At 41.7% G+C, this 57,671-nt stretch carries 38 protein-coding genes and 1 pseudogene (1 of these 39 running past the window's edge); 18 read left to right on the forward strand and 21 right to left on the reverse strand.

Features of this window, described 5'->3' with window-relative positions; genetic code table 11:
* Positions 1-96: 96 nt before the first annotated feature.
* The gene (locus WA1_RS36840; protein ID WP_017746761.1) at positions 97-1,527 is read right to left on the reverse strand and encodes an MFS transporter; all 1,431 of its coding nucleotides are present in this window, start codon (positions 1,525-1,527) and stop codon (positions 97-99) included.
* Between the two features lie 848 nt (positions 1,528-2,375).
* Between WA1_RS36840 and WA1_RS36845 the strand changes: the two genes are divergently transcribed.
* From WA1_RS36845 to WA1_RS36870, 5 genes and pseudogenes are all read left to right on the forward strand, one after another.
* Positions 2,376-4,853 (forward strand): adenylate/guanylate cyclase domain-containing protein, encoded by a 2,478-nt coding sequence (locus WA1_RS36845; protein WP_017746762.1) that lies wholly within the window; start codon positions 2,376-2,378, stop codon positions 4,851-4,853.
* 7 nt (positions 4,854-4,860) lie between these two features.
* Positions 4,861-6,306 carry a mechanosensitive ion channel family protein gene (locus tag WA1_RS36850; RefSeq protein WP_017746763.1) on the forward strand — a complete coding sequence of 482 codons (1,446 nt, stop codon included), beginning with the start codon at positions 4,861-4,863 and terminating at the stop codon, positions 6,304-6,306.
* 130 nt (positions 6,307-6,436) lie between these two features.
* Positions 6,437-7,524 (forward strand): annotated as a pseudogene (locus WA1_RS61955) (fatty acid desaturase).
* 15 nt (positions 7,525-7,539) lie between these two features.
* Positions 7,540-8,037 carry a hypothetical protein gene (locus WA1_RS36865; protein ID WP_017746765.1) on the forward strand — a complete coding sequence of 166 codons (498 nt, stop codon included), beginning with the start codon at positions 7,540-7,542 and terminating at the stop codon, positions 8,035-8,037.
* A 442-nt stretch (positions 8,038-8,479) separates the two neighbouring features.
* Entirely contained in the window at positions 8,480-13,072 is a 4,593-nt protein-coding gene (locus WA1_RS36870; protein WP_017746766.1) for an nSTAND1 domain-containing NTPase, read from the forward strand.
* A gap of 14 nt (positions 13,073-13,086) precedes the next feature.
* Here the strand turns inward: WA1_RS36870 and WA1_RS36875 are convergent, their stop codons facing one another.
* The 4 genes from WA1_RS36875 to WA1_RS36890 all read right to left on the reverse strand — a co-directional run bounded on the left by WA1_RS36875 (position 13,087) and on the right by WA1_RS36890 (position 17,318).
* A complete protein-coding gene (locus tag WA1_RS36875; RefSeq protein WP_017746767.1) occupies positions 13,087-13,515 on the reverse strand; it encodes a universal stress protein in 429 nt (142 codons plus the stop codon).
* A gap of 89 nt (positions 13,516-13,604) precedes the next feature.
* Positions 13,605-14,120: a hypothetical protein gene (locus tag WA1_RS36880; protein WP_017746768.1), complete on the reverse strand. Its 516-nt coding sequence runs from the start codon at positions 14,118-14,120 to the stop codon at positions 13,605-13,607.
* A gap of 164 nt (positions 14,121-14,284) precedes the next feature.
* On the reverse strand, positions 14,285-15,088 hold the full coding sequence (locus WA1_RS36885; RefSeq protein ID WP_017746769.1) for an SDR family NAD(P)-dependent oxidoreductase: 804 nt from the start codon (positions 15,086-15,088) through the stop codon (positions 14,285-14,287).
* A 232-nt stretch (positions 15,089-15,320) separates the two neighbouring features.
* Positions 15,321-17,318, reverse strand: coding sequence for a hypothetical protein (locus WA1_RS36890; protein ID WP_026135035.1), 1,998 nt, complete (start codon positions 17,316-17,318; stop codon positions 15,321-15,323).
* 496 nt (positions 17,319-17,814) lie between these two features.
* Between WA1_RS36890 and WA1_RS36895 the strand changes: the two genes are divergently transcribed.
* On the forward strand, positions 17,815-18,246 hold the full coding sequence (locus WA1_RS36895) for a hypothetical protein (protein ID WP_017746771.1): 432 nt from the start codon (positions 17,815-17,817) through the stop codon (positions 18,244-18,246).
* A gap of 223 nt (positions 18,247-18,469) precedes the next feature.
* Here the strand turns inward: WA1_RS36895 and sbcD are convergent, their stop codons facing one another.
* Positions 18,470-19,720, reverse strand: coding sequence for an exonuclease subunit SbcD (sbcD, locus tag WA1_RS36900; protein WP_033336165.1), 1,251 nt, complete (start codon positions 19,718-19,720; stop codon positions 18,470-18,472).
* A gap of 828 nt (positions 19,721-20,548) precedes the next feature.
* Between sbcD and WA1_RS36905 the strand changes: the two genes are divergently transcribed.
* Entirely contained in the window at positions 20,549-20,800 is a 252-nt protein-coding gene (locus WA1_RS36905) for a hypothetical protein (protein WP_017746774.1), read from the forward strand.
* A 26-nt stretch (positions 20,801-20,826) separates the two neighbouring features.
* Here the strand turns inward: WA1_RS36905 and ggt are convergent, their stop codons facing one another.
* Positions 20,827-22,674: a gamma-glutamyltransferase gene (gene ggt, locus WA1_RS36910; RefSeq protein ID WP_026135036.1), complete on the reverse strand. Its 1,848-nt coding sequence runs from the start codon at positions 22,672-22,674 to the stop codon at positions 20,827-20,829.
* A 111-nt stretch (positions 22,675-22,785) separates the two neighbouring features.
* Between ggt and WA1_RS36915 the strand changes: the two genes are divergently transcribed.
* Positions 22,786-23,007 carry a ribbon-helix-helix domain-containing protein gene (locus WA1_RS36915; RefSeq protein ID WP_017746776.1) on the forward strand — a complete coding sequence of 74 codons (222 nt, stop codon included), beginning with the start codon at positions 22,786-22,788 and terminating at the stop codon, positions 23,005-23,007.
* Positions 23,008-23,044: 37 nt separating this feature from the next.
* Here WA1_RS36915 and WA1_RS36920 read toward each other — a convergent pair whose 3' ends face one another.
* On the reverse strand, positions 23,045-23,326 hold the full coding sequence (locus tag WA1_RS36920) for a hypothetical protein (protein WP_017746777.1): 282 nt from the start codon (positions 23,324-23,326) through the stop codon (positions 23,045-23,047).
* A gap of 218 nt (positions 23,327-23,544) precedes the next feature.
* Complete coding sequence (locus WA1_RS36925) at positions 23,545-24,732, reverse strand: AAA family ATPase (RefSeq protein WP_419183629.1); 1,188 nt, start codon at positions 24,730-24,732, stop codon at positions 23,545-23,547.
* Between the two features lie 464 nt (positions 24,733-25,196).
* Here WA1_RS36925 and WA1_RS36930 point away from each other — a divergent pair, with 464 nt between their 5' ends.
* The 4 genes from WA1_RS36930 to WA1_RS61960 all read left to right on the forward strand — a co-directional run bounded on the left by WA1_RS36930 (position 25,197) and on the right by WA1_RS61960 (position 36,596).
* Complete coding sequence (locus tag WA1_RS36930; protein WP_017746780.1) at positions 25,197-25,589, forward strand: type II toxin-antitoxin system Phd/YefM family antitoxin; 393 nt, start codon at positions 25,197-25,199, stop codon at positions 25,587-25,589.
* 443 nt (positions 25,590-26,032) lie between these two features.
* Positions 26,033-32,797 carry a HAMP domain-containing protein gene (locus tag WA1_RS36935; RefSeq protein ID WP_066613142.1) on the forward strand — a complete coding sequence of 2,255 codons (6,765 nt, stop codon included), beginning with the start codon at positions 26,033-26,035 and terminating at the stop codon, positions 32,795-32,797.
* Positions 32,798-32,946: 149 nt separating this feature from the next.
* Positions 32,947-36,195 carry a CHASE3 domain-containing protein gene (locus WA1_RS36940; RefSeq protein WP_017746784.1) on the forward strand — a complete coding sequence of 1,083 codons (3,249 nt, stop codon included), beginning with the start codon at positions 32,947-32,949 and terminating at the stop codon, positions 36,193-36,195.
* Positions 36,189-36,596, forward strand: coding sequence for a response regulator (locus WA1_RS61960; protein ID WP_017746785.1), 408 nt, complete (start codon positions 36,189-36,191; stop codon positions 36,594-36,596). Before WA1_RS36940 ends, WA1_RS61960 begins: the two co-directional genes overlap by 7 nt.
* 175 nt (positions 36,597-36,771) lie before the next feature.
* Here the strand turns inward: WA1_RS61960 and WA1_RS36945 are convergent, their stop codons facing one another.
* From WA1_RS36945 to WA1_RS36955, 3 genes are all read right to left on the reverse strand, one after another.
* The gene (locus WA1_RS36945) at positions 36,772-37,008 is read right to left on the reverse strand and encodes a hypothetical protein (protein WP_017746786.1); all 237 of its coding nucleotides are present in this window, start codon (positions 37,006-37,008) and stop codon (positions 36,772-36,774) included.
* Positions 37,005-37,436: a putative toxin-antitoxin system toxin component, PIN family gene (locus WA1_RS36950; RefSeq protein WP_017746787.1), complete on the reverse strand. Its 432-nt coding sequence runs from the start codon at positions 37,434-37,436 to the stop codon at positions 37,005-37,007. Before WA1_RS36950 ends, WA1_RS36945 begins: the two co-directional genes overlap by 4 nt.
* Before the next feature lie 283 nt (positions 37,437-37,719).
* Positions 37,720-38,352 carry a type I restriction endonuclease gene (locus tag WA1_RS36955; protein ID WP_017746788.1) on the reverse strand — a complete coding sequence of 211 codons (633 nt, stop codon included), beginning with the start codon at positions 38,350-38,352 and terminating at the stop codon, positions 37,720-37,722.
* A gap of 222 nt (positions 38,353-38,574) precedes the next feature.
* On the opposite strand from WA1_RS36955, the gene WA1_RS36960 reads away from it, so the two are divergent.
* Positions 38,575-39,825 (forward strand): NAD(P)/FAD-dependent oxidoreductase, encoded by a 1,251-nt coding sequence (locus WA1_RS36960; RefSeq protein WP_017746789.1) that lies wholly within the window; start codon positions 38,575-38,577, stop codon positions 39,823-39,825.
* 79 nt (positions 39,826-39,904) lie between these two features.
* Here WA1_RS36960 and WA1_RS36965 read toward each other — a convergent pair whose 3' ends face one another.
* The 4 genes from WA1_RS36965 to WA1_RS36980 form a co-directional block, all read right to left on the reverse strand.
* Positions 39,905-40,228 (reverse strand): hypothetical protein, encoded by a 324-nt coding sequence (locus WA1_RS36965; RefSeq protein WP_272819312.1) that lies wholly within the window; start codon positions 40,226-40,228, stop codon positions 39,905-39,907.
* 114 nt (positions 40,229-40,342) lie between these two features.
* Entirely contained in the window at positions 40,343-41,695 is a 1,353-nt protein-coding gene (locus WA1_RS36970; RefSeq protein WP_017746791.1) for a S8 family serine peptidase, read from the reverse strand.
* A 561-nt stretch (positions 41,696-42,256) separates the two neighbouring features.
* Entirely contained in the window at positions 42,257-42,820 is a 564-nt protein-coding gene (locus tag WA1_RS36975; protein WP_017746792.1) for a hypothetical protein, read from the reverse strand.
* 1,304 nt (positions 42,821-44,124) lie between these two features.
* Positions 44,125-44,508 (reverse strand): hypothetical protein, encoded by a 384-nt coding sequence (locus WA1_RS36980; protein ID WP_158516740.1) that lies wholly within the window; start codon positions 44,506-44,508, stop codon positions 44,125-44,127.
* A gap of 121 nt (positions 44,509-44,629) precedes the next feature.
* Here WA1_RS36980 and WA1_RS57560 point away from each other — a divergent pair, with 121 nt between their 5' ends.
* The 3 genes from WA1_RS57560 (at position 44,630) to WA1_RS36990 (ending at position 48,034) form a co-directional block, all read left to right on the forward strand.
* Positions 44,630-44,797 (forward strand): hypothetical protein, encoded by a 168-nt coding sequence (locus tag WA1_RS57560; RefSeq protein WP_017746794.1) that lies wholly within the window; start codon positions 44,630-44,632, stop codon positions 44,795-44,797.
* Positions 44,798-45,753: 956 nt separating this feature from the next.
* Complete coding sequence (locus WA1_RS36985; protein WP_017746795.1) at positions 45,754-46,527, forward strand: hypothetical protein; 774 nt, start codon at positions 45,754-45,756, stop codon at positions 46,525-46,527.
* Positions 46,528-46,603: 76 nt separating this feature from the next.
* A complete protein-coding gene (locus tag WA1_RS36990) occupies positions 46,604-48,034 on the forward strand; it encodes a hypothetical protein (protein WP_066613143.1) in 1,431 nt (476 codons plus the stop codon).
* A 504-nt stretch (positions 48,035-48,538) separates the two neighbouring features.
* Here WA1_RS36990 and WA1_RS36995 read toward each other — a convergent pair.
* The 4 genes from WA1_RS36995 to rimO all read right to left on the reverse strand — a co-directional run bounded on the left by WA1_RS36995 (position 48,539) and on the right by rimO (position 54,230).
* Entirely contained in the window at positions 48,539-49,417 is an 879-nt protein-coding gene (locus tag WA1_RS36995; protein WP_017746797.1) for a hypothetical protein, read from the reverse strand.
* A 374-nt stretch (positions 49,418-49,791) separates the two neighbouring features.
* Complete coding sequence (locus WA1_RS37000; RefSeq protein WP_017746798.1) at positions 49,792-50,520, reverse strand: hypothetical protein; 729 nt, start codon at positions 50,518-50,520, stop codon at positions 49,792-49,794.
* Between the two features lie 723 nt (positions 50,521-51,243).
* On the reverse strand, positions 51,244-52,812 hold the full coding sequence (locus tag WA1_RS37005) for a DEAD/DEAH box helicase (RefSeq protein WP_017746800.1): 1,569 nt from the start codon (positions 52,810-52,812) through the stop codon (positions 51,244-51,246).
* 98 nt (positions 52,813-52,910) lie between these two features.
* Positions 52,911-54,230, reverse strand: coding sequence for a 30S ribosomal protein S12 methylthiotransferase RimO (gene rimO, locus WA1_RS37010; protein ID WP_017746801.1), 1,320 nt, complete (start codon positions 54,228-54,230; stop codon positions 52,911-52,913).
* An 828-nt stretch (positions 54,231-55,058) separates the two neighbouring features.
* On the opposite strand from rimO, the gene btpA reads away from it, so the two are divergent.
* Both btpA and WA1_RS37020 read left to right on the forward strand, forming a co-directional pair.
* Complete coding sequence (btpA, locus tag WA1_RS37015) at positions 55,059-55,901, forward strand: photosystem I biogenesis protein BtpA (protein ID WP_026135040.1); 843 nt, start codon at positions 55,059-55,061, stop codon at positions 55,899-55,901.
* Between the two features lie 75 nt (positions 55,902-55,976).
* Positions 55,977-56,948, forward strand: coding sequence for a vitamin K epoxide reductase family protein (locus WA1_RS37020; RefSeq protein WP_017746803.1), 972 nt, complete (start codon positions 55,977-55,979; stop codon positions 56,946-56,948).
* A gap of 186 nt (positions 56,949-57,134) precedes the next feature.
* Here WA1_RS37020 and WA1_RS37025 read toward each other — a convergent pair whose 3' ends face one another.
* Positions 57,135-57,671 carry the 3' portion of an RNA-guided endonuclease InsQ/TnpB family protein gene (locus WA1_RS37025; protein ID WP_272819313.1) on the reverse strand. The gene runs 306 nt beyond the window's last position, so only the last 537 of its 843 coding nucleotides appear in the window; the start codon falls outside the window, past its right edge; its stop codon occupies positions 57,135-57,137.

Genomic DNA, 57,671 nt, shown 5'->3' on the forward strand with positions numbered 1-57,671 from the left:
CCCGCCATTAATACAGGACGGGCGGGGACGCCCGTCCCACAATATGGGATGGGACGCCCGTCCCACAATATGGGATAATCTATTTTCTAGAAATCCCTAAATTTCGACTTCTGAAACTAATGTAGGCTGAGATTTAGCAGGTAAAATATTTCGTACAATGTCAACAAGTGACTGGCTGCGTGGTTCTTGAACAAAGAGCAAAGGTAGCAGAGCAATTAATCGCAAAACAGCTGAAAGAGCAAACAGTCCAGGTAAACCTCCAATCATATTTAGCCCAGCTATAAAGCCACCAACAGTTGACCCTAGACCTCCACAGACTCCAGCAACAGCTGCGGCAATAGCAAAATACTGTGAAGGACGATCTAGTGGTGCTACTGACATTTGAATGTTGCTGCTGCACAACTCAATTGCTGCCATAGAACCACCAGTCACTATATGGATTGTTGGTAACAATATCCATAGAGAAACTGAATCAGCACCAGCAAACAGCCAAAATATTGGTGTAACTGCTATCAAAATACCAACTAACAATAGAAGTGGACGATTTCCCATCCTGTCAGCCAACTTACCCCACAGCACTAGCAGGACTAAGTTTGCTCCAGCCGCTAAGCTGGTGTAAAGCGTGACTGTACTTAGATCCAAAGCTAAATCTCTCATCATATAAAGATTAAAGAACGGAGCGCTAAGGTTAACGGCAAACGTCCAGAGTCCTAAATACAGTAGTAATTTGAGATAGTTGATGTCTTTAAAGATACTAGTCTTTTGAGGCTGACTGTATTTGTTTTCCTGTTGATTGGGTGAAGTGTCAACATGAGTCACTTGCGGATTGATATCTTGCATCCAAAACTGACATATCAAACTTGCGATCCCAACCACAACTCCACCCAGCAACATCACACCAAAACCTTGAATTGTGCCACCTGGCCAAACGGATATGCCAAAGCCAAGCAGTGGTACACACAAGAGGTTTGTTAGGCTTGCAGTACTATTGCGAAAACCAAAATATCTGCCCCGTAACTGTTTGGGAACTAAAGCAGCCATCCAGCTAAACCAGGCTGACGAACCTAAAGCTCCTAACACGTTAGCGATAAAAATGATACTTAATGTCCAAGTAACTAGTTGATGGTGATGGTGATTGGACGAACCCATCCACGCAATACCTAACAATAAAGTCAGCCATAACAGCCTGGATGGACCATAAATGCTTAACACATACCAATGACGGCTGTTAGTACGATCTGCAATCAATGCTCCTAGTGGTTGTAAAAAGTTGACTAGCATGGGAATTGATGACAGCAAACCAATTTCTACCGGTGTTGCACCTAGTTCGAGTAGAAAGTTCACCAGCAAGACGCCACTAGTAATGTTGGAAAAGATAGTGGCTAAGATACCATCCATCGTGGATGCCTTCAGGCTAGTCCTTATGGTTTGTTTAGGAATTTTTGCGATCGCATCGGTTTTTTGTGTAAATGCCGATCTAGGAAGAGGTTCCAGTGCTTCTAAAGTAGGAGAAGATAAATTGTTCACTATAATTGGTTATTAGCTACAAAATTAGACGAGCAAAGACTGACCATACCAGTGCTAGAATTTCTAAATTGAACGCTAGCGCGACCATTACGAACTGAGTAACACTCAGCAGTATGATACATTTCTCAATCTACCGAAACATAAATAAAAAGTAAAATGCTACTTAAGTATGAAATGCAGTTTCTAATTGTTTATTTTTATTAAGCTTTTTGAAGAATGCAGATGGGATGGTTTGGTTAACAATATTTGAGGTATCAGAACCCCGGTTTCTTAAAGAAACCGGGGTTCTAATTTCCTTCATCAAATTTCTTACCCTTGCTCCCTATTTTGGTCATCTATAATATAAGAACCCAACGCTAGCGAGACAACGGTTATGCTCTCACCCAATCTCAAAACTGCGTTACCAACAACAGATGAACTAGCCAGTTCAGACGATTCACCTGTGGATAATGAAGACCTTTAGTCAAGCTTTGAACACGATTGCACGATCCAAATGAGGGCAATATTTGGGTGGATAGGGATATAATGCTGTGAAACGCTTTTTTGCGCGTGGTTTCAACCTGACTTTTCACGGGAAGTTATCAAACCACGAAACAGCGGTTGCTTGGGAGCATCCAAATGCCGCGAACAGTCAGGTTTTCAATAGGTTTTACAACGTACACGAGTTACAAAATGAGAGGGGTAGAGCCACATTTCCTGGTTGCACTACTAAAAATCTTATGGATTTCTAGAAAACTTCTTGTAGACTAGGTAAAGCCAGTAATTTCTCTTATTTCAACCTTTTAAAGGAATGAATAACTATCAGCCTGTACTATGCTCTTTAGGGTCAGCCAAAAATCATAACGAATATGCAGCTAGTCATCTTTAATCGGTTGACCATCAAATCTAAACTTATTATCGTAGTCTTGTTTGCCAGTATTAGCTCGATTTTGATAATTGCCTATCTAGGGTGGCAGATGGGTAAACGATCGCTAACTGAGTCTGTTTCTAACCAACTTATCACTGTTCGCGCTGCTAAATCCGCCGAAATCAAAACTTACTTTCAAACTCTACGAAACCATATTAAAACCTTGTGTGAAGACCGGACGATTGTTGCGGCTATGGTGGATTTTCATCAAGGATTTCGGGAACTGAATGAGAAATCAATTCCGCCAGAGTGGGAGCGGTCTTTGCAAAATTATTATGAAAATAAATTTTTTCCTAATATTTCTGACAAAGTTTCTGGAGAACTCCGTTTTAACAGTTATCGTCCTGTAAGCCAAGCTGCTAAATATCTCCAGCATTACTACATTGATGCTAATTCCTATGCTTCGGAACAAAAAGCTCAACTTTTAGATGCTCGTGATGGGAGTGTATACAGCCGCTTTCATGCTCAATATCAACCGTTATTTCAAAATCTAGTTCAGAGTATGGGCTATGGCAATTTATTACTAATCGACCATAATACAGGAGATATCATTTACTCAGTCCGCAAAGAACTAGACTACGGCACTAATCTCAACACTGGTCCCTACCGCACCAGTCACCTAGCTAAGTTGGTAGCAACTGTGCGTCAAACCTTCGATCCTGGGACAATTCAAATCACTGATTTTGAGCCTTATCGACCAGTCTATGATTCCCAAACGGCGTTTATCGCTGGTCCCATTTATGACGGTTCCAAGATGGTGGGAATTTTAGTAGTGCAATTATCCGTTGCTGAAATTAACCGCATCATGACCAGTAACCAAAACTGGATGAGTGAGGGTTTGGGAAAGTCAGGGGAAGCTTATTTGATCGGCTCAGATTATCGGATGCGATCGCCCTCGCGATTTGCACTCCAAGATCAACTAAACAACATCCAAACTCTAGAAACAGAAGCCGTGCGAAAAGCCCTGGCAGGTGAAACTGGTACAGGCAACCTCAAAGATTATCGTGGGATCTCGGTACTCACTGCCTATGCTCCTTTAAAGATTGGCAATCTGAAGTGGGCAATCTTGGCACAGATGGACATGGCTGAGGTCTTAGCCCCCGTGAACAATCTACAGTTGTGGCTGTTGAGCGCCAGCACAATTTTAATTGTTCTGTTTACATTTTTGAGCATCATTGTTTCTTATTTTGTGAATCGCCCCATCGCCGCCATTAAAGAGGGAATTCAACAACTGCAAGCTGGAAACTATAACACCACAGTTAATATTAATGCTGACGATGAATTTGGAGAATTAGGGCGGGCATTTAATGCAATGGTCATTAGTTTAGGTAAAAAACTAGCAGAAATCGACCAAAAAAATCAGGAAAACGAAGCTTTGCTGTTGAATATTGTGCCGTTGACCATTGCCCGACGCCTCAAACAGGGTGAGTTGCTAATTGCTGACCATGTGAAACACGTCACTATTTTGTATGCACGTGTGGTTGGTATTGCCGAACTTAGTCAACGACTCCCACCAGCAGAAGTAGCCCAACTGCTGACTCGCTTATTCCATGAATTTAATGAGGCGGCGGAACGCTTTGGGCTGGAGCGTAAAAGTACAATTGATACGGACTACATGGCCGTCTGCGGACTGACAATTCCCCGACTGGATCACGTCAAACGCACCGTTGATTTTGGAGTAGAAATGTTGAATATTCTGCATCAGATGGAGTTGGGACAAGATTTAGCTTTGGGGTTGAGAATTGGTATTCATACTGGTTCGGTAACGGCTGGAGTAATAGGTACTAAGAAATTTGGTTACAACGTTTGGGGCGAATCGGTTTATTTAGTCATGCGCTTGTATACTCAAGCAGAACTCAATAGCATTGTGATGACTCGTGCTGCCTATGAGTGGGTGGCAGACTCTTACACTTTGATACAATACCGCTCGATGCACATTGATAACATTGGCGAGGTAGACACATGGATTTTGGTGACTGCTGCTAAGATGTCAATGAGCAAAGTTGACTTGGTGCAATCAACCTTTGCAAAAGTTCAGCCGATCGCTGATACCGTCGCCGAACTATTTTATCAACGACTATTTGAATTAAGCCCCTCTTTGCGACCTCTGTTCAAAGGGAGCATGGAAGATCAACAACGCAAGCTGATGAGTACACTAGCGATCGCAGTTGAAGGATTACGCCAACCGCAAGCAATTATCAAGGCTGTGCAACAACTGGGTAAGCGACACGCCGATTACGGAGTGATGGCACAGTATTACGACGTGGTGGGGGAGGCTTTACTCTGGACACTAGAGCAAGGGTTAGGGGAAGCATTTACCCCCCAAGTTAGGCGAGCTTGGGAAGAAGCCTATAAATTTTTGAGTGAAATTATGAAAGATGCTGCCGCTCAAGTAGAGCATCAAAATATTGGGGTTTAAAATAATCATGCACCAAGATATTTTAACTTGGGCAATTGCCTTGATGTTGGGGGTTCCTGCGGTGGCGATCGCTCTCAACGAAGTCATTGAGCGATTACAACGGCAGAATATACTGTTAGTAGAAACACTGCAACATCTGCGGAATCTAGTGTTGCCCTTTCTGACTGCATGGCTGGTGCTGCGTCAGATTCTCACTCTCGAACCTTCAGGAAACTTGGTACGTGCAAGCGAAACTCTATTTTGGATTGCAATTATCTACACCGGATTATCTTTTATAAACACAACCCTGACAACCCGCAAAAAACCCAAAGTTTGGCAAATTCGTGTACCAAATCTCTATCTGTTGCTAGCAAGGGCATCAGTTGTATTGCTCATTGGGGTACATATCCTTTCTAATATCTGGAAAATTAACTTAGCACAAATTACGGCAGCTCTTGGGGTTGGTTCCCTAGTGGTGGCGTTAGCTCTAAAAGATACCTTAGGTAATCTAGTTTCAGGTTTCCTGCTACTCTTGGAGAGACCTTTTGAAGAAGGAGATTGGATAAAATTTTCGCATCGAACAGGCACAAGTTTTGACGGAGAAGTCATTGAGATGAATTGGCGATCTGTTCGCCTGAGAAACCGAAATAGAGACATCATCGTCATCCCAAATGCAGAACTTGGACAAACAACTTTTGAAAACTATACTTTACTGAATTCCATCCATGCAGAAAGGGTTTTTGTCAAGTTTTCTCATAATGATTTGCCCAATCAAGTTATCGATATTTTGCAAAAAGCTGCATTAGAAACTCCAGGAATTGTTGCCGATCCAGAACCTAAGATACGTATCAAGGAATATGGGGATTTTTTCATTAATTATGAGATGAAAGTATACATCAATGATTATCCCAAGAAAGATGATATAAGAGGCGATTTATTAAAACGAATTTACTACGCTATCAAGCGTCACAAATTAACAATTCCCTTGCCGACCCAAATGGAATATTCTCTTGATGAAGCTTTGTTAAAAAGCGAAGTTCCACAAGAAAGAGTATTGGAATACTTGGAAGCGCTGCCTTATCTTGCCTTTCTCGACCCTAGTACTATCAATAAACTTGCTCGTAGCGCCATTGTTGAAGAATACGGCGTAGGTGAATGTATTATCAAAGCAGGAAATCTCGACAAAGGCTTTTTTATTCTTTGGGACGGATGCGTTTGTCTCTCGATAAAAAACTCTCAAGGTAAAGAGCAAGAAGTATTTCGTTTGGAAAGTGGGGATTGTTTCGGTGAAATGTCACTCTTAGCAGGACAACCCAGTTTAGTGAGTGTCACAGTGGTTCAAGATTTACAGGCGATCGTGATTTCAACAGAGGTAATTATTGACCTGGCAGAACATAGTGCTAAATTTGCCTTAGAAATCAACCGCTTAATTGAGGAGCGAAATAAGGCAATTAAGTTAATTCAAGGTGGATAATATCAATTACTCATGATTTAAACCTGACGGGGCGACAAAGTAGCTTGAAAAGCTTATGAGGTAAAGTGTGTAGCAATTCGTGGTAAAAAAAGATAGGTCTACTTTTGTCAACAAGACCTATCTAATGACAATGTTACCTCCATTCTATCAAACACATTTAAAAAGTCAATTTAGCCCAACGGAATACTTGTTGTTCACTATTTTAATTAATGTTTTACAGTCAATTAAAAAAGTGAGTTTAGAAGCTATAGCAACGGCTCTACCAATTCCCATTCTATTTGAAAGCAGAAGAAAGAAATTACAAAGATTTTTGTCATTACCCAACAAACGATTGAAAAGATTTGGTTTCCAATTGTGACTACATGGTTGTCAACATATTTTCAACCGGACGAAATAATTTATGTAGTCATCGATCGCACTGCATGGGGTCGCATTAATTTATTTGTAATTAGCATCGTTTGGGATAAAAGAGCCTTTCCTATATACTTTGAGATCTTATCCAAGTTAGGAAGTAGCAACATTGATGAACAAAAAACGTTGATATCTCAAGTCTTACCCTTGTTTAAAGGTTATAAAATTTGCGTATTAGGAGACCGAGAATTTTGTTCAATCAAACTAGCAACTTGGCTCAGAGAGCAAGGTCTATCTTTTTGTCTTCGTTTGCAAAAGAATGAATTTATTGAAGTTCAACATAATATTTGGAAAGAATTAAATGATTTAGGCTTATGTCCAGGAATTTCTTTGTTTTTACAAGGAGTTAGGGTGACTAAACAAAAAGGATTTAGCCATTTCAATATTTTTATACCAGTTGCTGAGAGAGCCGAAGTCATTAGCTCCACCCGTTGGCAATTAGCTGTTTATGTAGTAGCGATCGCTCTGTCAATTGCATTCAAGCAGCCTTGGTTTGTGCTTTATTGGCTACTGCCGCTAATTGTCGGTCAACCTATTCTGCGTTTTATTTTACTGGGGGAACATACAGGTTGCTCTCTAGACGCTAATCCCCTGACAAATACGCGGGTAACACTGACCCTATGGCCTGTGCGATTTTTGATGCGGAATATGCCATTTCACGCAGAGCACCATTTGTATCCATCAATTCCTTTCCACGCACTGCCTAAAGCCCATCAGCAGTTGAATTCATACTTTACCCACGTCGATCAAGGTTACATCAAAGTCAACCAAGATATTATAGCTAAATTGGGACAGTTAGAGGCATGACGAAACCTCTTGAGCTTGTTGCATTCTGCCGAGGCGCTGTGTGCTTTTTCAAATCCCACTGTCAATTCCTACAAACGAATCAACGCCAAGGTTACTACTTCAGGGGCAACTTGGGCACCCAGTACCATTACCTATAGTGGTAATAACCGCACTCATGCAATCCGCATTCCTGATGTTGACCGCTTCGAGTTTCGTCTCGCTGATGGTGCGGCTAATCCCTATCTACTAAGTGCTGCACTCATCGCTGCGGGACTTGATGGAATTGCCAACAAGCGCGATCCTGGATCGCGTTATGACAACAACAGCTATACAGATCCACAAACAAGCTATCAAGTAAAACAGTTGCCGTCAAACCTATTGGATGCTTTACGCAGCCTAAAAGCAAACACAGTTCTACCCCAAGCTCTGGGAGAGCGGTTCACGGCAGCTTATTTAAAATTGAAACATCAGGAGTGGAATAACTACAATAGTTGCATCACCCCTTGGGAACTGGAAAATACTTTAGATTGCTAAGCTAAAACACATTTAACTTGCATATTTTGAAGGTTTGATAAAAAGCACCAAACTCTTCTCTCTCTTACTCTGCGCCCTCTGCGCCTCTGCGGTTTAATATGCAAATTAGATATGGAACAGCTTAGCAACTAACGGGTAAACTAAATCTCTGCAAATCTATACAAAGTGCAAGAGAAGTGTCTTTAGAGCAATTTTCGCTCTTATTAGATTACATGGAGTGGGGTGGGCGTCCTCGCCCGCCCTCTATGATGTACGGGCGGGGACGCCCGTACCACAAGAGCAAAGTATGGTTCATTTAAATAGGTCATCTTCGGGCGGGAAAGGAGTAATTGCGTAATTTTTATGTTATCTAATGATATTTATGCATAAGTTGATTTTGCCTAACACTATTTAAATATACAGGGAAATAAATATATTAAGCAGTTCTTAATAACTTCTAATTATGTCCAAGCACGAGTTTCAGCGTAATTTTGCCGTCATTATCGGGATTAATGATTATTCAAATGGCGTACCACCGTTAGAAACGGCTGTCCCTGACGCTCGCGAACTTGCTCGGATTCTAGAAGATTACAAATACACTGTGCGGCGGCTTTTAAACCAAGATGCTTCTCTGGAAGGACTGAACCAACTACTTGCTGCTTTTCACGCACAGAAACTACCTCTTGCTCAAGAAGTAGATCTCAATGAAAATGACAGGATCGTATTTTACTTTGCCGGACACGGTCTTGCTCTGGATGCATTGGAAAATGAAGAAGGTCCTGCGGGTTATCTTGTACCTGCTGATGCTGAGTCAGGTCATATTAGTACTTACCTACAAATGCAGAAGTTACATAATGCTCTGCTGGCTCTACCTTGCAGGCATTTATTAGTTATTCTTGATTGTTGCTTTGCAGGTGCATTCCGTTGGTCAAGTCACAGAAATGCCATGCGTTTGCCAGTTGTCTACCAAGAACGTTACGATCGCTTCATCCGAGACAGAGCTTGGCAAGTCATCGCATCTGCAGCTCACGACCAAAAGGCTTTAGATTTTGTAACATCTCGTGGAACGGTAGAACATCACTCTCCTTTTGCTGCAACACTGTTTCAAGCGTTACGGGGTGATGCTGATTTTTCTTTACCAGTTCAAGATGGCAGAGCAACTGGGGATGGAGTTATTACAGCAACAGAACTCTACTTTTATTTGCGGGAGAAATTGGAAACAACGACTGAAAAACTCCACAGCCGTCAAACTCCTGGTTTATATCACTTAGCAAAACATGACAAAGGAGAATACATTTTTCTAGTTCCCGGTCACAAATTGAACTTACCATCTGCTCCTAAATTAGATCCCAAGAATAACCCTTACCGAGGTCTAGAATCTTTTGATGAAGCTCACAGCGATCTGTTTTTTGGCAGAAAGCAATTGACAAAAGAATTGAGCTTCGTTGTGTGCGATCGCCAATTGACAGTAGTACTGGGAGCTTCAGGAACAGGTAAATCCAGCCTTGTGAAAGCCGGATTATTACCTCGCTTACGTAAATCTACTACCCATCAGTGGCATATTCTCAACCCCATTCGTCCCAGCGCTTTCCCCATAACTGCGCTTTTTCAAGTTCAAAAACAACTCTCAACCGAGAAAGAGAAAAAATTGTCACTGCTTGATGCTGTCACTGCTTGGTGCAATGCCAATCCTCAAAAGAAACTACTGCTTGCGATCGACCAATTTGAAGAATTGGTTACCATGTGTCAAAACGATAAGGCGCGATCGCAGTTTTTACAAGAACTGGAACAAGCACTTACCCAACCGCAGTTTCATATTGTTATAACGTTGCGCTTGGACTTTGAACCACAGTTTTTAACATCTGCTTTTCCCGGTCGTTGGATGAACGCTCGATTTATGATACCGCCAATGACTCAAAACGAACTTCGAGAAACGATCGAAAAACCAGCAGCAGAACAAGTGCTTTATTTTGAACCTCCACAATTAGTAGAACAATTAATTAATGAAGTTGTACAAATGCCAGGAGCACTTCCGCTACTTTCTTTTACTCTCAGCGAACTTTATTTAAAATATCTGAACCGAAAAGGTGACAACCGCGCTTTAACAGAAGAAGATTATAACGAACTCGGAGGAGTTGCAGGCTCACTGACCCGTAGAGCAACCCAAGAGTATGAAAATTTAATACAAATGGACTCAATGTATGACTACACCATTCGTAAAGTTATGTTGCGAATGGTCACTGTCGATGGCGGTGCAATGGCTCGCAGACGCGTACCGTTAGGTGAACTTGAGTATCCCAATGCTGAAGACAACGAGCGAGTTAAGAAAATTATTCAACGTTTTACGGATGTTCGATTGATTGTGAGCGGAAAAGAACCCAATGGGGATGCTTATGTAGAACCAGCTCACGATGCTTTAGTGTTGGGATGGAATCTCCTGCAGAAATGGAAGGACGATAAGCGTCAAAATGAGAGTTTAGTGCTACGTCAACGTCTGACACTTGCAGCTAATGATTGGGACGATCGCGATCGCAAATCGGATTATCTATGGAGTCGTGACCCCCGCATTGCCGTATTGGAAAAAGTTCTAGAATATCCTCCCCAGAAGAACTGGCTAAATCAGCTAGAAACAGAATATGTCAAAAGTAGCATTCAAAAAAGACAAGATGAACTTGAAGAAGCTAAAGAGCGTTTGCGAATTTCACAAGAACAACAGCAAATTTCTCAAGCTCGCCTATTAGCAACTCAAGCACAATTGATACAAAGAGAGGATATTAGTTTACTGCATTTGAGTACTTTGCTAGCTGTTGAATCTATGAAACGTTTCAACAAGCTGGAAATGAGATATCTTTTAGCGGATCAAACTCTACGTCAAGGGCTGGTTTTGCTCCCACGCTCCATCGCTCGGATAAGTAAACAGAGCAAGCAGAACTATAATTGTTCAAATTCATTAGCCTTTTGTTCTGACGGCAAATATATGGCGATCGCGAATGATGCCATACGAATATTAGAAGTAAAAAGCGGTCGAGAAGTAGCAAGTATAGAATACGAAAAAGATTTAACAGTTGCCACTTTAAGCCCAGATGGTAAATATGCTGCTACTTGTTGTCAAGATGGAGTTGTCAAGATTTGGAAGTTAAAAAATCAACAATTAATTGCACAAATAGTCCGTGCTGAAACTGTTCAGAATATTATTTTTAGCCCAAAGAGCCAATATATAGTTATCGTAAGTGGTGGTTTTAGAGGTGTATGGCAATTGACGGATTCGCCCGAAGTCATACCTGTAGGATTGCCATTGCTAAAATTGCCGGATTTTTGTAGCGGTCAAGATCCGATTTCTTTCAGTCCAGATGGCAATTATTTAGCGGAATTTGTTGAAGATAGCCCTGGTTCTGGAGAAGGGAGAAGACAAGTTTGGCAACTTTCTCGTAGGCGGCGAATCATCAACGAAACAGTCAATTTATCTTCACCAACTAGCTCTGAACTCAATATGGCGGTTCGTGAAAATATCGATGACATGACATTTAGTTTAGATAGTAAATTTTTTGCTGCAACAGTCACTCTTACGACTATTAAAGTATGGAAAATACCTAGTGGCAGAGAAGTGATGACTGTGGAGCATAATGCATGGATTAATACGATTGGAATGAACTTCAACGGTCAGTACGTAGCGGCTGGAGATAGAAAAGGAGAAGCAGTTGTTTGGGAAGTCCCTCGCGGTTATCAAGTGACACACATAAAAGATAACCCTACGACTTGGTTGGGTCGTGTTGTTTTTAGTCCTGACGGAAATTATTTGGCTACTGTAGGTAAGGGATTTAACAAAATTGCTAGAGTGTATCACATCTTTCGCGGTCATGAAGTTACACGCCTGCTCCACGAGAATTATGTTGTCAATATCGCCTTTAGTCGAGATGGTAAATATATAGCAACTCAGGAAGATAGCAATCCAGAAAAAGGACATACTGATACTATAAATCTATGGCAGATTGTTGATGACTTTGATGGCAAAACTGCGATCGAGCTTGATATGGAGAACTTCGTCAATAGCATTACTATAAGTTCTCGCGGTAAGTACTTGGGTATGACTTGCAGTCAGGCTCATGGTTTACAAGTTTATGACATGAATCCTTATCAGGAGGTAAGATTTATCAATCATGAAGGAGCGCATTATGCTGTCTTCAGTACAGATGAAGAATTGGTAGCGACAGTTGGTGAGGATCGAACGGTAAGACTTTGGGAACTAGCTAGCGGTCAGGAACTGCTAGCAATGGAACATAATGCACAAGTTATTGCGATCGCATTTAGTCAAGACACAAAACTTCTAACTACATTAGTTCATTTGACAACTTTATATAAAGATAATCTTGAAGTTTTAGTTTGTGATGTTATCATTTGGGATATCACAAATTATAAACAAGTAAATCGATTAGAAACTAAAAAAATAGTCAGTATAAGCCCAGATGGACAATATTTAGTAATTCTTCCTAAAAATTCAAATTTTCAAGAGAAAACTTTGTCGATTATAAAAGTTTTAGGAGGAGAAGAAGTTACACGTATAAAACTAGAAAATGAAGAATTAAGTGAGTTTACCCTGAGTACAGATGGAAAATACTTAGCTGGTTTTGGTGGATTTTATGGTTCGGATACATCCGTAGACAGTGATGGTTTCATCCAAGTGTGGGATTTATCCGGTGAAGAAGTCTTACCGATTCTAAAACTGGGTAGATCGGTGACAAAAGTAGTTTTCAGTCCGGGGAGCCGCTTCTTAGCAGCAGCCGTGGGTGGTGATACCGTCAGAATATGGGATTTGATAAGCAAGCAAGAAGTATCACGTATTGAAGTTTATGGAGGTATAAATCATATTATTTTTAGCTGGGATAGCGAACACTTCGTGACTGTTAATTGCTTAAACAAGGTTCAGATCTGGAATTTACAACCAGAAGTTTTGATTGAAGAGGTTTGCAGTCGATTGACTTGCAATTTAACTTTAGAAGAGTGGGACTTGTATTTGGGAAATGAACCTTATCAAAAAATTTGCCCCAATCTTCCGTAAAGTTAGAATAATGTTTAAGTGCTGAAAGCCTCGCCCTGTATAACTAAAACCGAACAAGGAGCATTGTGAAGGACATGACTGCTGACGCTCCCTAATAAAACTTCCGTAAAACCTCTAAAACCTCTGCGACCAAGTACAATCAGATCTGCCTTCCAACTTTGTGCTAAATTGCAAATAGATTTTCCCGGTTCTCCGACTCTGCATAAAGATTCCACTTCAATCCCTTGCTCCTGTGCCTTTCTCTTATAAGCTTGAGTTAATTCTTCCCCTTCTTGAGTTTTCTCTTTAATTGCAGTTGGGAACGTAAGTTTTGAGCCAAGATCCACGCAGTTGAAGATCATTAAGCTAGCCGACTCTTTTTTGGCTAACTCTAAAGCTTCCTCAAATACTAGCTGTGTTTCCGGTGATGCATCAAGAGCCACCAAAATTTTTTTAAAACCCACGGACAACCTCCTTGCGATCGCGAAGCGCAAGCTGTACCCAGCTTATCGCTACCTTTATGCTGTTATTTTCCTACAAAAGCGCCGCCAAGCTATTTTTTCTTTGAAATCACCTCAAAATTGAAAGAAGCAATACAAAGGTCATTTACGTAAATTTCTATAGTATGTTTACCAGCCGGATCGCCAGGAGTCATCGTCCAAAAATTTTCAATAACTCCTTTTTTTGCTTCCTGTATGCGTTTTGTGACTGCTTCTGTCCCGTTTGTTGATAGTGAAAAGTCTTCCCCGCTATTTGTGCTCCAGGTTTCTGGCACTTTAGGTAATTTGATTACTTCACGCCATGTTACTACACCTTGGTAGTTTTTGAGGTGAATTCGCCAACCATATTTATTTCCTTCTTTTAAGATGACTTTATTTGTAGGTATAAAGGTAGATTTATGACTACTGCTATCTCTTAAAACTCCAAATTCAGCTTTATTGACAGTAATAGATTTAACATTTGCGGGTTGCGAATATACTATATCGTGAACTGTAAAAGAAGCGATCGCCCAAGGAATTAACCCGCAAGTTGCTAGCACAATGACGTAAGACCAATGTTTTCTTTGCATGATTTTTTGTCTGATTATGCTAACTATTCATAAATAAAAACCCAGATTTTTTTTGATAAAATGACGACACTTTATAGATATTTTATACAAGTTTTTCTTGGTCACTGGTCACTGGTCACTGATTACTGGTCACTGGTCACTGGTCACTGGTCACTGGTCACTGGTCACTGTCGTTCCTGCATACTTCTCACAATTTTTGTGACCATTTTTCTTGGGCCAAATTTTACACTAGCAGCTAATATCTTATTCTTGATTCCAGTAAGAACAACAGTTTTGCCTTTCATTAAGGCAGCATAGCCAATTTTGGCTACAGTTTCTGAATCCATAATCTTTTGACCGTTAATTAGCTTTGAGTCTTCCATTGCTGCTCTTTTCTGAAAACCAGTTTCTGTTGGTCCCGGACAAAGTACTGTGACTGTAACACCAGTTCCCTCTAATTCATTAGCGATCGCTTCCGAAAAAGATAACACGTAAGCCTTTGTTGCAAAATAAACTGCCATCAAAGGACCTGGTTGAAATGCTGCAGTTGATGCAATATTTAATATTCTGCCGTAACCTTGCTTAATCATATCTTTCAGGAAGAGCTTTGTTAAATGGGTGAGACATACCACATTAACTTGCATCATTTGTAACTCAATATTAAGGTCAGTTTCATTAAACAAACCATAGGTAGCAAATCCAGCATTATTGACTAAAATATCTACAGTAATATTTTCTTGTTGTAATTCTTGGAAAATTTCTTCTGGAGAGGTGGGAGCGGATAAATCTTTGGTAATGACTTTAACTGCAATGCTATATTTTTGCTTTAGGTCTTGTGCAATTTGAGCTAGCTTTTCGCCACTTCTCGCTATTAGCACAAGATTGTAACCTTCTCGAGCAAGTAATTTTACAAATTCATAACCAATTCCACCAGATGCTCCTGTAATGAGAGCAGTTTGCTTCTGATTCTTCTGGTTTGTTGTTTTCATAACTTTCCTTACAAAGGTGACTTCATGCTCTCTTTAGATTACATAACAAAGTAGAGTGAAATCTGCTACTAAGGGATGTCCAAGAAATAAATTATCCATCTTGTGGGACGGGCGTCCTCGCCCGTTCTATATCGGTGGCGGGCCTATATCAGTGGCGGGCCTATATCAGTGGCGGGCTAGAAGCCCGCACCACAGAAAGTTGGATATTTTTTTATTTGGAAGTCCCTAAACTTTAAAAAGTTTTGACAAACTCAATCAACGCCTTCTTATCTTCATCAGATAATTCCGAGCCAAAAGTATGACCCTTGTCCTCAATGAAGTCAGGAGACTTGTTTGCCCTAATAAATAAGCGTGCAAGTTTGCCTTTAATGCCACCTTCAGGTCTCACATCTTGGAGAAAGTGCAAAATGTTAAAATCTGTGATTGCATCTCTAATGTTGATATTTGCTACTAAATTCACGGGTGTTCCTTTGGGAACGGGAAGCTTAACAATGCCACGAGGAAGCGTTAACGTGCTGGCTTGAGTGGTTCGGCTGATAATGCCTTCACGTTTTTCAGGCCACAGCATTTTTTCCATTGCATCTGTGTAAGCTTCTACACGTCCTTTAACGGATGGATCTTCATTGTAGATTCCCAATGTGTTGTTGTGCAAAAATGGTGCTGTTGCCCAAATGCTAACTAGCGATGGTGTGCGGTAATATCCTACACCGCCGGAAGGCACTTCAAAATTAATGGGTTCGCTTTTGTCGAAAGGATTATCGAACTTTAAGGTACCTGGTGATGGCAATTCCTTGTAAGTTTTAGAGGAGAATTGTTCCCAAATATGCCCTTTTGTTGCATTTGTCGCTAACGCACGCCCTGCATTTGTGCCTATAAAAGTGACGGGGTAACGCTTGTCATCAGACAAGAAGTTGTGGTCTAAGAAGTCACTGCTCGATACAGAGTCCAAATACCACTGTTTGGCTTGTTCTGGGTTCGCTGCAATTTCTGCGGGCGGCTGTTTGCTGGAATGACAACTAGCACAACTGTTGGCAAAAACAGCTTTCCCGCGATTGAGAAGTTCATCATCGTTGGTTAGGAATGCTTCACCACCAGGAGCATCTTTAAGATTCATGGGTTTGATGGTTTTTAAAAACGCTTCCATATCTCCCATGCGGGCTTCTGTTGCTCTCCATTCTCCGCACTCCTTCCTGGCTTTTTCGATATCAAAAGGTCGTTGTGATTTTCTGCCTAATATGGGGTCATGGAGACTTAACCAGTAATCACCGCACATCCCAATGTTGACGTAAACCCGCAGTGATGCATTTGCAACTCCAGTGGAATCTGCCCCATCCTTAAGAATGTGATTGACTTCCTGTATGGAACCATCGTTCATGACTTCTGGATATTTAGGGCGATCGCTTAAATTAAAAATAGCATTGACTGCATTGGGGGCGTTAATGTAATCTGTCGCAATGCGAGAAGTATCTGAAGTCCCTGGCTTTTGTGAGTGCAGCACTTGCCATTTAAAATCATCTGGCTTAATTCTCGCGCCAAACAATTCATTTTCCTTAATGTACTGATTCCCCAACGCTGCTACCAAGTTTTCCCATTTTGGGTGTTCTGGGTCTTGGGGTGGGTTGAGAGGGTCTAAGGCTACGTGACAAATAGCACAGGATTGTCCGATTCGGTAGGGAGGTTCTACTTGTGCATCTTGCTTATACTTTTCTGGGTCCCATTTGACTGGATCGAAGTTGGGATTTGTGAACTTCCGCAATCCAATAACTCCTGTGGATTGCGGATCTTTACACTTATCCAGCCACAAACCATATTCATCTGGTTCCGTTGCCTTTTCACAGCCCGGATCGTTGATTGCTCCGAAACGATTGAGCCGTTGATCGCGATCGCGTGTATCAATTAAACCCAGTAAATCTACTTCACCATGAGTTTGTTTTGCTACGTCACGGTAGTATTTATCGTTTCCAGCCGTCCATAAGTACCACGTACAACGACCCCGCTTTTCTGCATCCGTCAGGTTGTCATCGTATGGTAAGTAACCAATACCATCACAGTTATTGACATCATCTGAGTACTCAGCATTAGATGCTTTTTTATACTCAGTAGCGACGGGGATAGATGTTTCACTAGATTCGCTAGCGAAAGCTGTAGGTGTTCCATAAAAGCCGCAGACTATAAACATAATCACGGCAAGGAGCAGACAGGTAGTAAATAATAGACTTGTCTTCTTCATAAAACTCACTTGTCGCAAGACTATACTTTTATAACTCATGTATTGGCAGAAATTTGACATGATATGTTTTACTTAAATAGGTGTAAGCAAAATTAACTCATGCACTTGAGAAATAGAAATCCTAAATCATTAATGAAAAATTTTAAGTAGTAGGGTGGGCTACCCCTGCAGCCTCAACCCAGAATTTTAGCTTAGACGAGCTATTACGAGTCTTAAGATTTTCTTTACAAATTATCTCTGAAATAAATTTGCTGACATTTCTTATAATGTTGCTGTTCTCTAAGAGGATGTTTGAAAAGTTTTGGGCGAATATAATTCGCTACTATATAAACTAAGTCCGCCTATGCGGACTAACGGGAAATCAAAATATTAAAACCCACGTAGGTGGGTTTTGCTTGTATAGCCGCGATTTCCAATCGCCAAGGCTGTATTAATTGCGACTGACTGATTATCTAACTCCTTTTCCTATTTATCTTTGAACCAGAGGTAATTAAAAATGACAATTACAATGAAAGACTTGATGGCAATGTCGCCTGTAGAATTAGATAATCTTTATAAAAACAGTCCTATTGGTGAAATTCCCAACGGTCAAAGCAATGGTAAAGTGCTCTTTGTTTTTGAAATTTCGATGTGGGAAGTCTTTTCATCTTTAATTGATTCGCTTTTTTGGCAAGGAAAGATTTTTTACCGAGAGCAAGGATTTTTGCTCAATCGGCTGACTGTCTTTGGGTTTCATATGGTCGAAGCGAAAGTATACAGGGGAAATAGTCAGTTTAGCGAAGGAGAATCCATTATCTTGGACTACTCCAAATCTTCATTTATTGCTCAGAAGATTCGAGATGAAATTCGTGAGGTTGCGCCCGGATTGTATCTGGGTCAGGCTTATTGGGATCAAACCCGAGTGCTATCTTTTGCTTTACAATTCTAAACTTTGTAAAATGGGCAATAAATCATTTCTTAACTATGCCCAATTCCCCATTCCCAATGCCCGTTTTACATTGGCACTTTGGCATCATTGGAAATTGTACAATGAGTATTGTATAGATCAAGTGCAAGAGTGTCGAAAGACATCATACCCCGGTAAAAAAAACCGGGGATTTTTATAAAATCTCATAAACTGTACACTTTGGTCACTGGTCACTGGTCACTGGTCACTGGATCACTGATTCGAGTGAAACTTCTACATCATCAGCTAATAACTTGTGTGCTGCATCTAACATTAACTCTGCTATGTCTTTGAGGTCATTACGGTTGTTCAAGTAAGTTTTTAACGCGTCCATCGGGTCAATACTGTTGCTTGCGCTTAACTCAGGAATGCGGGGACGAGCCAATTGACTGATCAGTTCTGGTTGGATGCTATGGGTATGAGCTGCACTGAGAGTACGGTGCAATTCTGAAGTATCAATTAAATCTAGTTGTTCGGAACGCAGTTTGTAAATCAGTCGCACAACAGCATCTTGGATGTTGTGTTTTGCGATCGCTTTCACAATTGCTGTTTGCGGATCTTCTATCTTAGAGACATCAATCTCAATAGTCTGAAAAGTTCGTGCGGGTAAAGGAAAAAATTCCCACTGCGCGTCACCCCGCTCGATTTCCAACATCACATAACCTTTCTCTTCCTTTTCTTCACTAAAATCCACCCTTTCGATACTTCCTGGATAAACAATTGGGGGATCGTTAGACTTATTGAGATTTTGGTGACGGTGTACGTGACCCAAGGCGACATAATCAAAGCAAGGTCGTGTTAGCAAAGAGATAGGAAGTGTAAAACCTTTTCCTACTGCTAAATAGCGTTCTGCTCCCAAAGATGCATTATCCGCCATTAAATGACCCAAAAGAACAGTTGGTACATTGGGGTCAAGACGGCGAATTTCTCCTTCTAGTACTACTTCAAGACGTTCAATCAGCAGCTGGTTAATTTCTATTAAAGATAAACCTTCAGTCTCTTGACGAGTCATCAAAGTCGAGCGAGTGAGCCAAGGAAGGGTAAGAATTTGTATTAACCCATTACGAGTTGTAATGCGATGAGTTGTTAAGCGATCGCCCACAACCACTCCCGGTACACCCAAGGTACGATAAATACAAAGACTAGCGCCCCCCAGTCCTTGAGAGTGTTGATCGTGATTTCCTACAAGGAGAACCGTCGGGATGTTGGCATCTGCAAGACGACGAAACTGACTGGCAAAAGCTTCTTGTACGTATGGAGGTGGAGTTGCGTCGGGAAAAGCATCACCTCCAAAAATGACTAAATCGACTGGTTCTGACAATGCTCTGTTAATGCATTGAGACAGAGAATTGACAAAATCCTCCAATCGCGTATTCAATCCGGTTTCGGGATTAATCTTTCCGTGGGAAAAACCACTTCCCATATGGATATCAGAGAGATGAAGAACTTTTATCATAATTATTAGTCATTGGTCACTGGTCACTGGTCACTGGTTATTATGTAAAGAGAGTGTCCGGACATAGCGTAGACTCGCCCGTAGAACGAGTATACTGTTTGTGTACCGTTGTATTCATTAAGAATAGCAAGTTCTCTATAGGAATCCTATTTAATTTTTGAAATATACGCAGTAGCAGTAGCACTAGGGTGGGCATTGCTCACCAAAAACTTTATTCATGACTAATGACAAATGACCAATGACAAAGAACAAATAACTAATGACAATCATTAAAAATTCAAAATCAAAAAAACTGTTAGTTATCAATAAATTGTTCATTGCAAACTTCTTGTTGAACAATTATATATAAATAAGAAGTACTAACTACTTTCTGCGATGGTCTCGCTAACAAATCTCACAAACCTTGCCATGACAATAATTCTTTTCTCATGCCCAATGCCCAATGCCCTATTTTCAATTCAGATAGTATTGAAAATAGTAAAATATATATCAATCTTTTTAACTAAAACCATTGTAAAAAGTACTCAAACATACATAAATTCTCCGGAACTGCAAATAACATTGGGTATACAGGTACATAGACACAAAGCCCAATGCCTATTTTCATCCGTCCCAATTGTACGCAGCTTATGACGACTACTTAAGAGTTTGCTTTCATTAACCTATGTATGCGTTTGTAAAGTTCTTGAGAAATTTCCTCATATGTAATTCTTTTTTGTAGCTTTGGCGACAAAGTTAAAGAGAAAAATTACCTCTATTGGGTGAGGCTATACTTGACATAAGTCTGCGAATATGCATTCAATAGCTCAAAAGATTAAGGAGTGTACTATGTATAGACAAATGTGCTGGTTATCACAGTCTGGCGAAAGTGGGCAAAAGATTCTGCATTTGCAGACTGCACCCAATCAGCCTTGGCGTCCTTACACCGCGTTTCGACAATTTTCTGTCCCCGATTATCCAATACCAGGAGGTTCTAAAGGTTGGGCAACTTACCAAAAACTTTTAAAAGCAGGCTGGACATTAGTACCTAACGCACGTGCAAATGAGTTTAGCTCTGAATCGGTAGAAGTTAAGAGTTAATACCATTTTGGATTGAGAAAGTCAATTTAATAGCCTTTTGCGGAACCTTCTCCGCGCGGATCGGCTGCGCCCTCTAAAGTTCCATCAGGTGCGACTAAAATTGTGTTGATATTTCCCCAAGGCGCAGTCTGCTGAATCTTGTGTCCCCGTCTTTGTAATTCTGTGATGGTAAGAGCATCTAAACCTAAAGGTTCTACTCTCAATTCATCTGGCAACCACTGATGATGTATGCGTGGTGCGGATACGGCAGAACCTGCATCCATGTTGTATTCCAGCACATTAAGAAGAACTTGCAATACTTGAGTAATAATTGTGCCACCACCAGGCGCACCTACTGCCATGCGGAGACGATCGCTTTCGGTGATAATGGTAGGAGTCATGCTGGATAAAGGAATTTTTCGTGGTGCGATTGCATTGGCTTCATTACCGACAAGTCCAAAAGCATTGGGAACTCCAGGTGCAGCTGCAAAGTCATCCATTTCATCATTAAGTAAGATACCAGTTGTAGGCACTACGATTCCAGAACCAAAACCGTAGTTAACAGTGAACGTAAGGCTAACTGCATTGCGCTGTTCATCTACAACCGTTAAATGAGTTGTTTCCGGAGACTCGTAGAATTTTGGATTTTGGATTTTGGATTTTGGATTTTGAATTTTGGATTTTGGGTTTTGGATTTTGGATTTTGGATTTGTGTTAACGGTTGCAGGTATTGAAGATGAATTTACTTGCTGTAATGTTTGGAAGTCTACAGGTTTTACCTTAGTGGAAGATCTCGCCCGTTGCATATCTATTTCTTGGCGGCGTTTTTTTGCATAAGCACCGCTAAGAAGTTGTGCTACGGGTACTTTAACAAAATCTGGATCGCCTAGATGTTGAGAACGATCTGCATAAGCAATTTTCATAGCTTCCACCATAAGGTGTAATGCATTTGGGTGATGCCATCCTAAGGATTTCAGATCGGTGTCACCAATAATATTTAAAATCTGTAATAAATGAACTCCTCCTGAGGAAGGTGGTGGCATTGAACACACTTTGGCTTTGCGGAAATTGCCACAGACAGGAGTACGCCAAGTTGTTCTGTAAGATTTCAAGTCTTCTAAAGTAATTAACCCCCCGTTTTTTGCCATGTCAGCAGCAATGGTGCGGGCAATATTTCCGGTGTAAAAGCTTTGAGGATTTTTGGCAAGTTCTTCTAAAGTTTTGCCTAAATCTTGCTGTACTAGCCTTTCACCTGGTTGATAAAACTCTCCCTTGCGAGTGAAAATAGCTCGTGCTGCTGGGTTGTTGAGAATAACCTGTTTGCGATCTTCATACACTTTCAAAGAACGCCAAGTTACCCGATGACTGAGAGTAAAACCGTCTTTTGCAAGAGCGATCGCAGGTTTCAACACCTCTTGCCAAGGTAGTTTACCATAGCGTCGATGAACTTCATACATCCCCGCCACAGTTCCTGGTGTTGCTACGGCTAGGTAGCCGTCAATACTTAGATTGGGGCTTACTTTGCCTTGTGCATCCAAGTACATATTTTTGGTGGCTTTGATTGGCGCACGTTCCCGGAAATCTAAAGCTTTAATTTCACCAGTTTTTGACTCACGTAACAGTAAAAAACCACCACCGCCAATTCCAGCTGAAAAAGGTTCTACAACAGAGATCGCAAAAGTTGTAGCAACTGCTGCATCAACTGCATTCCCACCCTTGCGTAACATCTTCACTCCTGCTTCACTAGCCAAAGGATTAGCAGATACTACCATTGCCTTTTTTGTTCGTAGTGGTGGAATAACGGTAGCTAGTACAGCTTGGCTGTAAAATAAAATACTAAAAGAAAATGCTGCAAATGCTACCCGTTTGCCTTGATCCAAAATAGGGTTTGTCATAAATGTCCCAACTGGTTCGTACATAACACTATAATTGCATGCCACTGAGAACTACTTCTCATAACATCTTTTCGCTATGATGTACTTACTGTTTGATACAAAGACGACACTATGAGTAATACAAAAGAGATGGTTCACTTCAATCTAGATTTATCACCTGAACTGAACGAGACATTGGAGGAACTTGCTGAAAAGATTGGTGGAAGTAAAAGTGATGTTTTGCGTCAGGCAATTGCATTAATGCAAATCATGGTAATAGCTAAAGAAAAAGGGAAGAAATTTGGAATTGCAGAGCCAGATCAGCCTCTAGCTACTGAAATCAGTATTCCCTAAATCAATTTTTAATTTCGCCGTTTTAGTATGCAAACTCTCAAGAAACAGGGGAGTGGGGAATAGGGAGTAGGAAGTAGGGGAAAGATGTTTCTTTCATTCGTAGCGGGTGGTGCGCCGCCCGTGGGGCTGCTCCTAATGAACCAGAGGAACTGATTACAGGAGGTTCTCTCAACCTATCATCTGCAACAGAAAAATTAGTTGCTACGGGTTCCCTAAATTTATCCTCTCCTGAAGATGCAGAGTCGGAACGCAAAAATAGAGATCGAGATAAAGAGCTTGAACGCGAGCAAAAACGAGCAAGTTTTTGGGTAAAGGACATAGGTGTGTTTTTATTAGCACTTTTGTTAGTGTTGCTAATTGACTTTTATGCCTTTACAATTCTTTTACAAGATAGTGCATCGGAGGGCAAAATTAGGTTTGCAATTGCTGCCCTCAGTTCTACAGTCAGTAGTCTTCTTAGCTATCTTGTTGGTAGAGCTAGCAAGTAGTCATATTCTTTTGAAGAATTTGGGTTGGAAAAGTGGTGGCTCCCTGTCGTCAATTAGTCCCGAATCTCCAGTCTTCAACTCCTTTAGCACTAAGTACTATCCAACGAGGCCAAAATGGATCGTGTCCTGGTAAAACTCTTTGAAGTTCCTGATGAATTTGTGTTGGTCTTCTCAGATTTTCTGGAAACGCATTCATCTCATCATTACGCATCCAAGCCTCTGCTGCTTCAATTGCGATTTCTGCTTCTTGGGAACGGGCTTGTTTGAGGCCAAAAATTTCTGAGGTTAACCATCCAACTGTGTCCCCTTGTTTTGACCAAGGTACTTCGTCAAGGCTAACTTCTTTATCTTGTAATTTAAATAAAAATAATTTATCTTCTTGCTCATTAAATTTTGGCTCTAAGGAAGCAAGAACAAGTGGCGAATGAGTAGTTACTAAAGCCTGTATTTTCGTCCAAGGTTGTAATTCACACGCCACAGTTAAAATAGCTGGTAAAATCACTCTCTGCCAACGGGGATGTAAATGAGATTCAATTTCATCAATTAGTACAACTATCTGATTTACTGGCTTTTGTTGTCGCAGTTCAGAAGCTTTTTTATGTTCGTACCAAGTCCACACTAGTAAATAAGCTAGTCCCAAAATACGCTTCATTCCGGCTGATGTTTGAGTGACAGGAACATTCCCATAAGGCAGATTAACTGTAGGAATATCGCGCACGTCTTCAATAGAAACTCGCGTTGGTTCTCCCACTTGTATCCATTCTGAAGGGTGGGGTGCAAGTTTTTTAATGACATTAGAAAAGAGTTGAAAAGGATATTTATTGGGTTGATTCTGCCATGTTACCCAATCTTGAATTAGACCATTACAAAGAACTTTATCTTGTGACTTTAATCCATTCCACAGTGTATTTGGATTAAAATTGTAAGCAATATCGCGTTGACGAGCTGGGTCAAAAACAGAAAAACTACCATCAACACGCATATAAATAACTACCTCTTTTAATAAAGGAGGCATTTGTAAATGACGCCATTGTTGTTCAGAAAAATCAAAGTAACTCTGATACTCTCTTATTTCTTTTTTAGTGCTAACTACGCCCGTAATTTGTGGATTTTCACCTCTGACTTGTTGTGGGTATGCTGGTTGGTCAGCCCAACTTGTGGTCAGAACCCACCAAGCAATATCAAGTAAAAAACTTTTACCTAAACCATTATCACCTGTAAATATATGGCTCTTCAGTACTTGTTATGCTAAAATAACAAGTACTGAAGAGCCCTATTTTTTTACCATTAGCCATCTAATCTTAATTAATAAAGTTAATTGTTACCAGTGGTTAATCTGGTGGAGAGTCAATTCGCATCATCGGTCTTGTTTGTCACGTTAAGGGTTGCTGACAACATCCCTTTGTAAAACATCGGTAAGTCGCTCTCTCACTATTTCTCTCTATAGAGTGATAAAAGAGCGTTATTTTGAAGAATTTTGGTTGGAAAGGTGCTAGATCCCTATCGTTTTTGCGGACTTTACCACGTATTTTCGCTATTATGTGTTTACGGTTTAAGTAAGTCGGAGCAAATAATCGTCACTGGTTCGTAGTTGCGCTATGGCTGACGCCACGCTTCGCGAACAGCGCTAAAGCTCTACTCCGAACAGAATTAGCGAGATTTTACATTTCATTACTTTTAAAAATCAAATAGGAGTTCCATATGACAAAAGTCAACATAAATGTAGATAACAACAATTTTCCAGATCTGATTCATAAAGTTACAGAAAGTGGAGAACGTATAGTAATTGAACAGCAAGGGAAAGCAACAGCTGCAATTATTACCTATGATGATTTAAAACGACTTGAAGCACTGGAAGCTTCCATACTCAAAAAAGCAGAACTAGAAGAATATGAATTGCTAACAGTAGCAATGAAAAATTCAGATTTTGATTTTCTTAAAGACCAAGAAGATATCTACACCTTAGCTGATGGCAAACCATTTCATGATCCAGAATATGCTCAATCAGTAGTAAGTGAACCAGATTTCTGTTCTATAACAGAGCCAGAAGAAGATATTTATACCCTTGCTGACGGAAAACTATTTCATGATTAAGGTCAAGTACCACATTAGCCCTCACGTGGTTATCTCTCGTCTCTCGTTCCCAGCCAGATGCACAAAATGGAGACTGCGAAGCTCTCTTTCGCACCTATAGCTGAGGTCAGGGATCAGACCCATAACTCGCCAACAGCATTCGCAGAAGCTGTCGAGGATCTGATAGCAAAGTAAAAATTTATACTATTCATTGAAAGTACACTTGTATTGATAATTTTCATACCCTGGATAGATTTCAATAATATATCTTAGTCAGGGTGTTTTAAATTAGTTATAGTCTAGACAATCCTCCCTTAGACTAGACATAAAGTGGTACAAACCCCAAAATCCCTTTATGGAAGAAATAAAAAACTGCTTCATTATTCAAATCCCCTGCTTTCAAGTATAGGGATTCACTGGTCACTGGTCACTGGTCACTGCTCACTGTTTAATAGCTCAATAATATGGTTGCGGAACAGTTAACAAAAGAAAACGAGAATTTAGATCTAAGACAGCTATTGAAAACACTCTCAGCTGTTAAAAAAGGCGACTTTTCTGCTCGTATGCCTATAGATCAGACGGGTATAGCAGGAAAAATAGCTGACGCCCTCAACGATGTGATTGAACAAAATGAGCGGTTAACAGCAGAACTACAACGCATTGGTAATGTTGTTGGGAAAGAAGGTAAAATTACCGAAAGAGCAACCCTTGGTAATGTACGAGGTTCTTGGTCAGCTTGTGTTGATTCTCTCAATACTCTAATTACAGATTTAGTTCAGCCAACAGCAGAAACTGCGCGTGTTATCCGGGCTGTGGCAAATGGTGACTTATCCCAAACTATTGCACCAGAAATTGAAGGTAGACCTCTCAAAGGAGAGTTCCTGCAAACTGCCCAAATGGTTAATACCATGGTGGGGCAGTTAAACTCTTTTGCTTCTGAGGTGACGCGGGTAGCCCGTGAGGTGGGTACTGAAGGGAAACTGGGGGTACAGGCGGAAGTTCCAGGGGTGGCTGGAACTTGGAAGGACTTGACTGATAGCGTGAATTTAATGGCAGGAAATTTGACAGCTCAAGTCCGTAATATTGCGGAAGTGACGACGGCAGTGGCAAATGGTGACTTATCGAAGAAAATTACTGTTGATGTCAAAGGGGAAATTTTAGAACTGAAAAACACCATCAACACGATGGTAGACCAACTCAACTCCTTTGCTTCTGAGGTGACGCGGGTTGCTCGTGAGGTGGGTATTGAAGGAAAACTGGGTGTTCTAGCTGAGGTCAAAGGTGTTGCGGGGACTTGGAAGGATTTAACAGAGTCGGTCAATATGATGGCGGGGAATTTAACCGCTCAGGTACGTAATATTGCGGAAGTGACGACGGCGGTGGCAAATGGTGACCTGTCGAAGAAAATCACTGTTAATGTCAAAGGGGAAATTTTAGAGTTGAAGAACACGGTCAACATCATGGTAGACCAACTCAACTCTTTTGCAAGTGAGGTAACTAGGGTTGCGCGAGAAGTAGGTGCTGAAGGAAAACTGGGAGGTCAAGCTCAAGTCCCTGGGGTGGCTGGAACTTGGAAGGACTTGACCGATAGCGTGAATTTCATGGCAGGAAGTTTAACTGCTCAGGTACGTAATATTGCGGAAGTGACAACGGCGGTGGCAAATGGTGACTTGTCTAAGAAAATCACTGTTGATGTCAAAGGCGAGATTTTGGAGTTGAAGAACACGATCAACACGATGGTGGATCAGTTAAACTCTTTTGCTTCGGAGGTCACTAGGGTGGCGCGAGAAGTGGGTACGGAAGGTAAACTCGGCGTACAAGCAGATGTACAGGGTGTTGCAGGTACCTGGAAGGATTTGACGGACAGCGTCAATATGATGGCAGGGAATTTGACAGGGCAAGTGCGTAATATTGCGGAGGTGGCAACGGCGATCGCAAACGGTGACTTGTCGAAGAAAATTACTGTAGATGTGAAAGGGGAGATTTTTGAACTCAAAAACACCATCAATATCATGGTGGATCAGTTGAGTTCTTTTGCATCCGAGGTCACCAGGGTTGCAAGAGAAGTAGGTTCGGAAGGTAAACTCGGCGTACAAGCGGATGTGAGGGGAGTTGCGGGAACTTGGAAGGACTTGACCGACAGTGTAAACTTTATGGCGGGAAGCTTAACCGCCCAAGTGCGAAACATTGCGGAAGTCACGACAGCGGTGGCGAACGGTGACCTGTCTAAGAAAATTACCGTAGATGTGAGAGGGGAAATTTTAGAGCTGAAGAATACCATCAACACCATGGTGGATCAACTCAACTCCTTTGCAGGTGAAGTCACGAGGGTGGCTCGTGAAGTGGGAGCAGAAGGGAAACTTGGCGTCCAAGCTGAGGTGAAGGGAGTTGCCGGAACCTGGAAGGATTTGACCGACAGCGTCAACTTTATGGCAGGAAATTTGACAGCCCAGGTACGTAATATCGCGGAAGTGACAACGGCAGTGGCAAACGGTGACCTGTCTAAGAAAATTACCGTGGATGTGAAAGGGGAAATTTTGGAGTTGAAGAACACTATTAACATTATGGTGGATCAACTGAGTTCCTTTGCATCCGAGGTTACCAGGGTTGCACGAGAGGTGGGTACTGAAGGGAAACTCGGCGTACAAGCTGAAGTGAAAGGAGTCGCAGGGACTTGGAAAGACCTCACAGGTGCGGTGAATATGATGGCGGGAAACCTCACCGACCAAGTGCGGAATATTGCAGAAGTCGCAACTGCGATCGCAAACGGTGACCTGTCCAAGAAAATTACAGTACAGGTGAAAGGTGAGATATTAGAACTGAAGAACACTATGAACATCATGGTGGATCAGTTGAACTCCTTTGCGTCTGAGGTGACGCGGGTTGCACGAGAAGTAGGTTCCGAAGGAAAACTCGGCGTACAAGCGGATGTGAGGGGAGTCGCCGGAACTTGGAAGGACTTGACCGATAGCGTGAACTTTATGGCGGGAAGCTTAACCGCCCAAGTACGGAATATTGCTGCAGTGACGACAGCAGTAGCAAACGGTGACTTGTCCAAGAAAATTACTGTAGATGTGAAAGGCGAGATATTAGAACTCAAGAACACCATCAACACAATGGTGGATCAGTTAAACTCCTTTGCGTCGGAGGTTACTAGGGTTGCGCGAGAGGTGGGTACGGAAGGTAAACTTGGCGTACAAGCCCAAGTACCGGGAGTTGCAGGAACCTGGAAAGATTTGACCGATTCGGTAAACTCAATGGCGGGAAGTTTAACTTCCCAAGTGAGGAACATTGCAGAAGTCACAACAGCAGTGGCAAACGGTGACTTATCCAAGAAAATTACTGTAGATGTGAAAGGCGAGATATTAGAACTCAAGAACACCATCAACACAATGGTGGATCAGTTAAACTCCTTTGCATCGGAGGTCACCAGGGTAGCACGAGAGGTGGGTACGGAAGGTAAACTCGGCGTACAAGCTTACGTGAAAGGTGTTGCTGGGACTTGGAAAGATTTGACCGACAACGTGAATTTGATGGCGGGTAACCTGACGGCGCAGGTGCGGAACATCGCGGAAGTGACAAAAGCGGTGGCAAATGGTGACTTATCTAAGAAAATTACCGTTGATGTGAGAGGTGAAATTCTAGATTTGAAAAACACCATCAACACAATGGTTGACCAACTCAGTTCCTTTGCATCTGAGGTAACTAGGGTTGCGCGAGAGGTGGGTACGGAAGGGAAACTTGGCGGTCAAGCACAAGTCACGGGTGTTGCAGGTACTTGGAAAGATTTGACCGACAATGTAAACTCAATGGCGGGGAACTTAACAGCACAAGTGCGAGGAATTGCGCGAGTTGTGACAGCCGTTGCAAACGGTGACTTGAAACGCAAACTGATGCTTGATGCTAAGGGGGAAATTGAAACCCTCGCAGAAACTATCAACGAAATGATTGACACCCTAGCAACCTTTGCCAATCAGGTGACTACCGTAGCCCGTGAGGTGGGGATTGAAGGGAAATTGGGAGGTCAAGCGAAGGTACCTGGTGCGGCGGGAACCTGGAAAGATTTGACGGATAATGTAAATGAACTGGCTGCAACTCTGACAACTCAGTTAAGAGCGATCGCAGAAGTCGCAACTGCAGTAACGAAAGGTGACTTAACGCGTTCGATTTCCGTGGAAGCATTGGGTGAGGTCGCAATCCTGAAAGACAACATCAACCAGATGATTGCGAACTTACGAGAAACAACCCAAAAGAACACCGAACAAGACTGGTTGAAGACGAACCTAGCCAAGTTCACCCGAATGCTACAAGGTCAGCGAGACTTAGAAACAGTATCCAAGTTAATTCTTTCAGAGTTAGCACCACTAGTAGGAGCATCTCACGGCGTCTTCTATATTATGGAAAGCTTAGAAGACAATCCATTCTTGAAGCTATTAAGTAGTTATGCTTACCGAGAACGCAAACACCTTGCCAACCGCTTCCTCCTTGGTGAAGGCTTGGTAGGACAGTGCGCTTTGGAAAAAGAACGCATTCTGCTGACAGAAATACCCCAGGACTATATTAAGATTGGTTCTGGTTTGGGTGAAGCAGCCCCACTCAATGTTGTCGTTTTGCCTGTCCTATTTGAAGGACAAGTCACAGCAGTGATTGAACTCGCATCATTCCGACGCTTTAGTGAAATTCACCTGACTTTCTTCGACCAACTGACCGAAAGCATTGCAATTGTATTAAATACCATTGCAGCTAGCATGCGAACTGAAGAGTTACTCAAGCAATCGCAGTCTTTGGCACAGGAGTTACAAGCACAGCAAAACGAACTCAGGGAGACAAACAAGCGCTTGGAACAACAAGCCCAAACCCTAAAAGCTTCCGAAGAATTACTGAAAAAGCAGCAAGAAGAGTTACAACAAACTAACGCCGAACTCGAAGAAAAAGCAGAGTTGTTAGCGTTACAGAACAAAGAAGTTGAACGCAAAAATCAAGAAATTGAATTTGCAAGGCGTTCTTTGGAAGAAAAAGCAGAACAACTCGCCCTGTCCTCAAAATATAAATCAGAGTTTTTGGCAAATATGTCCCATGAATTGCGGACACCACTCAATAGCTTGTTGATTTTGGCGAAGCTGTTATCAGATAATGTTGGAGGTAATTTAACCGATAAACAAGTCGAATACAGCCGCACAATTTTCTCCTCTGGTAACGACCTGTTAGCGTTAATCAATGACATTCTGGATCTGGCGAAAATTGAATCTGGGACTATGTCAATTGATGTAGACCAAATGCTGTTTACAGAATTACACCAACATATTGAGCGAACCTTCAGTCAAATTGCGGCTGACAAAAACCTCAGTTTTAACATCGAACTCGCTGCTGGTCTTCCCAGAAGCATTCATACGGATGCCAAACGTTTGCAGCAAGTGTTGAAGAACCTGCTAGCCAATGCGTTCAAGTTTACTGAACGTGGAGAAGTTCGCTTGCGGATGTTTGTCGCAACTCAGGGATGGACTTACGACCACGAATCTTTGAATCGCGCCCAAACTGTCATAGGCTTTGCTGTGAGCGATACAGGTATTGGCATTGCTAATGAGAAGCAAAAGATAATTTTTGAGGCGTTTCAACAAGCAGATGGGACTACCAGTCGCAAATATGGTGGTACGGGATTGGGCTTATCAATTAGCCGGGAAATTACTCGGTTGTTGGGTGGGGAAATTAAACTTGTTAGCCGCCTGGGTGAGGGAAGTACCTTTACACTTTACTTACCCCAAGCAAGAGGATATGAGGACTCGTTAATATGGCGACACGGAGACACGGTCTCTTCATCGTCTCCCTCTGGAGTTACCAATCGAGCTAATCCCTTACCGCAAAGCGACTCATCCCAAGACGTGACTTCATCCCATCGTCTCCTCCCCTCATCTCCCAACTCCTCTTCTTGGGAACTCCCATTCATCCCCACTCCGACTTCTACGTTATCCTCCAGTCTTAACTCCCATTCACTTCCAACTCCCAATTCCCCAATAGCCAATCCCCTGATTGATGATCGGGGCAATATTGAAGAAGGCGATCGCTTACTGCTGATTATTGAAGATGACTTAAATTTTGGGCGCATTCTTTTAGACTTAGCACGGCAACAAGGATTTAAGTGTATCGTTGCTGCCAACGGTAGTACGGGGTTGGCTTTAGCACAGCAATTTCAGCCTGCTGCTATCATTTTGGATATCCGCTTACCGGGGATGGATGGTTGGACGGTACTCGACCGCTTAAAGCATGACCTCAAAACCCGTCATATTCCAGTGCATATTATGACAGTAGAGGAAGGACGGCAACGCGGCTTGCAACTAGGTGCAATTGCTTACTTACAAAAGCCGGTCAGTAGCGAAGCCTTGCATCAAGCGTTAAATAGGATAAAAGGTTTTGTAGAACGTCGAGTTAAGAGTTTGTTGGTAGTAGAAGATGATGATACCCAACGACAGAGCATTGTAGAATTGATTGGTAATAGTGATGTTGCCACCACTGCTGTGAAAACAGGAACTGAAGCGTTAGAAGCTATACGCAACAAACATTTTGATTGCCTTGTGCTCGATTTGGGATTACCCGATATGACGGGATTTGAACTCATCGAAAAAATTAAGCAACACCCCAATGGTGAAGCATTGCCAATTATTATCTATACCGCAAGAGAGTTAAGCCGCGCAGAAGAAACTCAACTTCGGCGCTTAGCAGAGACAATCATTGTCAAAGATGTACGTTCTCCTGAACGTCTCCTTGATGAAACTGCTTTGTTCCTACACAGAGTTCAAGCTGAATTGCCAGCACCAACGCAACAAATACTGGAAAAATTGCAAAATTCCGATCCCCTGCTTGTGACCAAAAAAGTTCTCATTATAGATGACGATGTACGTAACATTTTTGCTCTCACAAGTATGTTAGAACGCTACCAAATGCAAGTTCTGTATGCTGAAAATGGTAGAGATGGCATTGAACTTTTACAGAAGACACCAGATATTGATGTTGTGTTGATGGATGTTATGATGCCTGGAATGGATGGCTATGAAACAACTCGCTTGATTCGTCAAGACAGTAAATATAAATCTCTACCCATTGTGGCGCTGACTGCTAAGGCAATGCAGGGCGATCGAGAAAAATGCATTGAATCTGGTGCATCAGATTACATCACTAAACCTGTGGATACCGAGCAATTGCTATCATTGCTTCGCGTCTGGTTGTATAGATAACAGTGACCAGTGACCAGTGACCAGTGACCAGTGACCAGTGAATGAGGAAAAAAAGAATGCGACAGATAGTTGGGTGAAATTAAGCCCCGCAAAGCTTTTCAATCCAAAATCCAAAATCCAAAATCCAAAATGGTATTAGCTACTGAAAAATGTTTTCTAATCTAAGAATTGGCACCAAGATAGGCGCAAGTTTTGCATTAGGGTTAGCAATTCTTGGTGCTCTTGGATTTATTTCATATCGCACCACAAATAATCTCATTGAAAATTCTCGCTGGCAAACTCATACCTATCAGGTGCTTGGGGGGTTAAATGATTTAGTTTCTCAGCTTAAAGATTCTGAAACAGCACAACGCGGTTACCTACTGACTGGAGAAAAGCGTTATTTGGAACCGTATAATACCGCACTTTCAGTTATTGAAAATACGGTCACAAATCTTCGCCAATTAACAGCAGATAACCCTAATCAGCAGCGCAGGATTAATGCTTTAAAACCAATAATTGACCGGAAATTAATTAATATTCAAAACTCGATTTCCTTACGAGAAAAACAAGAGCTTGAATCTGTAAGGCAATACTTGATAACAGATAATGGCAAAACGTTGATGGATGAAATCCGTCGGATAATTACTGAGATGAAAACCGAGGAGCAGAAATTATTAGAACAGCGTTCTATCTCAACTCAATTAGCTACCCAACAAGCAATTGATACTATTATTTATGGTATCCCTTTATCTTTTCTATTTTTAACTTTAATTGCTATTTATCTCAATAGAAACATTTCTCAGCCTCTGCGAGAAATCTCTGGAGTTACTCAAAAGTTAGCAACGGGAAATTTATCACTGAGTGTGTCTACCGGAAAGCGCCAAGACGAAATTGGAGTGTTGGCACAAGCGTTTAACCAAATGATTGTCAATTTGCGGGAGACAACTCTTAGAAATAACCAAGAAAACTGGCTGAAGTCCAATCTAGCTAAATTTAGCCAAATGTTGCAAGGTCAAAGAAGTCAGGAAACGGTTTCTGGAATGGTTCTCAGCGAGCTTGCACCGTTAGTAGGCGCACAACAAGGCGTTTTCTATGTCATGGATTTTGTTGATGAGCAGCCAATGCTCAAGCTTCTAGGTAGCTATGCTTACCAACAACCTAAGCACCTATCTAACCAATTCCGTCTAGGGGAAGGACTGATTGGACAATGTGCCCTGGAAAAACAGAAAATTATATTAACAGATGTACCAAACGATTACATCAGTATTGTTTCTGGTTTGGGAGGATCTCAACCGTTAAATATCATCGTGTTACCTGTATTATTTGAAAATCAAGTAACAGCAGTGATAGAGCTAGCCTCTTTCCAACGCTTTAGTGAGATTCATCTAACATTCCTCGACCAAGTTACTGAAACTGTTGGTGTAGTCCTGAATACGATTAAATCTGATACTCGTACTCAACAACTACTCCAACAGTCTCAAGCTCTAGCACAAGAGTTGCAAAGTCAGCAAGAAGAACTCAAGCAGAGTAATGAGCGATTGGAACAACAGGCCGTTGAGTTGCAAGCATCGGAAGAACTTTTGATTCAACAGCAAAAAGAGTTACAGCGATCTAACGAAGAATTACAGCAGCTTAACGTAGAACTTGAAGAAAAGGCGGAATTAGTGTCCGCACAAAAAAAAGAAGTCGAACGCAAGAATCAAGAAATTGAATATGCAAGGCGTTCTCTGGAAGAAAAAGCAGAGCAACTAGCACTTTCGTCAAAATACAAGTCTGAGTTTCTGGCAAATATGTCCCACGAATTGCGGACACCACTTAACAGTTTGCTAATTCTGGCTAAGTTGCTGGCAGATAACGTAGATGGCAACCTAACTGACAAATATGCCAAATACTGTAGCACAATTTACTCGTCGGGTAAAGATCTTTTGGCATTAATCAATGAAATTCTCAACCTAGCGAAAATCGAATCGGGAACTATGTCAATTGACATAGACCAAATGTTGATTGCGGAATTGTACGAGCACATTGAACGTACCTTTAGGCAAGTTACTGTCGATCGAGGACTCAATTTCTTCATTGAATCGGCTCCCAATCTCCCAAGAAGTCTCCAGACTGATGCCAAGCGTTTGCAACAAGTGTTGCAAAATTTGCTGGCAAATGCTTTTAAATTCACAGAGCGTGGCGAAGTCCGCTTACGGATCTTTGTCGCAACACAGGGATGGAGTCACGAGCACCAAACTTTAAATCGCGCTCAAATTGTCATTGGTTTTGCTATCAGCGATACAGGTATTGGCATTGCACCCGATAAGCAAAAGATTATTTTTGAGGCGTTCCAACAAGCTGATGGCACTACTAGTCGCAAATATGGCGGTACTGGTTTAGGCTTGTCCATTAGCCGCGAAATTACTCGTTTGCTTGGTGGAGAAATTCAGCTTGTCAGTCGTCTTGGTGAAGGAAGTACATTTACACTCTACTTACCTCAAGCAATACAGAGGGACACGGGGAAATTATCCCTCTCCACGTCCCCCCATCTCAATGTCTCTGCGTCTCCTGTTACCTTTCAAGCCCAAGGGGAACCCCGCTCTCTTACAGCGCCACTCCCCCCCACTCCCCTGATTGATGACAGAGGTAACCTCAAAGAGGGCGATCGCGTACTTCTGATTGTGGAAGATGACCTGAATTTTGCCCGCATCCTTTTAGATATGGCGCAACAGATGGAATTCAAGTGCATTGTTGCCCATAATGGCAGTATGGGTTTGGCACTCGCACAGCAATTTCATCCGTCAGCGATCGTTCTTGATATCCACTTACCAGAAACGGATGGTTGGACGGTGCTCGATCGCTTGAAGCACGATCCGAACACCCGCCACATCCCAGTGTATATTATGACTGTGGAAGATGGAAGGCAACGCAGTTTGCAACTAGGTGCAATCGCTTACCTACAAAAACCTGTTAGTCGTGAGGAGTTGTATCAAGCGTTGACTAAGATTAAAGGATTTGTTGAGCGTCGGGTGAAAAATCTGCTAGTTGTAGAAGACGATGATACTCAGCGGTATAGCATTGTAGAATTGATTGGCAATGGTGATGTTGCCACCACTGCTGTCAGTACTGGTGCTGAAGCACTAAAAGCGATACGCGAGCGAGACTTCGATTGTGTTGTTCTGGATTTAGGATTACCCGATATGAACGGGTTTGAACTGATAGAGCAAATCAAGCAACAGCCCAATGGAAAAGCACTACCGATTATTGTCTACACTGCAAGGGAGTTGACTAGAACAGAGGACATTCAACTGCGACGCTTGGCAGAAACAATTATTGTTAAAGAGTTTGTTCTCCAGAACGTCTCCTCGATGAAACAGCCTTGCTCTTACATAGAGTTCAGTCAGAATTACCCGCACCCAAGCGACAAATGTTAGAACATTTGCGTAGTAGCGATCGCGTACTTGTGAACAAGAAAGTTCTCATTGTAGATGATGATATGCGTAATATCTTTGCCCTTACAAGTGTGTTAGAGCGCTATCAAATGCAGGTTTTATATGCAGAAAATGGTAGAGACGGCATTAATGTTTTGGAAAACACACCGGATATTGATGTGGTTTTAATGGATGTGATGATGCCTGAAATGGATGGCTATGAAACGACACGTCAGATTCGCGAGGACAATAAATTTAAATCTTTGCCAATCATCGCGTTGACTGCTAAGGCAATGCAGGGTGACAGAGAAAAATGTATCGAAGCTGGTGCATCAGATTACATTACCAAACCAGTCGATACCGAGCAATTGCTCTCATTGCTACGTGTTTGGTTGTATAGGTAGGGGACTGGGGATTAGGGTTTGGGGGCTAGTACAGGTTGGCGTAAATAATTAGACTATTAATTAAATAGCTAAGTACATGGGTTCACTTGTCCCACGCGGAATTAATGCAGAACAATCCGTTGTGTCAAGACGAGCCAAACATCTGCACAAGCGCGAATATCTACTGATGTCCACGCTATAATTCGTCTCCCGGCATGGGATTGACATCAGGCACTCTTGCCAAAATTCGATCGAAGCGATCGTAATCAGCGGCTTGTGCTGCAAGCCGCAAGTGACGGAGAGATTGCTCGGCAGCGACATGCCGTTCGATCGCGACGAGCAACCATTGTTCCAGCGTCACCTGATTTACCTCTGCCAAACGGCGAACTTCCTGCATTAGCTCTTCTGGTAATTGCAATGGATAAGAACTCATTGGCTGAAACGCTCCCTTAAATTTAACGATCGCACCAATACTCCAGGCTGAATCACTTCAATTCCAAATTGTTGTGCGGCTGGTAAGAAATCTCGTTCGTTGAAGGTGACGATTGCAGATGCTTGGGCATTAATTGCACATTCTAGAACCATTTCATCGTTGGGATCTCTGAGTTGAGGTCGCCACTGAAAATAGATTGGGACTGGCTTCAACACATCTGCAAGCACTCCTAGCACCACATTGATCTCTTCAGGCGTTGTCCAAAACTGTTGTAGGTTTTGATCTCGCTTTAACACATCGGCATACTCTAAGAATAAAGCGGATGAGAGAACCCCTGCAATGACTCGCTGTCGAATGGCGCTTAAAACGAGAAAACTAGCGCCCCGCCGAGAGCGCAGCGCAGCAACCAGAATACAGCTATCGAACACATATATTTGAGAAGAGAGTGAATTGCTTTTTCTAAAAATGTTAAGACTAGATAACAATCATAGCAGAAAAACTTGAATTTTGTCATCCACTTAACGCCAAAAGTGCAGAATGTCTCTGATATCTTGTACTTTTGGCGATTCTAGAGGCAATTCAGAGGACATTTTGATGTATTGCCTGGTAATGCCTTACGAGAGGCAGAGACTGGGATCGAGAGGAGTTGTAGCTAGTTGTTTCGGATGTATCTAATCTCCAATCGCCAATCCCCAATCCAAAATCCAAAATCTAAAATCCAAAATCAATCGCTATCTGTCCAAACCGTTTTAATGCTCTCAACACGTTATGTAAATCGTTACCACGATTCAATGATAGTGTATAAGATAAAGCATATTTTGGTTGATCTTGTCTAGTCAATTTCAGAAATTGGAATTCTCTGCCATTCGTAACAAAACCAAACACAGGTTTTTCAGAGTCAGGATTACCTAACATATATGCCAAGGCTTGAGGAATTGCAGCCTCTAAAGAGTATTGTGCTCGTTTTGCTTCAACTGTAATAATCCAAAAACGAGGATGAAAGACTAAAATATCAATTTGTCCGCGTACAATTGTATCCTCATCTCTGGATATAATTTCTATCCCCTTTTCAGCCGCAATGTAAAAAGGCGGACGATAAAAACCCGCTAATCTCAATAAAGGTGACAACACAACCATTTTGACGACAGGTTCTAGTATTTCATACTGCGATAAATGAAGAAACTCGTATCTAACTTCGTCGAGAAGTTGCTTCTCCAAGTCACTCAGTTCTGGTAAATTATCTTGCCATTCTCGAAAAAACTGTTCGTCCTCTATACGTTCTAACCCAAATGTTTCTCCTAATTGAGCTAAATTAATATCTTTTGCCTGTATAGTTTGAACCATAATTTCTCTGATATATTTATTTAGACGTTAGCACTATATTACTAAAAATAGTATAAAAATACTATATTGCTCGCGATCGCAATCTCACTTAGGGCTTTCCAAGAAATAAAATATCCATTTTGTGGAACGGGCGTCTTCGCCCGTTTTATACTAGTGGCGGGCGGGACGCTCGCACCACAAGAAAAAGTTGTATATTTTTTTATTTGGAAGTCCCTTAAATCAATGACTAATCCCCAATCCCTAATCCCCAATCACCAATCCCCAACATACGATTGGATTGTTGTTGGTGCTGGTATTGCGGGTGCTGCGCTTGCTTATGAACTTGTCAAAAAGGGATATGCAGTTCTGTTATTAGAACAACACGCGACGCCACAAAATGCTACTAGATATAGTTATGGTGGAGTTGCATTTTGGTCTGGTACAACTCCTCTTACCAAACAATTGTGTACTGAAGGCATTGCACGCCATCAAATCCTACCGGAAGAATTAGACTTTGACACTGAATTTCGAGAATTAGATTTACTTTTAACAATTCCTGTTGACATCAATCCAAAAGAGGTGGCGGCGTCTTACACTCGCTTTGCCATTTCTCCAACATTACTCAACGTGAAAGAAGCGTGCGAACTAGAACCTTTATTGAACCCAAATGCGATCGCAGGTGCTTTAACTGTCAAACACGGTCACATTCACCCAGACAAAACAACTCAAGGTTATATTACAGCTTTTTTGCGTGCTGGAGGTGAAATGAAGATCGAGCAGGTGACAAACCTTTACCCCCAATCATTATGCTTGGAGGGGCGCAATGCCTTGCGCCCCTACTCCCCAAATTTGTTGAAGTTTACGGAAGTACAGACCACTACAAAAACGTACTATAGTGCTAACACTGTTGTTTGTGCGGGTGGTCTCAGCAGACAATTATTTCAGTCATCTAACGTTTCAATTAAGTTGTATTTCACTCACGCGGAAATGCTCGAAACCCCACCTGTAGATAGTATACAACTGCGTACTTTGGTTATGCCCGCAAATCTCAAACGGTTTCAGTTGGAGACTGAATCTTCTAAAAATGATGGGGTTTGGACACAACCTGATTGTGAAGTTGTACCGCCCATTCTTGACACAGGGGCTATTCAATTCAAAGATGGTAGCTTCCGATTTGGTCAGATGAGTCGCGCAATAACAAACCCCTTCGCTCATATTGATTCGGCAGAAAGCGAAGCAACAATGCGAGAGGGGCTGAAAAAAATATTGCCAATTTTGGGGGATTTGCCAGGAACTTGGCATCGCTGTTTGGTGTCATTCAGTCATGATGCACTTCCCTTGGTTGGTCTTGTCTCAGAGCACGAACGTCTCTACGTTTTTTCTGGCTTCAGCAATCCCTTCGCGATCGTACCGCCCTTGGCTCAACGTTTTGCTAACTGGGTGTCTGGAGGAAAAGACGAAATAATTCTTAAGTTGTGTCCCCAACGCTTGTAATTTTTTTGCCAATGAAAGCTATAATAAAAACTAATAGCTATCTTGTACAAAAGTATCAACCCTAACATGAAATGCTATTCTAGCATTCACGGCTGTGAATGTAAACACTATTTATGCCATTGGCCGGAACAATTTCTTGCTCCTCCAAAACAGCTTTAACAACATCGGATGCAGCGAGAGCTTTAACTCCTGCAGCAGATATTTCAATAGGAATTGAACCCAAGGCGTCGGGTCTTTCTGCTAATTCCTTGCCGCCAAAATCTTGGATGATTTTCTTAATGTAACCTAGTGCTTGTGTGGCTGAGTTACGAATACTCTCCATTGTGGCTCGCCGTTCGGCTCTAGTTAAGCGCGAGCTGGCTGGATTGTCAAAATTACTTTCCAGTTTTAGAAATACGATCACGCTTACCTTTTGCTGGGGGGCCAGGTGGCCCAACCGACAGGCAAACTCAGAACTGATTTTATTTTTCTTTAAAGTTGTGTTGTTTGAGTACATGATGCACTTTCCTGGTTGCCCTCAACTAAGAGCGTTTAACGCTTCCACGGGCTGCACCACTCCCCATCCCCAACGATTATCGGGACGATGGCTGGTTCCGCCTGGATGGTGTGCCGTTTCCTTCAGTGCATTCATAATTTCTGTGACAGGTGCTGTTGGCTTAGCCGCCATTAACAGTGCTGCCGCACCCGCAATATGTGGGGTTGCCATAGAAGTGCCATCCATATAGTTATACTCGTAGGTTCCGTTTGGTGTTTTCGTCGGTGGTATGCATGAGTAGACCTGAGCACCTGGGGCAACAACGTCTGGCTTTGTTACCAAACTGTTGGACTCCACTCCAGGAAACACAAGGCTTGCCCCGCTACTAAAGAAAGCGACATCAACCCTGTCGTCTGGCAGTTTTTCTATTGCACCCACACTGAAGGCATTATATGCATTACCAGGTGAGCTAGTATTACCGTGGTTCTCGTTGCCGATCGCTACTACTGGTAAAATACCATACTGGTTCACGAGGATGTCAAGTACCTCAGCGAAGAGAGGTTCGTAGTAGCTAAGACCCAAAGACATATTTATAATATCAGCCCCTCTTTCAATAGCCCAAGATATACCTTCCAATAAAGTTCTCAGAGTGGTATCCCCAATCAGCACGCCAGCAACTAATAAATTAGCTTGCGGTGCAACGCCAATAGATAGACCTCTAGCAGTTTTTCCCCCTGCGATGGTTCCACAAACATGAGTCCCGTGCTGTCCGCAATCAAAAGCAGGAGATGCATTAATCCGCCTCCCTAGGGGGTCGATCACCACAAATTCTTTGACTCGTTTCTGGAGTGCTGGATGAGCTGCATACACGCCCGTATCTAAAACAGCGACGTTGATGTTTTCACCAGTGGTCTTCTCCCATAGCCTGGGAATATCTAGTTGTCTGAGTCCCCAGGTGAAGTTTTCTTTACTTTCCTCAGCGAATAATTCAGAGTATTCAATTTTTCGTGGCTGAATCAGGTGAATTTTTTGATTTGGTAAAATAGCAACAACATTAGGTTGTTCTACCAAAGCCTCCAAAGTTTTGGGAGTCACTTCAACAGTTGCTACTGGCAATGCACCGGAACCAATGGTAGAAAATGCCAGAGGTTCATCGTGATATCCTTTGTCAAGAGTGGCTTCTTGGTAATCATCAAAGATTTCAGCCGCTACCTGAATAGTTGCTTGTTGTTGAACCTGAACCAACCGCTTTTTTAGTTCGCGCAGACGCCCTCTTGGTGGTAAGCCTTCACTAGGCGGCACTTCGTAGATCACAATCGCATCCCGTTTGTCATCTTCTCCCATTTCAGCAAGAAAAGGTTCAAAAGCTGGTGAAATTTTGTTTTCTGGATTCATTGCGATCTACCTCTGACTCAATTAAGTGTTGTTAGCTTAGTGGTTGTCTATAGTAAAACTGCGGATTTTTTACTCCTGGTTCAGTATTGATTGACTGCAAATCAATCAACCCCGTTTAGAATCTTGCTAAAGAATGAGATTTATGTTTTAGTTTGGTAGAGCAATTCCCAAATAAATGATGGGTACCTTGATGGGGGGACGGATTTATCATTTAAAAGTCCCCTGATGCTTTTAAAAATAGCAAAAATTTAACTTAGTATGAATTTTTATGTACTTTTTGACGTTCTTATAAAGAATGTGGTAAGCAATCTTGCCTGATAAGCTCAACTAGAAAAATCATTTATTATATAAATCTACCTTATATCATTTTCAATCATTAGACCAATAGGATTATCTACTTCTCAAATCCTTGTGATACTGTTGCGAATGAAAATATACTTTACGTATACTTTATATATTATTCGTTAAAAATACACATTAACCTTAAGTCTTTGTAAAGATAGGAACTTTTTCGATTTTGGATTTTAGATTTTAGATTTTGGATTTTTCACTGGTCACTGGTCACTGGTCACTGCTCCCTAAAATTTCTGCTACTTCCTGTAAAAGCTTGTTCTGTTCTTTTTGAATTTCCTCTAAGCGAATAGAAATGTCTGCCAATCTTTGCTGCTTATCCTTAAGAATTGCTCGATCCTTTTCGGGTGGTAAAGATGGTATACCACTCATCTGAATACTTGTAACTTGTTTTGCATCTGAACCACCAATGTTGCTAAATGATTGAAGACCCAATTTGACAAGAAATTGAAGCCCCCTAAATGGAAGTTGCAAAAGTGACAGACTCGCTGCTTCAATAAATCGGCTAATGGCTTTTACAAAACTACCAATGATAGAAAAAGCAACAAGCAGGATAACTATACTAATAATTGGGTGATGCGCCGCTATCTCTAGAAGTTGTACCAACTTGAAAAGTATAGGGTGTTGCTCAAACCAATGATTTAGGGATGAAGAGATCGCAGTTTGAACAGATTGCGAGGTCGCATTCTTAATTTGTTCGGCTCCTTGTAGGGTCTGTTCTAAGTTGAAAGTAGGAAATGGGGGAAAGGCAAGTGAGAGCGACTGGGAAATCATAGGAAGTTGCTTTCAAAAGTATCATTTGTGTTTGGGACAAGGGGGAGTGAGGGAGTGAGGGATTGAGGTGACAACTAATACCCAATTCCCAATTCCCAATGCCCAATACCGTTTTCAGACACTCTAGCCTATCCTATACCAAGATTCCGTAACATCAAATGTTACAGACATATATTCAACTACCCCACCGCATGGCGGATGCTGTGATTCGTTGGTCGAAATGAGCAGAAATACTCAGGGATGACCGCCTGGTTCAAAAGAAGGGATAAATCCCAACCGAACCTTGACAACTGAGCAACCATAGAGGTGAAGATGAGTACCCTAGAAAGTCCAGTCCTCTCCCGCAGGTGCCGCGGTGACAGCATGCCCCCTCACAGGGGTAGGTTTTTTACAAATCGGGAAGATCGGACTTGGAAGACAGGAAGGAAGTAGACAAGGAAGCTCCTGAGTTCAAGAAAAAAGTGAGATGAGGAGCTATTAACTGCAATCGGTGGAGAGAGAGTTTTTTGAAATGGACAGGAGCCATTCAAACAAATGCTTTTACCATTAAGTAAATCAGCCAAAATGATCAGTAATCCTTGTAGAAAACAAGAAATCTGACGGGTAGTGGTCTGGATAAGAGTTGGTTTTTCCACAAGATGATGAGACGGAGGTTGGTGATTCAAAGTGTCTGAATGGTCTCACCACCAACAGTGACAGCCCAGAGTGTAGGACTGATGTATGACGAATGTGTAAGGTTTTTATAAAAACAAGACTCTTAGAGTCAGTAAGTTACTGCAAGTTTAAGGCTCAACTATTAATTGAGTATAGTTTGAAACAGTAACTCTACTAAGGTGAGTTAAGTAAAACTTAGCTCACACTTAAGTGTTGATCGCAATCGCTCTTAAGTAGGAGGTACTTAATATGCCTAAAGAATTACAAATAAAACTAGATCGAGTTAAATCAGGCGATCGCGCTATAAGATAAAGTGCCTACTCTCCGCCCATTATGAAGCAGGCAGAAAGCAGAGTGCATCTACACTTTACCTTTGGGTAAAGCCTAATTCTCATGGGAGGTAAAATTTTTTAAAATGTTGTGTGAAAAAAGCCATCAATACAATAAATCTATGCTAACACGAAACCCAAAGCGCAAATTTGAAAAGATTTTATTTAACAACCGACTAAAATTTTGTTAACAAAATAGTTAACTTTCAAACCTCGATTATAGATATTAAGACTTTGATCTACTTTTTGTTAATACAAAAACTCGATCGAATCACTGGTTTAATTTATCAGTAGAGGAAAATGGGTTCCCTCACGAAAGGCTCATCTACCAATCGGTCTTAGTCTATGTACCACACTTGAAATGTAACTCATGAATAAAATTCCTTTATTAAGCGTATGTACTCTTTTCGTGTCTGCCTTAGCTACCATGCCTGCTGTGATAACTTTACAGACTACAGCACCATCACCCGCGACTAAAACTCCACTAACAAACACACATACTACAAACTTACAACAACAGATTGCCTCACACAACGCTGTAAAGGGTTTGTTATCTCTGCCATCCAATCCACGGTGTAACTCTCTTAGTTTCTTGGCTTGAGTAAGGTAAAGTACAACCTTCATGTCGCAGTTATCTATTGCTTCTCCACTTAGGATCTTTTTTGTACGAAGTCCACCACATAGCGAATGCTTTAACTTATCCACAATTAAATCTTGTAGTGTATTTATGTTGTATAAAAATACACTACAATACCTCATCATTACAAAAACAGCCTGAATAACCCAGGCTGCAAAGCAAAACAATATCTACTTTGATCGTAATACTATGAACCTTAAACGCAAATTTGTCCAACGACGCAACAAGCGCAAAGTTTCAGTCCTATGGTGGTTCCGTCAAAAGTGCAGATTCTGGCAACCAATTGCTGCTGCTGCTGCTGCAATGTTTTCCTTGTTGGTAACACTTATCAAAGTCTGGCAATACTTCCATTCTTAATTGTTGAGATAGCAAGACTTGAAATTTGAAGGTAGGCGATGCTTGTGCTTACCTTCAGTAATCCCACGCAACCCAGTTTCTTTGAGTTGAGCTTAGGAGATATCAAGCCTTACAACAGAGGACTGGGCTTTTTGTCTCCTGACTACTGTACCGACATTTAAGTGACGATACCAGGATCTTCAACTAAGATTAAAGACAATCACAAGATGTTTTTGTTGCTCAAGAAGTTAAACCTGTTGGCTTAAGCCATTAGCAGTAAAGATTCAATATCATCAAATGTGACAAACGTGTAAATAAATAGCATGAATCTTCGGACTGATGTATGATGAATGTGTAAGGTTTTTATAAAAACAAGACTCTTAGAGTCGGTAAGTTACTGCAAGGCTAAGGCTCAAATACTAGTTGAGTATAGTTTTAAACAGTAACTCTACTAGGGTGAGTTAAGTACAACTTAGCTCACACTTAAGTGTCGATCGCGATCGCTCTTAAGTAGGAGGCACTTTATCTGCTGAAATTGTTACAAATAAAGCTAGATCGAGCTAAATTAGGCGATCGCGCTATAAGATAAAGTGCCTACTCTCCGCCCATTATGAAGCAGGCAGAAAGCAGAGTGCATCTACACTTTACCTTTGGGTAAAGCCTAATTCTCATGGGAGGTAAAATTTAAAAAATGTTGTGTAAAAAAAGCAATCAATACAATAAATCTGTGCTAGCGCGAAGCCAAAAGCGCAAAACTGAAAAGATTTTATTTAACAGGCGGCTGAAACCTTGTTAACAAAATAGTTTACTTTCAAACCTCGATTATAAATATTAAGACTTTGGTCTACTTTTTGTCAATACAAAAACTCGATCGAATCACTGGTTTAATTTATCAGTAGAGGAAAATGGGTTCCCTCACGAAAGGCTCATCTACCAATCGGTCTTTGTCTGTTTGCCACAATAGAAATGTAAGTCTTATGAATACGATCGCTCATTTATTAAGTGTATGTGCTTTTTCTGTGTCTGCGTTGACTGCTATGTCTGCCGTCAGCACTGCACAGACTACACCAAAACCAGCGACTCAAACACAACCAACTGATACAAATACTACACCAAAACCAGCGACTCAAACACAACCAACTGATACAAATACTACACCAAAACCAGCGACTCAAACACAACCAACTGATACAAATACTACAAAACCACAACAAAATACAAATAGTCAGTTGCAGCAGATTTGCTCGTATAACACTGTTGAGGGTTTGTTACCCCCACCTTCAAATCAGCAGAAAAATTCTCCACTTTCCTATTTAGCACAGCAAGGTTTTGTGCAAAACGCTGAGGGAGCATGGGTTTGCTATGCCAATGACGAACAAAAACCAGGACGCTACTACACGCTTTTTAAAGTACAACAAATCAATGGAGCGCTGATAGCTACGTCTTTTCTAGACCAAGGGACTCCGATTCAGGAACAAGGCGATCGCACTGTTGAATTGTTTATGAAGCTCATCCAGAATCATACAAAAGCTAATACAAAGAATCAAGAAAGTATACAAAAATACTTATCAGCTTTCGTTTCCTTAGTTGAGCAAGGCAAAGTACAACCCTCACGACGAGGTTATCTCTTTGACCAACCCAGTCGCGGGCTTGTTTTATACCACCCTGTAACAGGAGGAGATCTTCAAGGTACGGGAATCACCATAAATATCAACGCTCCCCAGAACTTAGTTGCATCTCCTGCGTCATAACACTTACGCACTGAATTTTGTTTATTAAAACCATATCAAAACCACAGACCATATCAAGCGAGAATGGAGGTTAAGCTTGTTTAAATCCCGTATCGTAAAAACCGCAATTGCGTTCACATCCTATCTAGCAGCAATAATAAGCGCACCACACCAAGCATTAGCACAGTTATATGTGGGGCGATATGGAATTCAGCCAGGACTAGAGCAAAATTATCTTCAATACCAATTGTCCGGGCGGGATTTAACTCAACTGCGCGGTGTCCCCGTCTGTAATGTGGGCTTTGGTGCAGGCTGTGATAAGTCTGCAACAATACTCCAACAAATAGTAGAATCCAACAACGGACCAACCTACCAAGAGTTAGTTATCCGTGCAGCTGGTGGGGAAGCAAACTTTCAGAATTTTGCCTCCTACTACGGTAACAATCCCAATCTCTCATTAGTACCTTTGTCCTCATTTTGGGCAAACGACGACCCATATATTCTAGATGGATATAGATATACTTTGGGACAGTCGGTGAATCGAACACCCGTACAAGGTTTGGGACAGGTAACAAAAAACTTCTACTGGTCTCCAGAGAGAAGTGGAACCTCCGAAAGCCTGCGCGATGGATTGCTTGATTTGAAATACGCTTATGGGCGTTTGCTTTTAGAAGAAGCTGCGAAAATTCCTAATGTCCGACAACAAATCCAGGCTTTAAATCTCCCGTCAGAAGTTAAACAATTTTATGCAGGTCAATTTTCTCAAGGCGTGCGTTCATTAAGAAGTGGGAATCAAGCACAACTCCAAAACAACATTCTTGAGGTGCTGTCACTGCCATTCAACCACAGTAATGCAGAGTTTAACCGTCCTCCGCTTGGTATTCCTGAAGAGTATGCTTCACTAGCTGGGATCGCTCTACCAGGGGACTCTTTTATTGCCGCCGTACCAGCAAATTTACCAGTTGGAGAAGCGGCTAGCCTACTTCCTCCTTTTTTAGTTGAAGGAGACGTTGTATCGCAGGCAGTTCCAGGCGGTGGTCGTACTGGTGGGTTCCCCTTCTGGGTACTTGGTGCTATTCCCCTAGCTCTTTTACCTTTTGCCTTTGGTGGTGGTGGAGATGATGACTCAGATACAGAAAATGTACCACCTCCAGTGGCTCCACCTGTAGGCGAACAACCACCAACAGAACAACCTCCCATTGCCGTAGTTCCGCCACCTGTAGGCGAACAACCGCCAACAGAACAACCTCCCGTAACTCCACCACCTGTAGGCGAACAACCACCAACAGAACAACCTCCCGTAACTCCGCCACCTGTAGGCGAACAACCGCCAACAGAACAACCTCCCGTGACTCCGCCACCTGTAGGCGAACAACCGCCAACAGAACAACCTCCCGTGACTCCGCCACCTGTAGGCGAACAACCGCCAGTAAGGATACCCGAGTCCTCAACATTGACACCTCTGTTGGTACTCACACTGGTAATGTCTTTATTTGGTTACAAAAAGTGGCGTGTACGCAAAGGATGAACTACCTTAAATAATTTCGTTCTTGTGAACTAAAAGCTGTGAATTGTAAGGTTGGCACTGCTAGCCCTGTCAAGGTGATGATTGAAAAACAAGTATTCTCTTCGCGCTCTTCGCGTCTTTGCGGTTCAAAAACATTTTTTAACCACGAAGACACGAAGAACAAGGGAGGTAAGATGTCGAAGATTGGGCATAATTTTCCGGATTTTTGACCCACCTTGACAGGGCTATCAAGCTAGTGTCAGGCATATATCTAGCTTTTTACCACCTTGACAGGGCTAGGTGGGCACTGCCCACCAAAGACACTTCAAAGTAGACATTTACCTATACTAAAAAATGTCAACATTGTCCCTATTAGAGTAGGAATAGTACCAATAGTCGAAAAAAGATACATATTACATAAATGCTCTCAAGCAAAGGTTTAGACTTCACCCTTGAGAGCGATTAAAACGGTCATAACTTTTCTAAGGTTTATTTTTTCAATTTGAAAATTCCTTAGAAACCAACCTACTGCAAATATTGATTGTTACAATATTCTTCGGTAGGTGTTACAGAAACCACTTCTACTTCTACTGATTTTCCCGGGTCTGGGTTAAGAAGAAATTCACTAGCCCCTACATGAGGTTTTTTAGGATTTCCCCAATCATAAGTGTAACCTAAACCTGTCCAAGGATAATGTTCGCCATTATCTTCAAAAGAACTTTTATATATCTTTTGTAAGACAGAATTACTCTTAGGTACGGGGACAGGTAAAACTTGACAACTAGAATCATTGATTTCTGGGTCAATACATGGTCTGCTTAAATCTTCAGCTTTGACCCACATTTCTACAAAATGTGTTTTATTAGAGTTTTTATTTAAAATTAATCCCAAATACTGCTGCAATCTTAGCGAAAGCATGATGTTTCCAGGAATATTTATACCTAAACCTTTACAGGTTTGGCAAAATTCTTTGACTTGATTAGATACTGTTAACCAAGTCTGGTTATCTATTGGTTTTAAACCGGGCTTCCAATTCTCGTTTGGTTTTTTTACATATTTCCAACTTACCATAAGAAACTCTGTTTTACTATTGTTGATTCTCGTCTTGATTTTAGAATGACTTGTTGTCAATTTCCAAAGATTGTCTACCACCTTTTCTTGGCTTGGTCTTTTAGCATCTGCAATAGCTTCCTCTAATTTATTTTTGAGATAATTATAACTTTTTGGTTTATTTTTTTTCAAATACTCGCTAACATTTATGTTCGTTTCTAATTGTGCTAGTAACCTCTTATTCAAGATTGATTCTTTTTGCTGAGAAGTTTCTTTAGCTAATAAGTTGGAAGAACTAAGTGCCAAACAACTTCCTATTAAAACTACCCAGAATTGACTATTTCGTATTTTCATCGCCACTATCCTATTAATTTATAGCAAGACAATATTGTACTGAAACTTTATCAAGTCCCGTCGCGATCGCATTTTATACTGATACTGTGTATAAGATTCCTAAAATATTCCTGAAAATTTGAAGTACTGTAGTATTCTAGAGCGCCACTATAGTATTCAAAAAGAAGGCAAAAAACCCAGTTTCTCTCCCTTGCAAAGCTTGATATCTCGTAGGCGTACAGACTAAGCATAGCTAGTCTCTACAAAGAAACCGGGTTTTTATGATTTCTGTATCGGCGCTTTAGGGTAGGCAATTAGAGGAAAAAATTGTTTGGGCGATCGCTCTTAGCGCAAGCCGTACCCGGCTTATCGCACTTCTGCTCTATAATTATTCTCTATCTTTCACTAGATTCATTAGTAATCTCTTGCAAAATGGCATTAATATCTGTTCTTTTCAACAAAATTCCATCCACTTCTTCAAAAAATCTGATAGCTTCTTGATAGGAATCTTCAGAATCATATTGATCTTCAAAGTATTCTCCATTCTTATAACCGTAAATAATTAAATTAGAATCTATTTTCTTAATAAAATTTTGAGGTAAAATAATATCTCTAATACTTTGAAAGTATCCTGCAAGATAATCATAAAAATAACTTAAGAAACAATTAATTTCTTGTCGAGAAAATTCAAATTCAAACGGCTCTCGCAATCTTTGAGTCTCATATCCATATATACTATTTTCTAGAATTCTATAAAGACTAAAATAGACAGAACCTCTATGGTCGTAAATGCTCATTAAGTAATATAGGCTTCCTATCTCTTTTTTAACTACCAGTAATACAGGAAAACAGAAAGACCCTTTCCAATCATCAAATAAGTTACTACTCTCTCCAAAAATCCACTCTAAAATGACAAATATTTCTGCTAAATTCAGTCTGTCTTCTCGCTGGCGATCGCTAAGATAAAGCTCTAGATAAAAGCGAAAATCATCTGTTATTGGGAGGCTATTTTCTCTTAATTTTTCATACTCTGACTTATCTAACCTCCACATCTGATATTCAATATCAGCATGATGTAAATCGAGCTTGCATCGCTGTTTGACTTGCTTAACGACTTGCCTCATAAGTTACCCTAGAATTGAGAGTGGACTTTCCGTAAATAAAATTTGCACCTACACGGGTTTGAAAATTCCCAATTTTTATTTTTTTACCTTTTCTCATAGTATATTAGTACTACGAGAGAAAACAACATACATTGCATTTTTTATAGACAGACAGCAAAATATACATCCCACCCATTTAGTCCGCGCCGACAGACTTTGTTTGTGTAGTAGCTCATTCTATGAGGAAAAAACTGATTATTAAGAATTGATAATAATGTTGAGGTTAAGTCAGTTTTTCGACTAAGAAAGACGACTTGCCCAAGTACGGGATTTATTCACGTTATGCGTCTACCACCATCAGCAAGAGATGCAATTTGTTCGCTCAATTGGGGAATCGATCCAAAGGACTTTGCTGTACAAACCTAATTATTGTTTATTTTTGACTTAGCAAAAAATCTTGCTCTTGTGGGGTGGGCGTCCTCGCCCGCCCTAGATTTATAGCAGGCAAGATGCCCTAGATTTATAGCAGGCAAGATGCCCTAGATTTATAGCAGGCAAGATGCCCGCACCACAAGACATTGTGGCCAATTTTTTATTTGGAAGTCTTTATTACCAATGCAAAAGCAGCCCAACAAACACAAGGCTCTGACGTTTGGGCTGAAATTGCTGACTTTGTTAGTTGTTAGTTGTTAGTTGTTAGTTGTTAGTTCTTCTACCAACCACTAACCACTAACCACTAACAATTTATGAAGCTGATTCTTTGGTAGCTGCACTAGAACCTAATTTCTTTGGCAGTCCTGAGGCTTCACGATTGGAAGACTCGCGACGCCCCCCACCACCTGTCCGCAGTTTGGGTTTGGGAGTCCGTTTGTCTCCTTCTTGGTTACCAGCTTCTGCTGTCCAGGAAGAACGATGCCGATCGCGATCGCCACCACCTTCGCCACGACGGTTTGACCGCAGTCTGGGTTTGGGAGTTGGTGATGCAATCTCTTCTTCTGGAATGTCTTCTGTTTGCAACCAAGCAGGACGTGTTTGGTCGTAGGTGATTTGCAACGCTGCAGCTGCGATCGCTTGAGGATCGTATTTTTCGCTCAACTCGTTGACAATTGGCAAGAATGACGCTAGGCGCTCGCCTGCTAATGCTTCCCGCACTTGAACTTGCAGTTTGTCTAACTGTTTTGCCTCAATTTGCGCCCGTGTTGGAATCGACAGAATTTGCCAATTTTGCTTAATATGACGTTCAAAAAGTTGCTGCTTGCGACGTTCAAAAGGCTGTACTAAAGTAATCGCTGTTCCTTCTTTCCCTGCACGTCCTGTACGACCAATTCTATGGACGTAGGTTTCTACGCTGTCGGGTAAGTCGAAGTTGATCACGTGAGACAACTGGTCAACGTCCAAACCCCGTGCTGCAATATCTGTTGCTACAACCCAACGTACTTGGCGATTGCGGAATCTAATTAACAACCGTTCCCGCGCCTGCTGTGACAAGTCGCCATGATATTCATCCACGCTGTGACCTGCTGACTGAAGCTGGCTAGTCAGTTCAGCTGCAGTGCGTCTGGTGCGGACAAAGATCAAAGCTGTTTCTGGATCTTCCATTTCCAGAATGGGCTGTAAAGCTTTTGCTTTTGTCCAGTGACGGGGGACTATATAAGCCACCTGATTAATTTTATTAGGAGCCGCTTTTGGTTGCTCAACAGTAATTGTCACTGGGGAATTCAAAAATCTATTCACCAACTGACGGATTGATGGGGGCATTGTTGCTGAGAACAAAGCTGTTTGACGTTCTTCTGGAGCTTGCGACAGAATTTTCTCAACATCATCAATAAAGCCCATGCTCAACATTTCATCGGCTTCATCCAACACCATCCACTTGACTCGATCCAGTTTCAGACAGCCTCTTTCCAGCAAATCTATCACTCGACCTGGGGTACCCACAACAATATGAACACCACGCTTGAGTTGTAAAATTTGACGGTCAATTGATTGACCACCATAGATAGCTAGAGTTTTCAGTCCTTGGTTGCCAATGAATTCACTAACAGCATCGTGAACTTGAATTGCCAATTCACGAGTTGGTGTTAAAATCAGCGCCTGCACCGCTTTTTGACTGATATCAATCTTTTCTATAATCGGTAGTGAAAATGCAGCCGTTTTTCCCGTACCTGTTTGGGATTGACCGACAACATCACGACCTGACAAAAGATGTGGAATTGCTTGTGATTGAATGTTAGTTGGTGCGCTAAAACCCAATTTTTCTAACTGCTCAATGCGTTCAGTGGAAAGTCCTAAATCTAGAAACGTAAATTCCATTAATTCTCCTATTAAATTGGTTAGTGGTTAGTGGTTAGTGGTTAGTGGTTAGTGGTTAATGGTTAGTAGAAAAATAACCAACTACTAACGACTAACAACTAACTATTGGCAATTTGACCGTAAAGGTCATAAGCATCAGCGTTTTGGATAGTCACTGGTACGATCGCTCCTAACCGGGCATTTCCTTTAACAAACACCTGCCCATCTACTTCCGGCGCAAATCTACCAGAACGACCCGCTAATTCTCCTGTTTCAGGATGTTCTTGCTCAATCAGAACGTCCACAACTTTGCCAATTTCTTGCTGATTTTTCTTGAGAGAAATTGGCTGTTGAAGTTCCATCACCGCGTTTCGCCGCTCATCCATGATTTCTTGAGAGATCTGATTTGGTAAGTTGTAGGCGGGTGTTCCTTCTTCTGGCGAAAAAGTAAAGACACCTACATGATCGAATTCATGGCGTTTAACGAATTGCAACAGATGCTCAAAATGCTCATCACTTTCACCTGGAAACCCAACGATAAACGTTGTTCGCAGCACAGCTTCCGGTAGTTCATCCTTGATACGTTCAATAATCGCATCATTTACTCTTCCTTGCCAAGGACGATTCATGGCACGAAGAATTTCTGGATGGGAGTGTTGTAAAGGTAAATCCAGGTAGGGTAAGACATTATTGTTTTGTTTAATTACCGCTATCACATCGGGAGTGAGACCAGTGGGATAAGCATAGTGCATGCGTATCCACGGAACATCAACCTTCCCCAAAGCACGAAGCAGTTCAGCTAACTTCGGCTTGCCATAAATATCTGTACCGTAATTGGTGGTAATTTGGGAAATCAGAATGATTTCCTTTACCCCTTGACTAGCTAATTGCTGAGCCTCGGTAACGACTGATTCTATCGAACGAGAACGTTGGTTTCCGCGCAGATGAGGAATAATGCAAAACGCGCAGCGATAATCACACCCTTCCGCAACCCGTAGATAAGCTACGCCCTCCGTTGTGGTACGGTAACGGGGTGTTGTTTCATCAGCAATGTAGGTCGGTTGTTCGCTAACGAACTTAACCCGATGACCTTGTTCTACTTTCTGAATCACATCGACTATCTTATGATAATCTCCCGTTCCCACCACTGCTACGGCTTCTGGCAACTCTTCCAATAACTGTTCTTGGAAGTGCTGCGCCATACAGCCTGTGATAACGATTTTTTTCTCTGCTTCTGCCAATTCTACTAGAGTTCTGACAGATTCTTCTCGTGCTGCTTCAATAAAACTACACGTATTAACTATAACGTATTCTGCTAACTCTTCATTAGTATCTACGCTGTAACCTGCTTCTACAAGCAGCCCTAGCATATGCTCTGTATCAATTCTATTTTTCTCGCATCCTAGGTGAGAAATTGCTATTGTTGGCTTGTCACCCATATCATGAAAGAGCCTTGAGGTTTTCCTTCTATATCGTTAGTTTTCAATCAGACGCTAGCTTCTGACTAGCTAAAACTTGGTTTTCTATCCAGTCATGACACACAGCAACTCCTTTAGTCATACCTGCCTAACAGCAGCAGTGACCTTAAAATTTGGAGTTCATGCTATGATATCTTCAACAAACTGTTTTCCGGAGAAAAATAAACAGTCTTTAGAAAATTTTGACACTATCGCTCAATCTTTCTTAACAAATGCCCTCTAGTATTTTACATTACCGCAACGCGCCTATAGTTAGTTTACCTGTTGGGGAGCCGCCCTCTAGATGATATTGGTGAGAACGACAATTGAGTTGCTCGATCTCGCCGCCATCAAATGTGTGTGGCGTGTTTCGAGAAGTCGCTACCCAAGGAAAAACAGCGCGTAACTACGCCATTATAGCGGTAATGCGACCTCATGTGTTAAGGTTAAGCCTGCAATTTTGACAAGCAAACACTCTTCCCTACGGGAAGCTACCTCGCCTTTGATGAGTGGCAAACTCCTCTGTATACAGCTATTATCTTAACATATCTTAGAGAATGTTTAACGTTAAGTTCCATCTTACGGCAGAAGAAATATTATTTTTTTTTAAGGGAGTAGGGGTAACCAGTGACCAGTGACCAGTGACCAGTGACCAGTGAATGGGGAAAAGGGAATTTAGTGAATTCGTGAGTAGTTAATATTCAACGATTAATGGTCAGATAATAATAGCTAATGATTAGTTTCAATGACCAGTTAACACTCAACTGGTTACTGGTCACTGGTCACTGGTCACTGATTAAGGTTAAGAACGTGGACTTATATCAGCTATTTAAAACCCGAACACCGATTATTGGCGTAGTTCACCTACTACCATTACCTACTTCACCTCGTTGGGGAGGTAGCCTCAAAGCCGCGATCGATCGTGCTGAACAAGAAGCAACCGCTCTAGCAAGTGGAGGAGTTGACGGTATCATAGTGGAAAACTTTTTTGATGCCCCGTTTACCAAACATCAGGTCGATCCAGCTGTTGTGAGTGCCATGACTGTGGTAACGCAGCGAATACAAAGTTTGGTAACCGTACCTGTGGGCATTAATGTTTTGCGGAATGACGGCAGAAGTGCAATGGCGATCGCTACTTGTGTGAAAGCGCAGTTTATCCGCGTGAACGTACTGACAGGCGTAATGGCAACCGACCAAGGCATCATTGAGGGAGACGCTTACCAACTTCTACGTTATCGGCGAGAGTTGGGTAGCGATGTCAAAATTTTCGCCGATGTGCTAGTCAAACACGCCCGTCCGTTGAGTTCAGTGAATCTCACCACTGCTGTCGAGGATACTATTGAACGTGGTTTGGCAGATGCTGTTATTTTGTCCGGTTGGTCTACAGGTAGCCCGACCAACTTAGAAGATTTAGAATTAGCCAGTGCAGCTGCCAATGGAACGCCCGTATTCATAGGTAGTGGAGCTTCTTGGGAAAATATTGCTACACTGTTACAGGCAGCAGATGGTGTCATTGTTTCCAGTTCTCTCAAACGCCACGGTCGCCGCGAACAACCAATAGACCCAAATCGGGTGAGTCAGTTTGTGGAAGCCGCACGTAAAGGCTGGAACTCTAAAGGAGATTCTAAATCTATTTCCTCAGTCATTCGTTAGTGGTTAGTAGTTAGTGGTTAGTGGCTCTATTAACTACTAACCACTAACCACCAACCACTAACCATTAACATTGTTATGAATCGCCGCCGTTCTACTCCCTGGATTCACAGATGGTCGCGTGTACTGATAGGAGCGATCGCAATTCTTGGTGCAATAACAACAGCTTATTTAACTGTCGTAAAATTTACACAAGGAACTACTGCCTGTCCCACCAAAAGCTGTGACTTAGTCCTTTCAAGTGAGTATGCTACAGTTTTTGGTCTACCTCTAGCTTTGTTTGGTTTTATTGCTTATGCTGGTATGGCAACTTGTGCCTTAGCACCACTGGCGTTTGACCCAGTACAGAAGAAAGATATCCGCACCAAGCTAGAAAATACAACTTGGTTGCTATTATTAGCAGGTGCGATCGCAATGTCTGTTTTCAGTGGTTACTTAATGTACCTGCTGTTTTTCAAAATCCAAGCAACTTGTATTTACTGCCTCGGTTCAGCATTGTTTTCTGTCAGTATGTTAGTACTGACTATCATTGGTCGTAACTGGGAGGACATTGGGCAAATTTTCTTCACTGCCATTGTTGTTGGTATGGTGACTTTAATTGGAACCTTAGGTGTTTACTCTAATGCCAATAACCCTGTAGCCAACGCTAATTCAAATACTCCCATGTTATCACCAACAGGTCAACCCAAACCTGGTGTTGGTTGGGATGTCACCACGACTTCTGGTGAAGCAGAAATTCAGTTAGCACGTCACCTGACCAAAAGTGGAGCTAAGGAATACGTGGCTTGGTGGTGTCCCCACTGTCACGAACAGAAGCAACTCTTTGGTAAAGAGGCGTACAAGGAAATTAACGCCATAGAATGCGATCCCCAAGGCAAAAGCAATCCCAGTCCGGATTTGTGTAAAGCTGCTGGGATTCAAGGTTATCCTACTTGGCAAATCAATGGAAAGCTTTATCCCAACGTACAGTCATTAGAAAAATTAGCTCAAATTTCTGGATACCAAGGGCCTCGAAATTTTAAAAACTTTCCCCAGGCTTTTCAGAAGTAGCCAAAACGGTAAGTTATGGATTATGAATGATGAATTATGAAGTAAACCCCACAAATTTATCTAGAAGTTTGTAACAAGGATGTTTAGCCTTGGTTTTTCTGACTCAATTTGGGGCTTCTACCCATTTTCCAGAAAGAACGAACAATCGATTTATTCATAATTCATAATTTATAATTCATTAGTAAACTACCCACGCTGAACTTGCGTTACAGTGTGGGCTTTTAGTAGCCCTGAAGAATCTACATTGAGCGAGCAGCATAGACCATTCGAGCCTCTGGGCGGGTTTACAAAAACAGCCCCAATAGCAGCAATATTTTTGGCAGCATTCGCATCAGCATCCCCACTCCAAGAACAAGCGTCATTGGTGCATTTGAAGCGTTTGTCAGAACGCATTCCGATCTGCAAACAGCAGTGGCAAGTAAGGCTTGTATAAGCAGGAGGTACGGCAATTACCTCTACCCCTGCCTGAATACCTTTGTACTCCAAGAAAGAACGCAACTGATAAAAACTCCAAGAGTTGCTACGGCGTCTTTCGGTTTTATTTCTAGGTTGCTGATTTGTTCTTTCTCGAATACCAGTTAAGTCTTCAATCGCTACTGCTGCACTCGTTTCAGTTGCGTTCTGAATAATTTGCTTACTAATGTTGTGGTTCAGCCATTGTTGATAGCGTTTCTCTTTCCCCGACAACCGTTTCAAAATCTGTCTCGTCCTACGACGAGTAGA

The organism is Scytonema hofmannii PCC 7110 (assembly GCF_000346485.2).
GTDB lineage: Bacteria > Cyanobacteriota > Cyanobacteriia > Cyanobacteriales > Nostocaceae > Scytonema > Scytonema hofmannii.

Excerpts from the sequence above, each read along its gene's own strand:
- WA1_RS61960 (WP_017746785.1), top strand. The coding sequence starts at position 36,189 with ATGTTAGAACATTTGCGTAGTAGCGATCGCGTACTTGTGAACAAGAAA.
- rimO (WP_017746801.1), bottom strand. The coding sequence starts at position 54,230 with ATGGGTGACAAGCCAACAATAGCAATTTCTCACCTAGGATGCGAGAAA.
- WA1_RS36970 (WP_017746791.1), bottom strand. The coding sequence starts at position 41,695 with ATGAATCCAGAAAACAAAATTTCACCAGCTTTTGAACCTTTTCTTGCT.
- WA1_RS36850 (WP_017746763.1), top strand. The coding sequence starts at position 4,861 with ATGCACCAAGATATTTTAACTTGGGCAATTGCCTTGATGTTGGGGGTT.
- WA1_RS36885 (WP_017746769.1), bottom strand. The coding sequence starts at position 15,088 with ATGAAAACAACAAACCAGAAGAATCAGAAGCAAACTGCTCTCATTACA.
- WA1_RS36985 (WP_017746795.1), top strand. The coding sequence starts at position 45,754 with ATGAATACGATCGCTCATTTATTAAGTGTATGTGCTTTTTCTGTGTCT.
- WA1_RS36960 (WP_017746789.1), top strand. The coding sequence starts at position 38,575 with ATGACTAATCCCCAATCCCTAATCCCCAATCACCAATCCCCAACATAC.
- WA1_RS36890 (WP_026135035.1), bottom strand. The coding sequence starts at position 17,318 with ATGAAGAAGACAAGTCTATTATTTACTACCTGTCTGCTCCTTGCCGTG.
- WA1_RS36915 (WP_017746776.1), top strand. The coding sequence starts at position 22,786 with ATGAGTAATACAAAAGAGATGGTTCACTTCAATCTAGATTTATCACCT.
- WA1_RS36945 (WP_017746786.1), bottom strand. The coding sequence starts at position 37,008 with ATGAGTTCTTATCCATTGCAATTACCAGAAGAGCTAATGCAGGAAGTT.
- WA1_RS36845 (WP_017746762.1), top strand. The coding sequence starts at position 2,376 with ATGCAGCTAGTCATCTTTAATCGGTTGACCATCAAATCTAAACTTATT.
- WA1_RS36975 (WP_017746792.1), bottom strand. The coding sequence starts at position 42,820 with ATGATTTCCCAGTCGCTCTCACTTGCCTTTCCCCCATTTCCTACTTTC.
- WA1_RS57560 (WP_017746794.1), top strand. The coding sequence starts at position 44,630 with ATGAACCTTAAACGCAAATTTGTCCAACGACGCAACAAGCGCAAAGTT.
- WA1_RS37005 (WP_017746800.1), bottom strand. The coding sequence starts at position 52,812 with ATGGAATTTACGTTTCTAGATTTAGGACTTTCCACTGAACGCATTGAG.
- ggt (WP_026135036.1), bottom strand. The coding sequence starts at position 22,674 with ATGACAAACCCTATTTTGGATCAAGGCAAACGGGTAGCATTTGCAGCA.
- WA1_RS37020 (WP_017746803.1), top strand. The coding sequence starts at position 55,977 with ATGAATCGCCGCCGTTCTACTCCCTGGATTCACAGATGGTCGCGTGTA.
- WA1_RS36880 (WP_017746768.1), bottom strand. The coding sequence starts at position 14,120 with ATGCAAAGAAAACATTGGTCTTACGTCATTGTGCTAGCAACTTGCGGG.
- WA1_RS36905 (WP_017746774.1), top strand. The coding sequence starts at position 20,549 with ATGTATAGACAAATGTGCTGGTTATCACAGTCTGGCGAAAGTGGGCAA.
- WA1_RS36995 (WP_017746797.1), bottom strand. The coding sequence starts at position 49,417 with ATGAAAATACGAAATAGTCAATTCTGGGTAGTTTTAATAGGAAGTTGT.
- WA1_RS36940 (WP_017746784.1), top strand. The coding sequence starts at position 32,947 with ATGTTTTCTAATCTAAGAATTGGCACCAAGATAGGCGCAAGTTTTGCA.
- WA1_RS36895 (WP_017746771.1), top strand. The coding sequence starts at position 17,815 with ATGACAATTACAATGAAAGACTTGATGGCAATGTCGCCTGTAGAATTA.
- WA1_RS36930 (WP_017746780.1), top strand. The coding sequence starts at position 25,197 with ATGACAAAAGTCAACATAAATGTAGATAACAACAATTTTCCAGATCTG.
- WA1_RS36955 (WP_017746788.1), bottom strand. The coding sequence starts at position 38,352 with ATGGTTCAAACTATACAGGCAAAAGATATTAATTTAGCTCAATTAGGA.
- sbcD (WP_033336165.1), bottom strand. The coding sequence starts at position 19,720 with ATGATAAAAGTTCTTCATCTCTCTGATATCCATATGGGAAGTGGTTTT.
- WA1_RS37000 (WP_017746798.1), bottom strand. The coding sequence starts at position 50,520 with ATGAGGCAAGTCGTTAAGCAAGTCAAACAGCGATGCAAGCTCGATTTA.
- WA1_RS36920 (WP_017746777.1), bottom strand. The coding sequence starts at position 23,326 with ATGTCCTTTACCCAAAAACTTGCTCGTTTTTGCTCGCGTTCAAGCTCT.
- WA1_RS36935 (WP_066613142.1), top strand. The coding sequence starts at position 26,033 with ATGGTTGCGGAACAGTTAACAAAAGAAAACGAGAATTTAGATCTAAGA.
- WA1_RS36870 (WP_017746766.1), top strand. The coding sequence starts at position 8,480 with ATGTCCAAGCACGAGTTTCAGCGTAATTTTGCCGTCATTATCGGGATT.